This window comes from Nocardioides sp. T2.26MG-1 (assembly GCF_950101795.1).
Taxonomy (GTDB): Bacteria; Actinomycetota; Actinomycetes; order Propionibacteriales; family Nocardioidaceae; genus Nocardioides.
Map to the genome: position 1 here is coordinate 517,592 of NZ_CATNLZ010000001.1, position 55,968 is coordinate 573,559.

Genomic DNA, 55,968 nt, shown 5'->3' on the forward strand with positions numbered 1-55,968 from the left:
TGGCCTCGCGGTCGGTGCGGCCCCGGCTCAACGCCAGCGCGATCGGCGGGGAGTACCTCTCGGCCGCGTCGTTCCTCGGCGTCGCCGGGCTGGTGCTCACGTTCGGCGCCGACATGCTGTGGTACCCGGTCGGCTGGACCGCCGGCTACCTCGTGCTGCTGGTGCTGGTGGCCGCGCCGCTGCGCCGCTCGGGCGCCTACACGCTGCCGGACTTCGCCGAGGCGCGGCTGGGGTCCCGCGCGGTGCGCTCGGTGTGCTCGCTGCTCGTGGTCGCCGTGGGCTGGCTGTACCTGCTGCCGCAGTTCCAGGGCGCGGGGATCACGCTGCGCTCCACGATCGGCGCGCCGACCTGGGTCGGGCCGGCGATCGTCGGGATCATCGTCCTGGCCAACGTCACCTCGGGTGGGATGCGGAGCATCACGTTCGTCCAGGCGTTCCAGTACTGGCTGAAGCTGACCGCGCTGCTCGTCCCGGCCGCGGTGCTGCTGGCCGTGTGGGCCGACGACGCGACGCCGTACGCCTCCGGCTCCGACGGCTGGTCGGTGCCGCTGGCCTCCGGCGGGGGTGAGGGGCTGTACGTCACGTACTCCCTGATCGTGGCGACGTTCCTCGGCACCATGGGGCTCCCGCACGTCGTGGTCCGCTTCTACACCAACCCCGACGGCCGGGCGGCCCGGCGTACGACGCTCGTCGTGCTCGGCCTGCTCGGTGTGTTCTACCTGCTGCCCCCGTTGTACGGCGCGCTCGGGCGGGTCTACGCGCCGACGCTGGCCGGCACCGACCGGGCGGACGCGCTGGTGCTCGAGCTGCCGCGGATCATGCTCGACGGCCCGGCCGGCGAGCTGCTCACCGGCCTGGTCACCGCCGGCGCGTTCGCGGCGTTCCTCTCGACCTCCTCCGGCCTGTCGATCGCGGTCGCCGGCGTGCTCAGCCAGGACGTCACCGGCCGGCTGTGGGCCGGGCGGCGCCTCGGCGGCGTGGCGGCGTTCCGGCTGGGAGCCGTGGTCGCGGTGACCGTCCCGTGCGTGGTCGCACTGGCGGTGCCCAACCTGGGGGTGGCCCGGGCGGTGGGCCTGGCGTTCGCGATGGCGGCCTCGACGTTCTGCCCGCTGCTGCTGCTCGGCATCTGGTGGCGCCGGCTCACCCCCGCGGGCGCGATCGCCGGGCTACTGGCGGGCGGGGTCGGCTGCGGCGTCGCGATCGTGTGGACGCTGGTGGTGTCGCGACCGTCCGGGTGGACGGACACGCTCATGGGCCAGCCGGCCGCGTGGTCGTTCCCTCTCGCACTCGCCACGATGGTCGTGGTCTCGCTGCTCACCGCCCCGCGGATCCCCGCCCACACCGGCCGGTTCCTCGTGCGGCTGCACACGCCTGAGGTGCTCGACCTCGACCGCGGGTGAGCCGGCCCCCTCCCGCTTGTAACGCTCCGATATTGCCCCACCGGGACAGTGCTTCCACGCTCAGCGGGCGGACCATCATGGAGCGTTACAAGGGACGGCGGCGGGTCAGGCCGAGAGCTCCTCGGGGTAGCCCGCCAGCATCAACCCGGCCACGGCCCCGAGCGCCTCGGACCAGGCGGCGGTCATCTCGGGGGTCCAGGCCTCGCCGCCGAGCTCCTCCATCGCGGCGACCATGCACTCCGCGACCGCGTCGTACATCGGAGCGGTCGCGCCGTACGCCGCGTGCTTGGCGCCGAGGTCGCCCAGCGTGGTCGTGAGCCAGGCGGGGTCGTCGAGGTGGTCGAGGACGGCGACGACCGCGGTCCGCAGCATCGCGGCCTGCGAGCGGACGTCGGCGGAGAACATCGGTCGCACGCCGGGGTAGCGCGCGAACAGGATCTCGTAGAAGCGCGGGGTCAGCCGGTCGTCGCCGTCGGCGAGCACCAGGCTCTCGGTGAGCAATTCCTTGTCCATGCCCCCAGGCTCAGCGCGGGCCGTTTCGGCTGCTCGCCCGTCGCCGTACAACCGCCGTCAACTCTTCCTCACGGCCTCACAGCCGACGACCTACTCACCCTTGTAACGCTCCTTTATCGCCCCTGGCGGCGAGCCGTCCACGCTCAGGCCGCAGGCCATAAAGGCGCGTTACAAGCGACGCAGCGGCCTACGCCGACCGCCGAGCAGCCAGCAGCTCGACCGCGCGGGCGACGACGAGGTCGACGACCCTGTCGTGGGGGCCGATCACGTCGGCGACCAGCTCGGCGCCGGCCGCCAGCGACTCCTCGCGAGTGCGGGTCGCGAAGAACCCCGCCGCCAGCAGGTACGGCGTCACCGCGTCGCCGGGCCGGACCACCTCGGAGGGACGGCGGCCGAGCCCGCCCAGCGTGGCGAGCCGCACCGGTCCGCCCCAGGCATCCGAGAGCAGGGCGGTCGCGAGCATCAGGTCGCGGGCGGCCGCCGGGTCGCGGGACCCGGCCGCGACCATGACCAGGGGCGCACTCGGGCGCGCATCCGCGGAGACGAGCCGCGCCACCTGGGCGGCGGCGAGCAGCGGGTCGGGCCCGAGCGCCCGGCCCGCGACGACGACGAGGTCCTCGCGCACGTGGTAGCCGGTCGAGAGCAGCAGCGGCACCACCACCGACGGCTCGTCCGAGTCCAGGACGGAGGACAGCAGCGGCGAGGCCAGCTCGACGAATGCGGCGACGCCCGGCATCCCGAGCCGCAGGGCAGCCGCGGCGGTGAGCTCGCGCGCCACGTCGTTGCCCGGCTCGTGCCGCGTGCCGTGGGCGACCGTCACCAACCTCACGGAGCCACCGCCAGCCGGTAGCCGCGCTTGACGACCGTCTGCACGGCACGCGTCCCGAGCGCGGCCCGCAGCCGGGCGACCGCCATCTCGACGGCGTGCTCGGACCCGGCCGTCCCCGACGGCAGCATGGCGAGCAGCGCGGGACGGGAGACGACGTTGCCGGGGTTCGCCACGAGGGCGTTGAGTACAGCTGCCGGCGCCGGGGAGAGCTTCACCTCGGCGCCGTCGAGCAGCACGTCCTCGCCGTGCAGCAGCAGCTGGCGGCCGCCGACCAGCTCGATCGACAGCCCGGAGCGCCGCGAGGGCAGCTCGGTCTCGAGCTGCTTGACCATCGCCCCGAGCCGGGAGCGGTCGGGCCAGATCGTCGGCACCCCCCACATCTCGAACGCCGCGGCGGTCACCGGGCCGACGCACGCGGCGACCACGTCTGCCTGGAACGCCGAGACCAGCTCGTCGCGCCGGCCGGTGGAGCCGGCGGCCTCCATGAGGGCCGCGACCGCGGGGGCGGAGGTGAACGTGACCGCGTCGAGGGAACGGTCGGCGATCAGGTCGATCATCTTGAACATCGGCTCCGGGTCGTCGGCGGACGCGACGCGGTAGACCGTGACCGTCGTGACGTCGGCACCCTGGCGGCGCAGGGCGTGCGCGACCATCGACAGCGACTGGCCGTGCTCCTGCACGACGATCCGCAGCCCGGCGAGCGACCGGCCGCGCAGGTGCTCCAGCACGTCCTCGAAGCACTCCGACTCCGGCGCCCACAGCTCGCGCAGCCCGCGGCGACGCAGCGCTCCGACGCTCTTGGGCCCGCGGGCCAGGATCTCCGCCGACTCGAGCGCCGACAGCAGCCGCGGCAGGATCCCCCACCGCTCGGCGGCGTCGAACCAGGTCCGCATCCCGATGCCGGTGGTGGCCAGGAACATGTCAACCGGCGCCGCGAGCACCTCCTCGGTGGCCGCGCGCAGCAGGTCGTCGTCGACGTGGTTGGGGTCCAGCGACAGCGCGGGCGCCCACTCCACGGTGGCGCCGCGTCGCTCGAGCAGGCCGACCTGCTCGTCGACCTTCCGGGCGGCGGTCACGCCGATCCGGAAGCCGGCGAGGGGAAGGCTGTCGGTCACCCTGATGTCCTAGGTCTCCTGGCGGGGGCCACCGACCAGCACCATGCCGTCGGCGACCCGGACGTCGTACGTCGGGACCCGGATCGCCGCGTCGTCGAGGCACTGTCCGGTGCGCAGGTCGAAGGCCTGCTTGTGCATCGGCGACGCGACGTACGGGATCTCGCCACGGGTGCCGACGATCCCGCGCGCCAACACCGACGCACGTGAACAAGGGTCGTAGTTGGACATCGCATAGACGTTTCCGTCGTGTGTCCGGAAGATTGCGACCGCGACGCCGCCGACGAGGGCCGCGACGCCCCCCTCGACCTCGATCTGGTCGAGGCGGCACACGACGGTGTACGCCGTCAGCACAGCGGGGTCGGTCGAGGTGCTCATCGGGGCGCTCCCACCGGGATCGTCGTGCCGAGGGCCACCGGTCCCGACGATTCGCCGGGCACCGCCTGCTCCCGCTCGGCGCGGAACGTGATGTTGGGGTCCGGGGTGTCCGGGGCGTTCACGAAGGAGACGAAGCGGGCCAGCTTGTCGGGGTCGTCGAGGGTCTCCCTCCACTCGTCGAAGTAGCCGTCGACGTGCCACGCCATCGCCGCCTCGAGCTCCGAGCCGAGGCCGAGCGCGTCGTCGACGACGATCTCGCGCACCCGGTCGAGCCCGCCGTCGAGCGAGTCGATCCACGGCGCGGTCCGCTGGAGCCGGTCGGCGGTGCGGATGTAGTACATGAGGAACCTGTCGAGGTAGCGGATCAGCGTGTCCCGGTCGAGGTCGCCGGCGAGCAGCCGGGCGTGGGCCGGGGTGGCGCCGCCGTTGCCGCCGACGTACAGGTTCCAGCCCTTCTCGGTGGCGATCACGCCGAAGTCCTTGCCGCGCGCCTCGGCGCACTCGCGGGCGCAGCCGCTGACGCCGCCCTTGAGCTTGTGCGGCGACCGCAGGCCCCGGTAGCGCAGCTCGAGGTCGATCGCGAGCTGGACGGAGTCCTGCACGCCGTACCGGCACCACGTCGAGCCGACGCAGGACTTCACGGTGCGCAGCGACTTGCCGTAGGCGTGCCCGGACTCGAACCCGGCGTCGACGAGCCGTCGCCAGATCTCCGGCAGCTGCTCCATGCGGGCGCCGAACAGGTCGATGCGCTGCCCACCGGTGATCTTGGTGTAGAGCCCGAAGTCCTGCGCCACCTGGCCGATCACGATCAGCTTCTCGGGAGTGATCTCGCCGCCGGGGATCCGCGGGACGACCGAGTAGGTGCCGTTGCGCTGGATGTTGGCGAGGTAGGCGTCGTTGGTGTCCTGCAGGGTGCGGGTCGGGCCCTCGAGCACGTGGCCGTTCAGCTGCGAGGCGAGGATCGAGGCGACCGTCGGCTTGCAGACGTCGCAGCCGCGACCGCGGCCGTGCGCCTCGACGATGTCGTCGAACCGCGTGTAGCCGTGCACCGCCACGACGTCGAACAGCTCCTGCCGGGTCAGCGGGAAGTGCTCGCACAGGCTCTTGTCGACGACCCTGCCCTGCGCCGCGAAGAACTCCTCGACGACCTTCTTCACCACCGGCTTGCAGGACCCGCAGGTGCTGCCGGCCTTGGTGCACCTGGTGACGCACGAGGCGCTGTCGCAGGTGCCGCCCTCGCCGACGGCCTCGAGGATCTGCGCCTTCGTCACGTCGTTGCACGAGCAGACCTGCGCCTCGTCGGGAAGTCCCAGCTCCACGCCGCCGCGGCCGACCGGGAGGATCAGCTCCTCGGGGTTGTCGGGCAGCGCGATGCCCGAGGAGACCATCGGGCGGAGCACGCCGTACGCCGACGCGTCGCCGACCAGGATCCCGCCGAGCAGCTGGCGGCCGTCCGCGGAGAGCACCAGCTTCTTGTAGACGCCGGTGACGGCGTCGGCGTACACGAGCTCGAGCGCACCGTCGGTCGCGGCGAACGCGTCACCGAAGGACGCCACGTCGACGCCGAGCAGCTTGAGCTTGGTGGACATGTCCGCGCCGGTGAAGGAGCCCGGGCCACCGAGCAGGGCGTCGACGACCACCTCGGCCATCGCGTAGCCGGGCGCCACGAGGCCATACATCCGCCCGCCGGGGGCGGCGCACTCGCCGATCGCCCAGACGTGCTCGTCGGAGGTGCGGCAGCGCTCGTCGACCAGCACGCCGCCGCGCTCGGCGACGTCGAGGCCGGCGGTCCGCGCCAGCTGGTCGCGCGGGCGGATGCCGGCGGAGAACACGACGACCTCGGCCGGGATCGGCTCCTCGTCGGCGAGCGCCAGACCTTCCACCCGCTCCGCGCCCAGCACCTGCTCGGTGCGCGCACCGGTGTGGACGTGGAGCCCGAGCTTCTCGATGTGGCGCACCAGCGTCGCTCCACCCGCGTCGTCGACCTGCACGGCCATCAGCCGGGGCGCCATCTCGACCACGTGGGTCTCGAGCCCCAGCTGGGCCAGCGCGTTCGCGGCCTCGAGGCCGAGCAGCCCGCCGCCGATGACCGCGCCGACCGTGGCGCCGGCGGCCGCGTCGCGGATCGCCTCGAGGTCGTCGATGGTGCGGTAGACGAAGCAGCCGTCGAGGTCGTGGCCCGGCACCGGCGGCACGAACGGCGCCGCGCCGGTGGCCAGCACGAGCTCGTCGTACGTCAGCACGCTCTCCTGACCCTGGGCGTCGGAGAGCAGCACCGTGCGGGTCTCGGGGTCGAATCCGTCGACGGTGGCGCCGAGCACCAGCCGCACCCGCGGGTCGTCGTACTCGCCGCTCGGCAGGAAGGACAGCTCGTCCGCGCCGACCTCGAAGAACGAGGTGAGCGCGACCCGGTCGTACGCCGGGCGGCTCTCCTCCCCGACCACGACGATGTCGTGGGTCTCGGTGAGGCCGCGCTCGATCGCGGCCTGCACGAACCGGTGGCCGACCATGCCGTGGCCGGCGACCACGAGCGTCTTGCGGTGCTTGGGGCTCATCGGGGGGTTCCTTCCAGGGTGGTGCCCAGGGCTGGGCCCGGGGATTGACGCTGTGCCAGGAGCTGACGGACCGCGGGGGCGCAGCCCCCGCAGCCGGTGGTGGCGCGGGTGGTGTCGCGGGCGTCCGCGAGGGAGGCGCAGGCGCGGATCGCGCCGGCGCTGACGCCTGCGCACGCGCAGACCTCGGCGTCGTCGGGGAGCACGACCGGGCCGGCCGGGCGCTCGCCCATCAGCAGGTCGCCCGGCTCGCTGGGGCCGAGGACCGTGCCGCGGTCGTAGTGCTGGGTGATCAGGCCGATCCGGGACAGGTCGCCGACCAGGGTGGCGGCGACCACGACGCCGTCGCGGACGACGAGCTTGCGGTGGGTGCCGGTGACCGGGTTGGAGACCTCGACGACCTGGCCCTCGGCACGCTCGGGGTCGCCGAGCACCGCGACGTCGAGGCCGGTCGCGCGGAGGCGGGCGACGTTGCGGCTGCCGGTGTAGGCGACCTGCTCGCCACCGAGGTGGCGGGCCAGCAGGGCGGCCTGCTCCCAGGCCGGCGGCACGAACCCGGTGACCTGCATGCCGTGCTGGGCGCAGTCGCCGATCGCGTGGATGCGCTCGTCGCTGGTGCGCAGCTGCTCGTCGACGACGACGCCGCGGCGTACGTCGAGATCCGCGCGGCGGGCCAGCGCCGTCGACGGCCGGCCGCCGGCGGTGAGCACCACGAGGTCCGCCTCGAGGACGTAGCCGTTGTCGAGCACGAGCCCCTCGTCGGTGAGCCGCACCGCCCGGGCCCCGGTGTAGACGCGGGTGCCGAGCTTGCCGAGGTCGCGGGCCAGGATCGCCCCGGCCTTGGCGTCGACCTGGCTGCGCAGCAGGTGGTCGCCGCCCTCGACGACCTCGGTGGCGAGGCCGCGGACGCCCAGCGCGCGGGCGACCTGGAGGCCGAGCAGCCCGCCGCCGACGACGATCGCGTTGCGTGCGGCCGGAACGGCGGCGTCGAGCCGGCGGCAGTCGTCGAGGCTGCGGAAGGCGTGCACCCGGGTGTCGAGCCGGCCGTCGACCCGCACCAGCCCGCGGATCGGCGGCAGCGTCGGGATGCTTCCGGTGGCCAGCACCAGGCGGTCGTAGGCGACCCGGGTCCGGTCGGCGAGCTCGACCTCGCGCTCGTCGCGGTGGATCTCGACGGCGCGCGCGCCGAGCCGCAGGTCGACCTCGTCGGGCAGCGACATCGTGATGCCGGCCGGGTCGTGGGTGCCCTCGAGCACCGCGGACAGCAGGATCCGGTTGTACGGCGGGTGCGGCTCGTCACCGAGCAGCGTGACCTGGTGGGAGGCGGGGTGGGCGCCGGCCAGGCCCTCGACCAGCCGCACCGCCGCCATCCCGGCACCGACGACGACGATCCGCTCGCGCGTGCTCATGCGCTGACCGCCGCGGCGCAGACCTTGAACTCCGGCATCCGGCTCGCCGGGTCGAGCGCGTCGTTGGTGAGCCGGTTGGCGCCGACCCAGTGGAACGGCACGAACACCGTGTCCGGGCGGATCGTGGAGACGACCCGCGCCGGCGCCTTGAGCTCGCCGCGCCGGGTGGTGACGACGACCGGCTCGCCGTCGTACGCGCCGATCCGCATCGCGAGCATCGGGTGCATCTCCACGAACGGCCCGCCATCCGGCAGGCCGGCGACGCGGCGGGTCTGGGCACCGGACTGGTACTGCGCGAGCACCCGGCCGGTGGTCAGGTGGAGGGGGTACGCCGCGTCCGTCGGCTCGGCCGGTCCGCGGTGCTCGACCGCGACGAACCGGGCCCGGCCGTCGGGCGTCGCGAACGACGAGCCGAACAGCCGCGGCGTGCCCGGGTGGTCAGGCGTGGGGCACGGCCAGAACACCCCGTGCTCCTCGCGGATCCGGTCGTAGCTGATGCCGGCGTAGTCGGCGCGACCGCCGCTCGAGGCCCGGCCGAGCTCGGCGAAGACCTCCTCGGCGTCGGTCGAGAACACGACCGGCGAGCCGAGCCGCTCGGCCAGCCCCGCGATCACCTCGAGGTCGGTGCGCACCCCCTCGGGCGGGGCGACGGCCCGCTCGCGGAGGATCACCCGGCCCTCGAGGTTCGTCATCGTGCCGGTCTCCTCGGCCCACTGCGTGACCGGCAGGACGACATCCGCGAGCGCCGCGGTCTCGCTCATCACGATGTCGGCCACGACCAGCAGGTCGAGCGAGTCCAGCCGCGAGGCGACGTGGGTGGCGTTGGGGGCGGACACCACGATGTTGCTGCCGAACACCAGCAGCGCCTGCGGTCCGCCGTCGGTGCCGAGCGCGCCGAGCAGCTCGTACGCCGAGCGCCCCGGGCCGGGCAGCGACGCCGCCGGCACGCCCCACACGCCGGCGACGTGGTCGCGCGCGGCGGGGTCGTCGATCATCCGGTAGCCGGGCAGCTGGTCGGCCTTCTGGCCGTGCTCGCGGCCGCCCTGCCCATTGCCCTGGCCGGTGAGGCAGCCGTAGCCGGCGTGCGGCTTGCCGGGCATGCCGAGCGCGAGCGCCAGGTCGATCCAGGCGAGCACGGTGTCGGTGCCCTGCGCGTGCTGCTCCGCGCCGCGGGCGGTGAGAACGGTGACCTTCCCGGCCTCGGCCAGCAGCCGCGCGCACTGGCGCACCTGCGCGGTCTCGACGCCGGTGACCCGCTCCACGCGCTCGGGCCACCACGCGGCGATCGAGCGGCGGACGTCCTCCCACCCGGTCGTCCGCGCGGCGACGTACTCCTCGTCGACGGCGCCGGCCGCGTCGAGCAGGTGCAGCAGCCCGAGCGCCAGCGGCAGGTCGGTGCCCGGCACCGGCTGGAGGAACAGGTCGGCCCGCTCGGCGGTGGCGGTACGCCGGGGGTCGACGACGACCACGCGGCCGCCGTTCTCGCGGAGCCGGTCGAGGTGCCGTGCGGCCGGCGGCATGGTCTCGGCGAGGTTGGAGCCGACGAGCACGAGCACGTCGGTGTGCTCGACGTCGGCCAGCGGGAACGGCAGCCCGCGGTCGATCCCGAAGGCCCGGTTGCCGGCGGACGCGGCCGACGACATGCACCAGCGGCCGTTGTAGTCGATCTGGCTGGTGCCCAGCGCGACCCGGGCGAGCTTGCCGAGCTGGTAGGCCTTCTCGTTGGTGAGCCCGCCGCCCCCGAACACCGCGACCGCGTCCGGGCCGTGCTCGGCGCGCAGCTCGCGCAGCCGGCCGGCGACGAGGTCGAGCGCCTCGTCCCAGCCGGCCGCGCGGAGCTCGCCGCTCACCCGGTCGCGCACCAGGGGTGTCGTCAGCCGCTCCCGGTGACCGCGCAGCGCGGCCGCCGTCCAGCCCTTGCGGCACAGCGCGCCCTCGTTGACCGGGAACTCCGGCCAGGGCTGCACCTCGAGGGCACGGCCGGTCCGCTCCAGGACCATGCCGCACTGGAGCGAGCAGTAGGGACAGTGGGTCCGGGTCATCAGATGCCCGCGTTGGCCAGGCTCACGTGCGCCTTCGCCTCGTGCGGGCGGCGGACGAAGACCGCCCAGGTCACGGCGGCGCACACGACGTAGAACCCGGTGAACACCACGAACGCGCCCTTGGTCGCCTCCATCGGCTGGTCGACCCAGGGCGAGCTGAACGCGATCGGGATCAGGAAGCCGCCGATCGCGCCGACGGCACCGATGACGCCGATCGCGGCCGAGGCCTTCTTGGTGCCCGCGTGCAGAGCGGCCGCCCGCTCGGCGCTGCCCGCCGGTGTCGCCCGCTCGGCCTGGGTGCGGAAGATCGCCGGGATCATCTTGTACGTCGAGCCGTTGCCGATGCCGGTGGCGGCGAAGACACAGAGGAAGAACGCCAGGAACCAGGGGAACCAGGACCGGTTGTCCTCGGCGATGCCCGCGCTCTGGTCGGGGTTGGGCGTGAGCTGGGTGAGCGTCCACAGCACCGCGAGCGTGAACACGATCATCGCGGCGAACGCGGCCAGCGTCACCCGCGCACCGCCGAACCGGTCGGCGAGCCAGCCGCCGAGCGGGCGGGTGGCCGAGCCGACCAGCGCGCCGAGGAAGGCGTAGTAGGCGAAGTAGATGCCGGTGCCGAGCGGCGCCGGGTCGGCGACCCAGAAGTTCAGCTTGATCAGCAGCGGCATCGCGGCCGAGTAGCCGATGAACGAGCCGAAGGTGCCGATGTAGAGGAACGCCATCACCCAGGTCTGCCGCTCCTTGACCACCTGGAGCTGCTCGCGGGGCTTGGACTTGGCCGAGGAGAGGTTGTCCATGAAGAAGTACGCCGCGAGCGTCGCCACGACCGCGAGCCCGGCGTACACGTAGGCCGCGCGCTGCAGGCTGATGCCGCTGTCGGCGGCCTTGACCAGGCCGAAGATGCCGGCGCCGCCGACGATCACCGGGAGGAACAGCTGGATCAGCGAGACGCCGAGGTTGCCGCCGGCGGCGTTGAGGCCGAGGGCGGCGCCCTTCTTGGCAGCGGGGTAGAAGAAGTTGATGTTCGCCATCGAGCTGGCGAAGTTGCCGCCGCCGAGGCCGGCGGTGGCGGCGATCAGGCAGAACGCCCAGTACGGCGTGCCCGGGTGCTGCACGGCGTACGCGAAGCCGAGCGTCGGCACCAGCAGCAGCCCCGCGCTGACCATCGTCCAGTTGCGGCCGCCGAACTTCGGCACCGCGAACGTGTAGGGCAGCCGCAGCAGCGAGCCGACGAGGTTCGGCAGCGCGACCAGGAGGAACAGCTGCTGGGGGGTGTAGCCGAAGCCCATCGAGACCAGGAACGCCGAGCTGACGCTCCAGATCAGCCACACCGAGAACCCGAGGTGCTCGGCGAAGATCGACCACACCAGGTTGCGGCGGGCGACCTGCCGGCCGCCGCTCTCCCAGAACTCCGGCTCCTCGGGTCGCCAGTCGTCGATCCAGCCTCCGGTCCGGTGGACCGGCGCATTGGGGGCCGCCCCGGTTGACGGCGCCGTCGCGGGCGGGTTGCTCGCCCCAGTGTGAGTGAGGGTCATGGGTGCTCCTGAGGGGTTCGGGTGGTCCCACCTTCGGTAGCGCAGGTAACGCCCGCCTCAGCCCGCCGTACCGGAAACGTCAACTTCCGCTCACGGCCTCACGGGGCTCACGACCTCACCGCAGCACCCCGTGGTTTCGAGGCTCCCTTCGCTCGCACCTCAACCACCGGCCCGCACGGTGGCTGAGGTGCGAGGGCCGCCAGGCCCGAGCCTCGAAACCACCACTCCCCCGTCGCGCCGACCCTCACGGTGGTTGAGGTGCGAGGGCCGCCAGGCCCGAGCCTCGAAACCACCACACACCGGACGCGCTCCGTCCGCGGCGACCGCTCGTCGCGCGCAGGCGACCGCTCACCGATCATCGGCGCCCGCTCGTCGCGTGCTCGTGACCCACCTCTCAACGGAGCCCGCGAGGTGGACCTACGGTGACGCCGATCACACACCGGAAGGGGTGCCCCGTGTCCGACCTCCAGCAACAGCCCCCGGGACTGCCGCATGACCCGGCCGCCCGGCACGACCCGATCTACGACCGTCTGGTCCAAGAGCCCGAGTTCGTCCAGCTCCGCAAGCTCTACCGCGGCTTCGTGTTCCCCGCGACCGTCGCGTTCCTGACCTGGTACCTGCTCTACGTGGTGATGAGCAACTGGGCGACCGGGTTCATGGACACCCAGGTCGTCGGCAACATCAACGTGGCGCTCGTCTTCGGGCTCCTCCAGTTCGCCACGACGTTCGCCCTCGCGTGGTTCTACAGCTGGTTCTCGACCACCCGTCTCGACCCGCTGGCACGCACGCTCGACGAGGACTACATCGCCGAGCTGGGACGGAGGCCCTGACGTGGACGACAACCAGACCCTCACCTCGATCCTGTTCCTGGCCGTCGTCGCTCTGACGGTCGCCATCACGTTCTGGGCGAGCCGGCAGACCAGCGGCACCGCCGACTTCTACGCCGGCGGCCGCGGCTTCTCCGGGTTCCAGAACGGCCTCGCCATCGGTGGCGACTACATGTCGGCGGCGTCGTTCCTGGGCATCTCCGGCGCGATCGCGCTCTTCGGGTACGACGGCTTCCTGTACTCGATCGGCTTCCTCGTCGCCTGGCTGGTGGCCCTGCTGCTGGTCGCGGAGATGCTGCGCAACTCCGGCCGCTACACGATGGCCGACCAGCTCGCGTTCCGGATGCGTCAGCGCCCGGTGCGGATGGCGGCTGCGTCCTCGACCGTGGTCGTCTCGATCTTCTACCTGCTCGCCCAGATGGTCGGCGCCGGCGCCCTGGTGTCGCTGCTGCTCGGGCTCGACAGCCAGGCCGCTAAGAACCTGACGATCGCCGCCGTCGGCGCGCTGATGGTCTTCTACGTGACCGTCGGCGGCATGAAGGGCACCACGTGGGTGCAGATCGTGAAGGCCGTGCTGCTGATGGCCGGCTCCGCGCTCATCGTGGTCCTGGTGCTCGCGAAGTTCGACTTCAACATCTCCGAGCTGCTCGGCGCGGCCGCGGACAACTCGGGCGCCGGCCAGGCGTTCCTGGAGCCCGGGCTGAAGTACGGCGCGACCACGACCAGCAAGCTCGACTTCCTGTCGCTCGGCATCGCGCTGGTGCTCGGCACGGCCGGCTTGCCGCACATCCTGATCCGCTTCTACACGGTCCCGACGTCGCGGGACGCCCGCAAGTCGGTGCTGTGGGCGATCGGCCTGATCGGCGTCTTCTACCTGTTCACGCTGGTGCTCGGCTTCGGTGCCGCGGCGCTGCTGGACACCGGCACCCTCGACGCCAGCGGCAACCTCGCCTCGCCGAGGCTGGCAGAGGAGGTCGGCGGTGGGGCCGGATCGACCGGTGGCGCGGTGCTGCTGGCCCTGATCGCGGCCGTCGCGTTCGCGACGATCCTGGCCGTGGTCGCGGGGCTGGTGCTCACGTCGTCGGCCTCGGTGGCGCACGACATCTACAACAACGTCGTGAAGAAGGGCAAGGCGACCGAGCGCGACGAGCTCCGAGTGGCGCGACTCGCCGCCGGCGCCATCGGCGTGGTGGCGATCCTGCTGGCGATCCCGGCGCAGAACCTCAACATCGCGTTCCTGGTGGCGCTGGCCTTCGCGATCGCGGCGTCCGCCAACCTGCCCGCGATCGTCTACAACATGTTCTGGCGGCGCTTCAACACCCGCGGCGCCGTGTGGAGCATCTACGGCGGTCTCATCTCCGCCGTGGGCCTGGTGTTCTTCTCGCCGGTCACCTCCGGCAAGGGCGTGGACGCCACCGGCAAGAACCTGTCGCTGCTGCCGACCAGCATCGACATCTCGTGGTTCCCGCTGGAGAACCCCGGCATCGTCTCGATCCCGCTGGGCTTCTTCCTCGGCTGGCTCGGCACCGTCACCTCGAAGGAGCCGACCGCCGAGGACCGGTTCACCGAGCTCGAGGTCCGGGCCCTCAGTGGGGCCGGATCGGAGAAGGCGATCCAGCACTGACGCACCGCAGCGGCCCACGGGGGAGGGTGCCCGGCGACCACCGTCGCCGGGCACCCGGCCGCGTTCCCACCCGCACTAATGTGGCCCGTACCACACGGCCTTGATGATCCGCTGACGCACAGGAGCGAGAAGTGACCGACGAGACCCTGTCCAACCTGCTCAAGGAAGACCGCCGCTTCGAGCCCCCGGCGGGGATCGCCGCGGACGCCAACCTGAAGGCCGAGGCCTACGAACGCGCGGCGTCCGACCGCGAGGCGTTCTGGGCCGAACAGGCCGAGCGACTCGACTGGGACCAGCGCTGGGACCGCGTGCTGGACTGGGACGATGCCCCGTTCGCCAAGTGGTTCGTGGGCGGGCGGATCAACGCAGCCTACAACTGCGTCGACCGCCACGTGGCCGCCGGGCGCGGCGACAAGGTCGCGCTGCACTGGGTGGGCGAGCCCCTGGACGACACCCGCGACATCACCTACGCCGAGCTCCAGGACGAGGTGTGCCGGGCCGCCAACGCGCTGACCGACCTCGGGGTCCGCACCGGCGACCGGGTCGCGATCTACCTGCCGATGATCCCGGAGGCCGTGGTCGCGATGCTCGCCTGCGCCCGCATCGGCGCCCCGCACACCGTCGTCTTCGGCGGCTTCTCCGCGGACGCGCTGGCCTCCCGCCTCGACGACTGCGAGGCCAAGGTCGTGATCACCTCCGACGGCGGCTACCGCCGTGGGTCCGCCTCCGCGCTCAAGCCCGCGGTCGACGAGGCGCGCACCAAGACCAGCGTCGTGGAGAAGGTCCTCGTCGTCCGGCGCACCGGCCAGGACGTCGCGTGGGACGACGCCGTCGACGTCTGGTGGCACGACGCGGTCGGGTCCGCCTCGAGCGAGCACGCGTGCGAGTTCTTCGACTCCGAGCACCCGCTGTACGTCATGTACACGTCGGGCACCACCGGCAAGCCGAAGGGCATCCTGCACACGACCGGCGGCTACCTCGTGGGGACGTCGTACACCCACTGGGCGGTGTTCGACCTCAAGCCCGAGACGGACGTCTACTGGTGCTCGGCCGACATCGGCTGGGTCACCGGGCACTCCTACATGGTCTACGGACCGCTCGCGAACGGCGCGACGCAGGTGATGTACGAGGGCGTCCCGGACAGCCCCGAGCGCGGCCGCTGGTGGCAGATCATCCAGGACTACAAGGTCACGATCTTCTACACCGCCCCCACGGCGATCCGGTCCTTCATGAAGCAGGGCCGGGAGATCCCCGACAAGTACGACATGACGAGCCTGCGCATCCTCGGGTCGGTCGGCGAGCCGATCAACCCCGAGGCGTACGTCTGGTACCGCCACGTCATCGGCGGCGACCGCACCCCGGTCGTGGACACCTGGTGGCAGACCGAGACCGGGATGATCATGATCAGCCCGCTCCCGGGCGTCACCGCCGGCAAGCCCGGCTCGGCGATGACGGCCATCCCGGGCATCGCCGCCGAGGTGGTCAACGACGACGGCGACCCGGTGCCCAACGGATCCGGCGGCTACCTCGTGCTCACCCAGCCGTGGCCCGCGATGCTGCGTACGATCTGGGGCGACGACCAGCGCTACAAGGACACCTACTGGTCCCGCTTCGCTCGCCAGGGCTACTACTTCGCCGGCGACGGCGCGAAGAAGGACGAGGACGGCGACATCTGGGTGCTCGGCCGGGTCGACGACGTCATGAACGTCTCCGGCCACCGGCTCTCCACCACCGAGATCGAGTCCGCGCTCGTCTCCCACCCCAAGGTCGCCGAGGCCGCGGTGGTGGGTGCGAAGGACGAGGACACCGGCCAGGCGGTCTGCGCGTTCGTGATCCTCCGCGAGGAGGCGGGCGACGGCGGCGAGGACATCGTGCAGGAGCTGCGCCAGCACGTGCGCAAGGAGATCGGCCCGATCGCCACCCCGCGGCAGATCATGATCGTCCCCGAGCTGCCCAAGACCCGCTCCGGCAAGATCATGCGCCGCCTCCTTCGCGACGTGGCCGAGCACCGCGAGGTCGGCGACGTCACCACGCTGGCGGACTCCTCGGTCATGGACCTGATCTCCGCCAGGCAGGACTCCGGCAAGGAGGACTGACCGCCGCCGAGCCGACGATGCGTCGCGTCACGGGACGGTCGGTAGGGTGGACGGCGGTGAGCCGGGAAGTCTGGTCGGCACGGTGACAGACGACCCTGAGGAGCCCCATGCCTGACGCCCACCCCGCCGGCCCACCCGGGACCGGCCGCCCCCGCCTGTTCGCCCGCGGCTCGTTCCTCGAGACGTCCCGCACCGCGCACATCCTGCGCGCGGAGACCACCGGCGGGCTGCTGCTCATCACCGCCGCCGCGATCGCGATGACCTGGGCCAACACGCCGTGGTCCGAGGCGTACGCCGACCTGCGCGACCTGCGGGTCGGCCCGGAGGCGTGGCACCTCGACCTGACGCTCGGCTCCTGGGCGGGCGACGGCCTGCTGGCGATCTTCTTCTTCGTGGCCGGCCTGGAGCTCAAGCGGGAGTTCGTGGCCGGCGACCTGCGCGACCCGCGGCGGGCCGCCCTGCCGGTGGCCGCGGCGGTCGGCGGGATGGTGGTGCCCGCCCTGGCCTACGCGCTGTGGAACCTCGGTGCCGACGGCGCCCTCGAGGGCTGGGCCATCCCGACGGCGACCGACATCGCGTTCGCGGTCGCTGTGCTCGCGGTGATCAGCACCCACCTACCCTCGGGCCTGCGCACGTTCCTGCTGACGTTGGCGGTCGTCGACGACCTGTTGGCGATCACGATCATCGCGGCGTTCTACACCAGCGACCTCCGCCTGGCCTACCTCGCCGCGGCGCTGGTGCCGATCGCGATGTTCGGGTTCCTGGTCCAGCGACGCGTGCACCGCGGCTGGATGCTCGTCCCGCTCGCGCTCGTCGCGTGGGTGCTCGTCCACGAGTCCGGGGTGCACGCCACGGTCGCGGGCGTCCTGCTCGCGTTCACCGTCCCGGTCGTGCGGTCCGACGGCAACACCGGCCCCGGCCTGGCCGAGCACCTCGAGCACCTGGTCCGTCCGGTCTCGGCGGGCATCGCCGTACCCGTCTTCGCGTTCTTCGCCGCCGGCGTCACGATCGGCGGCCTCGACGGGCTGCGCGGTGCGCTGACCGATCCCGTCGCGCTCGGCATCGTCACCGGTCTCGTGGTCGGCAAGACCGTCGGGATCGCCGGGTCGACCTGGCTGCTGCACACGTTCACCAAGGCCGACCTCGACGACGAGCTGAGCTGGATCGACGTCATCGGGATGTCGATGCTCGCCGGCATCGGGTTCACGGTGTCGCTGCTGATCGGCGAGCTCGCCTTCGGCTCGGGGAGCGAGCACGACCACGTCAAGGTCGCGGTGCTCGTGGGCTCACTGCTCGCCGCCGTCCTGGCCGCCGTGGTGCTGCGGCTGCGCAACCGGGTCTACCGGCACCTGTGCGAGGTCGAGGAGGCGGACGCCGACCGCGACGGCGTGCCCGACGTGTTCGAGGAGCGCTAGGACCTGCTAACGCGGCTCGGTCGCTCCGCGCTCGCCCAGCCGCTCCGGCAGGATCTCGCGGAGCACGGTGGTGAGTGTGATCGCGCCGATCATCGGCGCGGTCTTGCCCGGACCGTCCACGACGGCCACCAGGGGGCTGCGCTCGACGACCATCAGCACCGCGACCTCCAGCACCGTGTCGTCGGGCCGGACCACCGGCAGGTCGTCGTGGTCGCGGGGCAGCAGCTCGGCGACGGTCTTGCCGACCAGGGCGTCGCACATCTGGTCGACGAACGAGTCATCGACGACGGAGGCGAGCTTCACGTCGTCCTGGAGGTAGCCCGGGATCACCAGGCGGAGGACCTGCGACCCGGGCAGGATCGCCACCGGGTGGTCGTGCTCGTCGACGACGACCAGCGCCGGCCGGTGGTGCTCGGTGAGCAGCCGGGCCGCCTCGACGGCGCTGCTGCCGAGACCGACGGTCGGGTACGGTTCTGCGAGCTCACTGGCCAACACCCTGGCGACGCTATCCCACGTGCCCCTCGTCGGCGAGCGCGGACGACGATAGGGTCGAGCCAGGTGTGCCGGGAAGCCTGGTCGGCGTCGTTCCGCCAACCCCTCAGGAGCCTGTGTGGCCATCGTCGCCGTCGTCATCTTCCTCTGCGCCTACGCTCTCCTGGCGTCCGAGAAGGTGCACCGCACGAAGGTCGCCCTCGGTGGCGCCGCCCTGATGCTGCTGCTGCGCATCACCGACGCCGACCACGCGTTCTTCTCCGACCACACCGGCATCGAGTGGAACGTCGTCTTCCTGCTGCTCGGCATGATGGTGATCGTCGCCGTGCTGCGCCGTACCGGCGTCTTCGAGTACGTCGCGATCTGGGCCGCCAAGCGCACCCGCGGGCGGCCGTACGCCCTCATGGTGATGCTGTGCGTGCTCACCGCGGTCGCCTCCGCGCTGCTCGACAACGTCACCACGGTCCTGCTGATCGCGCCGGTGACGTTCCTGGTCTGCCAACGCCTCGGGCTGCGCCCGGTGCCGTTCCTGATGGCCGAGGTCTTCGCCTCGAACATCGGCGGCACCGCGACGCTCGTCGGTGACCCGCCCAACATCATCATCGCCGCCCGTGGTGGCCTCACGTTCAACGACTTCCTGGTCCACCTCGCGCCGATCGTGGTGGTGCTGATGGTGGCGTTCTGCCTCCTGTGCCGGTGGCTGTTCCGGCGCGACTTCGTCTACGACGCCGAGCGGGCCGCGTCGGTGATGCGGCTCAACGAGCGCGAGGCGATCACCGACCGGGGCATGCTCATCAAGGGCCTCGGCGTGCTCGGTCTGGTGATGATCGCGTTCGTCCTCCACCCTGTCCTCCACTACGAGCCGTCGGTGGTGGCGCTGCTCGGGGCCGGGCTGCTGCTGCTGATCACCGACGTCGATCCGGTCGACGCGATGGGCGAGGTCGAGTGGCCCACCCTGGCCTTCTTCGCGGGGCTCTTCATCATGGTCGGCGGCCTCGTGGAGACCGGCGTGATCGCCGACGTCTCGCAGGCCACGGCGGATGCGACCGACGGACGGCTGGGCCTCGCCACCATGGTGCTGCTCGGCGGCTCGGCGGTCCTGTCGGCGATCGTCGACAACATCCCGTACGTCGCGACGATGAGCCCCGTCGTGTCCGACCTGGTCGCCGCCCAGGGATCGGGCGGGCACGTCCTGTGGTGGGCGCTCGCACTCGGCGCGGACCTCGGCGGCAACGCGACCGCGATCGGCGCGTCGGCCAACGTCGTGGCCCTCGGCATCGCCGCGCGGGAGGGGCACCCGATCGGGTTCTGGGAGTTCACCAAGTACGGCCTGGTCGTGACCGTCGTGACCATCGCGCTGTGCGTGCCCTACCTGTGGCTGCGCTACCTCTGAGCCGGGATCCACGCCGGGGCTGCCGGCGGGTGACGCGGTCGGTAAGGTCGGACCCAGCACTGACCGAATCGACCAGGGGATGCACATGACCCAGCAGGTGAACGACCAGGACCCGACCATCGGCCGGCTGGTTCACGACGCCAGCCGGGACATCTCGACGCTGATCCAGAAGGAGATCCAGCTCGCCAAGTCCGAGCTGAAGGTGAGCGTCCAGGCCGGCGGCATCGGCATCGGCCTGTTCGCGGCGGCCGGCTTCGTGGCCGTGCTGGCCGTGATCATGCTGTCGGTCGCGATCGCCTACTTCATCAACTGGAACGGCGACGGCCTCGCACTGCACTGGGCATTCCTGATCGTGTTCGGCTTCTACCTGCTGCTCGCCGGCCTGATGGTGTTCGTCGGCATCCGCAAGGTCAAGCAGGTGCGCGCGCCCGAGCGGGCCATCGGCCAGGGTCGCGAGATCCCCAAGGCACTCAAGGGCCAGAGCTGACGGGTCACCGTCAGCCCGCACACCCACCCGTCGAGACCTGGCTGGAGCCGGTCAGCCCGGCGGCTGCGGCCGCCGACACCTGCCCGGCCGTGAGCGCGTAGCCGGTGTCGTGGTCGGTGACCGAGGCCGCGAACACCACGCCGACGACGTCGCCGGCCGAGGACAGGATCGGGCCGCCGGAGTTGCCCGGGAGGATCCGGCCGCGCAGCGAGTACACCTCGCGGATCACCGCGCCGTCTCCGTAGATGTTCGGCGAGCGCAGCCGCTGCTCGGAGCGGATCCGGGCGGGCTCCACGTGGAACGGCCCATCCTGGGGGTAACCCAGGATCGCGACGCCGTCCTGGGCCTCTGCGGTGCGGTCGAACCGCAGAGCCGGCAGGTCGTCGCTGTCGAAGGAGAGCACGGCGACGTCGATGTCGGGGTTGTAGTAGACGACCTCGGCCGACACGGTCTCGTCGTCGACGACGACCTCGGGGTCGTCGATGCCCGCCACGACGTGCGCGTTGGTCATCAGCCGGTTGGCGGCGTACAGGAAGCCGGAGCCCTCGACGCCGCGGCCGCACTCGTTGGTGCCACGGATCTTCAGCACGCTCGCCTCGGCCCGCTGCACGTCGGGGTCCTCGAGCAGGCGCTTGGGCCCGGGGCCGACCTCGATGATGCGCTCGGGCGCGAACGGCTCGAGGTAGCGCGGGAAGAAGCTGGTGCCGACCACGTCGTTGAACGCCTGGAGGGCGCCGTCGGCCGTCGCAGGCATCACCTCGTCGACGTGCGCGAGCACCGTCGACTCGCGCACGAGCGGCGTGATGCCGCCGATCCGCGAGCCGGAGATCGCGACGCCGAGGGCCCACGAGACCAGCAGCACCGCGAACGCGCTCAGCAGCGCGCCCCCGACCGCGTCGAGCGCGCGTGCGGGCTGCCAGGTGATCCGCGCGCGGATCCGGGCACCGGCGAACTGCAGCACGGCCTGGCCGAGCGAGGCGGAGAGGATCACGATGAACAGCGCGCCCAGGGAGACCATCAGCGAGGGGTTGGCGTCGCCCAGCGCGATCGGCGCCAGCCAGACCCCGAACAGGCCGCCGAGCAGCAGGCCGCCGGTGGCGAAGGCCCCGGTGATGAACCCCTGCCAGTAGCCCGAGAGCGCGTAGGCGAGCACCAGCACCACGAGCAGCCAGTCGAGGAGGTTCACCGGCGACCCTCCTCGATGTCCAGCAGGTCGTCGTCGGTCGGCGCCCGTCGAGGGCGATCCTGCAGCATGTACGCCGGGAGGTCGCGCAGGCGCGACTCGTCCCACGGGCGGGTCCAGCCCAGGAAGTCGAACAGCCGGGCGATGATGCCGCCGGTGAAGCCCCACAGGATCACGTCGTGGTCGGGCCCGATGAGGAAGCCGGGGCTCTGGTAGCCGCCCCGGGGGTGGCGCACGGTGATGCGGTGCTCGGGGTCGAGCAGCTCGTCGATCGGGACGTGGTGGATCGCGTGCACCTCGGCCCGGCTCACCACGCTCACCGCGCCGGGCTCGCGCCACCAGCCGAGGATCGGGGTGACCGCGAAGTTGCTCGGCGGCAGCCACAGCTCGGGCAGCTGGCCGAAGACCTCGACCGACGACGGGTCGACGCCCACCTCCTCCTGGGCCTCACGGAGCGCCGCCTGCACCGGGGTCTCGCCCGGGTCGAGGGAGCCGCCCGGGAAGGAGACCTGACCGGGGTGGGACCGCATGTCGTGGGCGCGCTCGGTGAGCAACAGCTCACCGCCCTGGGCGCCCTCGCCGAACAGCATCAGCACGGCGCCGAGCCGGGCGTTGCCACCCGGCGGCGGGGTGAACTTCGTGAGCTCGTCGGCGGAGATCCGGGCGGCGCCGTCGCGCACCGGCACCAGCCACTCGGGGATCACAGGTCGGTCCCGAGGTGCTCGTTGACCAGGTCGACGAGCTGGTCCACGCTCTTGATCTCGACCGGCTGCCGGTGGACGACCGCTCCGTCCGCGTCGATCAGCACCACCCAGGGGAGGCCCGGGATCGTCGGGAACGCGTCGGAGCCCTCGATGCTCGAGCCCGGGTCGGCGAGGAGCGGGTAGGTGACACCGGTGTCGCGTGCGAGCTCGAGAGCGGCCTGCGGCTGCACGTCGTTGTAGTCCACGCCGAGGACCGGCACCCGGTCGCCGTAGCGCTCGTAGAACTTCTGGTAGACGGGCAGCTCGTTGCGGCACGGACCGCACCAGGACGCCCAGAGGTTGACGACCATCGGGCCGCGGAGCCCGCCGACGTCGACGGCGTCGCCTCCACCGAGGCAGGGCAGGGTCACCTCGGGCATGCCGTCGTCGACGGCGGCGTCGGTGGTCGACCGGCACGGCTCGATGCCGGCGTCCTGCCGGATGGCCCGGAGCGCTGGGGTGTCCACGTCGACCTTCGCCTCGCCGGGGGGCTTCGGGAGGTCGCCGGAGTCGCAGGCGCCGAGGACGAGCACGGCCGCGACGAGCGCGGCCGGGAGGAGTCGCCTCATGCTCTGCCCTCGGTCTTCACCAGCTTCGCCGCCGCGACCGGGTCGGTCGGGCCTTCGCCGTACGCCGGGCACCACTGCGCCACCGGGCAGGCACCGCACGCGGGGTTGCGCGAGTGGCAGACGCGGCGGCCGTGCCAGATGAGGTGGTGGCTGAGCATCGTCCAGTCGCGCTTGTCGAACAGCGCGCCGACGGCGTGCTCGACCTTGACGGGATCGGTCTCGTCGGTCCAGGCGAAGCGGCGGGCGAGCCGGCCGAAGTGGGTGTCGACGGTGATGCCGGGGATGCCGAAGGCGTTGCCGAGCACGACGTTCGCGGTCTTGCGGCCGACGCCGGGGAGCGCGACCAGGTCCTCGAGCCGGGGCGGGACGTCGCCGCCGTGGCGCTCGACCAGCGCGGCGCTGAGCTTGAGGAGCGACTCGGTCTTGGCCCGGAAGAACCCCAGCGGCCCGACGATGCCCTCGAGGGTGGCCCGGTCGGCCGCGGCCATCGCCTTGGCGTCGGGATAGGCGGCGAACAGCGTCGGCCGCACCGCGTTGACCCGCTTGTCGGTGGTCTGGGCCGAGAGCACGGTGACCACCAGCAGCTCGAAGGGATTGTCGAAGTCGAGCTCGCACCGGGCGTCGGGGTAGGTTGCGGCGAGCGCCCGGTCGATCTTGCGGGCGCGCCGTACCAGATTGGTCCGGGACTCGGGGGCTGCGGGCACGGCCCAAGGGTACGGTGGCCCGCCGACGGGTACGGAGTCCCGCGTGCCCGGCCGGTCCCGGAGTCGACATACGGCGGGCGGTTGTTCCTGTGACCTTCCCCACTGGATAGGATCAGCGTGGTACCCGTGTGCTGCGGGGCCATCTCATGAGGAGGAACCCGTGGACAACGACGTGCTCCGTCAGGCTCCGCTGTTCAGCGCGCTCGACGACGAGGCCGCGACGGCGTTGCGCGCCTCGATGACGGAGAGCAAGCTGCGCCGAGGCGACGTGCTGTTCCACGAGGGTGACTCCGGCGACAAGCTCTACATCGTGCTCGACGGCAAGGTGAAGCTCGGCCGCACCTCCTCCGACGGCCGCGAGAACCTCCTCGCGATCCTGGGCCCCGGCCAGATGTTCGGCGAGCTGTCGCTCTTCGACCCGGGCCCGCGCTCGGCGACGGTGACCGCGGTCACCGACGTGACGTTCGCGTCGCTCTCCCACGAGGACCTGCTGCGCTGGCTCGAGGGTCGTCCCGTGGTCGCCCGCGGGCTGCTCACCCAGCTCGCCGGCCGGCTGCGCAAGGCCAACGACGTGGTCGCCGACCTGGTGTTCTCCGACGTCCCCGGCCGAGTCGCCAAGGCACTGCTCGACCTCGCCGACCGCTTCGGCCGCACCGCCGACGACGGCGTCCACGTGCACCACGACCTCACCCAGGAGGAGCTGGCCCAGCTGGTCGGCGCCTCCCGCGAGACCGTCAACAAGGCGCTCGCCGACTTCGCCTCCCGCGGCTGGCTGCGCCTCGAGCCCCGCTCGGTCGTGATCATGGACGTCGAGCGTCTGGGCCGCCGCGCCCGGTAGCCGGGCCGGTCCGGTCCGGAGGATCCCCGGTACACCGGGGAACCTTGCGCTTGTCGGCGGTTGCAACGGCCGAGAAGCGCAAGAGGTGGCCGAGAAGTTCGGCCCAGGGGGGACCTCGCCACGCGCGCGGCCAGCTGGCGTCGGAGCACTCTGAGCGTCGTCGCAGCCGACGGCACGCTGCGCGCCCACCGGGTCACCGGTCCCGACCAACCGCGCGACCTCGCCACCCTCCCCGGTGGCCGTCGCCGGGTCCTCGCGCCGGACCCGGCCGGCGACGACAGCTTGCGGTCGATCGAGCTCGGCGGCGAGCGACTGGCCCAGCACGGTGTCGCGGTGGTCGAGGACAGCACCATGCACTCCCTCAGCATCGCCGTCGAGCTGCTCGACCGGCGCATCCCAGCGCCGATCGCCCCTCGCCCGACTGGCCGTGGTCGCAACAGCGCAAGGACCTCGTGCTCTGGGGCGGCATCCTCCTGCTGGTGCTGTTGGAAGTTGGTCGGCGATACGTCGCCGTCGTCAGCGTCGCTCGGCCAGGTAGGCCAGCTGAGCTCGCACCGACAGCTCGGCGGCGCCCCAGAGGACCGGGTCGACGTCCTGGTAGACGATCTCGACGACCCGGCGGGGCAGCTCGTCGACCGCGATGCCCTCGGGGTGGGGCGCGGACTGCAAGGACGACAGAGCGGAGGCGACCTGCTCGAGTCGCTCGCGCCGGTGGGCGATGTAGAAGTCGAGGGCGCCGAGCGCGTCGGCGATCACCGGCCCGTGGCCGGGCCAGATCGACGAGACCTCGTGCGCCGACGCCAGCGCGTGCAGCCGGTCGAGCGAGTCGAGGTAGGCGCCGAGCTGCCCGTCGGGGTGGGCGACCACGGTGGTGCCGCGGCCGAGCACGGTGTCGCCGGTGAGCACCGCGCCCTCCGCCGGCAGCAGGAACGACAGCGAGTCGGCCGTGTGCCCGGGCGTCGCGACCACCCGGACCTCCAACCCGTCGACGGAGACCACGTCCCCGTCGCCGAGGCCCTCCGAGCCCAGGCGGTACGCCGGATCCAGGGCCCGGACACCGCACCCCATCCGCTCGGCGAACTCGCGGGCCGCCTCGGCATGGTCCGCGTGGTGGTGGGTCAGCAGCACGACGCCGACCTCACCGGCCACCGCGGCCACCGCGTCCAGGTGGGCCGGGATCGACGGCCCCGGGTCGACCACGACCGACCGGCGCGCGCCCGGTTCGCGCAGCACCCAGGTGTTGGTGCCGTCGAGCGTCATGACGTCGGCGTTGGGCGCGAGCACGCACTGCGCCCGCGACCCGAAGGTCCCGCCCGCCCAGCTCATCCGGACCAGCCCACGTCAGGCGCCCCGGTGCGCGGCCAGGATCGGCCGCTGGTGCTCGGGGATCGACAGCGTCCACCCGTCGTCCATCGCCTCGATGCCGGGGGTGTGCATCTCGACCACGCGCCCGTGCGCGGCCTCGACGACCTCCCGCGGTGAGCCGAACTGCGCCACCTCCAGTGACGTGAGGTACGTCGGCGGCATCATCAGCATGTCGCCGCGCTCGGCCTGGGCGACGGCGTCGGCGGCCGGCAGCCAGGTCACCGAGGACGACTCGGTCGACACGTCGCGGGTGCGCTGACCCTCGGGCAGCAGCGCCACGAAGAACCAGGTGCGGTAGCGCTTCGGCTCGAACACCGGGGTGAGCCAGCCGCCCCAGACGCCGAGCAGGTCGGTGCGCAGCACCAGCCCGCGGGCGGCGAGGAACGACGTCATCGCGAGCTCGCGCGACTCCAGCGCGTGCCGGTCGGCCTCCCAGTCGTCGCTCGTGGTGTCGGCGACGACCTCGTCGGCCGAGGCACCCGCCAGCAGCACGCCGGACTCCTCGAAGGTCTCCCGGACCGCCGCGCACACCAGCGCCCGCGCCAGGTGCTCGTCGCAGCCGAGCCGCTCGGCCCACTCGGCCGGCTGCGGTCCGGCCCAGGCGACGGTCGCGTCGAAGTCGCGCGGGTCCACGCCGCCGCCGGGGTAGACGCACATCCCGCCGGCGAACTCCATCGTGGTGTGCCGGCGCAGGTAGTAGACCTCCGGCCCGTGCGCGGACGACCGCAGCAGGATCACCGTCGCCGCGTCCCGCGGCTCGGCGGGGTCGCGGCGGCCGTCGGCGTACTCGCGGGCGAGCTCGACGACCTGGTCCGGCAGCGGGATCGGCGGGATCGGGATCCTCACCCGATCACCCCGTCACCCGCACCACGATCTCCACCTCGACCGGGGAGTCCAGCGGCAGCACCGGCACGCCGACGGCCGACCGGGCGTGCACGCCCGCGTCGCCGAAGACCGTGCCGAGCAGCTCGGAGGCGCCGTTGGCGACCTGCGGCTGCCCGGTGAAGTCCGGCGTGGAGGCGATGAACGCGACGACCTTGACGACCTGCGCGACCCGCGACAGGTCGCCGACCACGGACTTCACCGCGGCGATCGCGTTGAGCGCGCACTGCTGCGCGCACAGCGTCGCCTCCTCGGCGCTCACCTCGCCACCGACCTTGCCGGTCACCATCAGCTCGCCGCCGCGCATCGGCAGCTGGCCGGAGGTGAAGACGAGGTCGCCGGACGCGACGGCCGGGACGTACGCCGCCACCGGCTTGGCCACCTCGGGCACCGCGAGCCCGAGCTCGGCGAGCCGCTCCTCGGGGCTCGTCATGCCAGCGGCCGCTTGAAGTAGCCGACGAGGTTCTCGGGGTTCATGCCGGGCGCGATCTGCACCAGCTCCCACCCGTCGGCGCCGAAGTTGTCCAGGATCTGCTTGGCCGCGTGCGTGAGGATCGGGGCGGTCAGGTACTCCCACTTGGTCATGCCGGGCACCCTACTCGGGACGCACGACGGATCCACCCGTGGACGGACGCCGGCGGCCGAGCGCCGCACTAGGGTCGCACTCGTGACCACCGTGTCCCCCGAGCCCGCCGCGGAGCGCCAGCCGTGGCGACTCGGCCCGCGCGGCCAGGTGTGGTTCGACGTCGCGCTCGGCGTCGCCCTGCTGGCCCCGGTGGCGGCGTTCCCCGTGCTCGGCCTCGGCTGGGTGTCCACCGTCCTCGCGGTGGCCCAGCTGCTGCCGCTGTTCTGGCGCCGGCGCCACCCGCAGCTGGTGTTCGCGGCGGTCGCGGTGGCGAGCGCGGCGCAGGCGCTGGTCATCGACAACCCCCTGTGGAGCCAGGTCGCGTTCGCGGTCGCGACGTACTCCGTCGCCCGCTACGCCCCGGCGGTCCGGGGCCTCCTCGCGCTCGCCGCGGGCCTCTGCGGGGCGGCCGTCGCGGCCGTCGACTGGCTGCGCGGGCTGAAGGCGGAGCTGACCGTCGGCACCGTCGGCTCCTACTTCCTCACGGTCGCGATGATCGTGGTCGCCGCGTGGGCGCTCGGCACCCTGGGCCGGGTCCGGCGGGCGTACGTCGACGCCGTGGTCGAGCGCGGCCGGCGGATCGAGCGCGAGGCGGCCCAGCAGGTCGCGCTCGCCGCCTCCGACGAGCGTGCCCGCATCGCCCGCGAGATGCACGACGTGGTCGCCCACGGGCTGTCGGTGATCGTGGTCCAGGCCGACGGGGCGCGGTACGCCGCCGGGCGGGACCCCGCCGCGGCCGCCGCGGCCCTCGAGGCGATCTCGGCGACCGGCCGCGCGTCGCTCACCGAGATGCGCCGGATGCTGGGACTGCTGCGCTCCGACCCCGACGCGAACGGGACGGCCCTGCGTCCCCAGCCGGGGCTGGCCGACCTCGACGCGCTCGTCGCGGAGGCCGGCGCCGCCGGGGCACACGTCGACGCGACCTTCCCGGCGGACGTCAGCGGCGTGCCCGACGGCGTCGCGCTCACGACGTACCGCGTCGTCCAGGAGGCGCTCACCAACGTCCGCAAGCACGCCGGTCCCGAGGTGGCCGTCCGCGTGGAGGTCCGGGTCGCCGACGGCACCGGGATCGAGGTGCTCGTCGAGGACGACGGGCGCGGCGCGGCCGCACCCTCCGACGGTCGGGGACTCGGCCTGGCCGGCATGCGCGAGCGGGTCACCGTGCACGGCGGCACAGTCGAGGCCGCCCCCCGCCCGGGAGGCGGCTTCCGGGTGGCTGCGAGGCTGCCCCTGTGAGCCCCGAGCCCAGCCACGAGCCCAGCCACGGGCCCAGCCCCGGGCCGATCCGGGTCTTCCTCGTCGACGACCAGCAGATGGTGCGCGGCGGGTTCCGGATGCTCGTGGAGAGCCAGCCCGACCTCACGGTGGTCGGGGAGGCCGGCGACGGCGCCGAGGCGGTGCAGCGGCTGGCGGTCACCCGTGCCGACGTGGTGCTGATGGACGTGCGGATGCCGCGGCTCGACGGCGTCGAGGCGACCCGGGCGATCACCGGCCGCGGCGAGGTGCCGCGGGTGATCGTGCTGACGACGTTCGACCTCGACGAGTACGCCTTCGCCGCGATCAGGGCCGGCGCCGCGGCGTTCCTCCTCAAGGACGCCCCGCCCGAGGACCTGCTGTCGGCGATCCGCACCGTGCACGCCGGCGACTCGGTCGTCGCCCCCAGCACCACCCGCCGCCTGCTCGACCACTTCGCCGCCACGCTGCCCGACCCGGACGCGGGGCCGTCGGCCGACGACCGCCTGACGGCGCTCACCGACCGGGAGCGCGAGGTGCTCGTCGAGGTCGGCCGCGGCCGCTCCAACTCCGAGATTGCCGCCGACCTGGTGGTCGCCGAGGCGACGGTCAAGACCCACGTGAGCCGGCTGCTCGCCAAGACCGGGTCCCGCGACCGGGTCCAGCTGGTGGTCCTGGCGTACGAGACCGGCCTGGTCCGTAGTCCCTGAGTCGTACGTCGGGTCGGTTCCCCGGGCTGACGACCCTGCACCCCCCTCGACGGGATCGTCGAGACATGACGATCACCGAGCCCAGCCCCATCACCACCGGCCTCGCGGCGAGCGCCCGCGGCCTCACCCGCGTCTACGGTCGCAGCGACGCCGCCGTCCACGCCCTGCGCGGCGTCGACCTCGACCTGCCGAGCGGCCGGTTCACCGCGATCATGGGCCCGTCGGGCTCGGGCAAGTCCACGCTCATGCACTGCCTCGCCGGCCTCGACGTCCCCACCTCCGGGACGGTGTCGGTCGCCGGCCGCGCGCTCGAGAGCATGGACGACACCGCGCTGACGATCTTCCGCCGCGACCACGTCGGCTTCGTGTTCCAGTCCTTCAACCTGCTGCCGATGCTGACCGCGGGGCAGAACATCCTGCTCCCTCTCGAGCTCGCCGGCCGCCGGGTCGACGCCGCCGCCCGCGAGCGGTACGCCCTGGTCGTGGAGGTGCTCGGCCTCGGCGACCGCCTGGGCCACCGCCCCGCGGAGCTCTCCGGCGGCCAGCAGCAGCGGGTCGCGATCGCACGCGCCCTGGTCGCCCAGCCCGACATCGTGTTCGCCGACGAGCCGACCGGCAACCTCGACAGCGAGGCCTCGGCCGAGGTCCTCGGGTTCCTGCGCCGCTCGGTGCGCGAGCTCGGCCAGACCGTCGTGATGGTGACCCACGAGCTCGACGCGGCCGCGTACGCCGACGACGTCCTCGTGATCGCCGACGGCCGGATCCGCGCCCACCTGGTCGACCCGTCCACCGACCAGCTGGTCGCGGTGCTGCGCGCGGAGCCGACCCGATGAGGACGGTGCTGGCCGCGTCCCTGCGGGTCCACACCCGGCGGTACGTCGCGGCCTCGGTCGCCGTCGTGATCGGCGTGGCGTTCATCGTGGTGACGAGCCTGCTGTCCTCGGCCGCCCGCAACGGGCTCGTGGCCGGGGTGGAGGTGCCCTACCGCGACGCCGATGTCGTCGTGACGGGCATCGACGGCGACCAGGCGGCCGGGATCCTCCAGCAGGCCGCGGACCGGGGCGACCATGCCTCGTTCCTGGGGTGGACCGTGCAGCACGTACGGGTCGGCGACCGGCTCCTCGGCGAGGCCGTCGACGTCGGGGCAGTCGCCGACGGCCCGGACCTGCGCTGGCAGGAGCTGCGCGCCGGCCGCTTCCCCGAGCGCCCGGGCGAGGTGGTCGCGGACGCCAACGCGGTCAAGGGCGACGGTGTCGCCGTGGGCGATGCGGTCCGGATCGGCACCGGCAACCACGCCGTCGAGGCCACGCTGGTGGGGCTGGTCGACACCCCGTCGGCGAGCGTCGGCGCCGACCTCTATCTCACCTGGTCCGACCTGCAGCGGTTCGCCGGCGACCTGTGGGTCGACTCGGTCGCGTACGCCGGCAGCGGCTCGTCGTCGCTGGCCGACCGGCTGCCCGAGGACGCGACCGTCCAGTCCCGTGACGCGTTCGTCGAGGACCGCCAGGCCGACCTCACCAACCAGGTCAACGTGCTCGCGATCCTGCTGCTGGTCTTCGCCGCGATCGCCCTGTTCGTCTCCGTGCTGGTGGTCGCCAACACGTTCTCGATCCTGTTCGCCCAGCGGGCCCGCGACTTCGCCCTGCTGCGCTGCGTCGGCGCGACCCGCCGGCAGGTGCTGCGCTCGGTGCGCATCGAGGCGCTGGCGATCGGCGTCGCCTCCGCGCTCGTCGGGCTGGTCGCCGGCACCGCAGTCGGCTACGCACTGGTGGCGGCCGCCCGGGCGCTGCTGCCCAGCGGGTCGATGGGCCTGCCGACGCCCTCGCTGCGCTGGTACGTCGCCGCGTTCGTCACCGGGGTGCTCGTCACGGTCGTCGCCGCGTGGCTGCCGACCCGCCGGGTGACCTCGCTCAACCCCTTGGCGGCGCTGCGGCCCGACGACGCGACCAGCGTCCGCACCCGCTCCGGCCGGATCCGGATCGCCGGCGGGCTGGCCGCGGTCGTGCTGGGCGCCGCCCTGCTCGCCCAGTCGATCTCCGGCAACAGCGTGCTCGCCATGGTGCTCGGTGGGATCACGTCCTTCAGCGGCGTGCTCCTGCTGGGACCGGTGCTGGTGCCCGCGCTGATCCGGGTGCTGGGCGGGGCCGCCGGACGGCTCGCCGGCGCGCCCGCGCGGCTCGCCGCGGAGAACGCCGTACGCAACCCGCGCCGGACGGCGGCCACCACGTCGGCGCTCCTGGTCGGCGTCACGTTGACGACCGCCGTGCTCACCGGGCTGGCCAGCTCACGCAGCGCCGTCGACAAGGACCTGGACCGCGACTACCCGATCGACCTGGCCCTGACCGCGACCGACGAGCCGCTGCCCGCCGACCTCCTCGACAAGGTCCGCGGGGTGACCGGGGTCGCCGCAGCGGTGGGGCTCGAGGGCGCGCCGCTGCACGTCCCCGGTGCGGGCACGCTGCCGGTGGTCGCGGCGGTCGATGCAGGCGAGGTCGTCCACGGCTCGGCGGGCGTGGCCGGGGTGCGTCCCGGTCAGATCTGGTTGCCCCAGGGCGAGGGACTCGACGAGGGCGGCCGTGTGACGCTCGCCGGCACCGGCGGAGAGGTCACGCTGCGGGTGCGGACCGGCTCCGGCTGGGGCGACGGCGCGATCGTGGCCACCGCGACCCTGAGCCGGCTGACCTCGGACGCCACGACTCGCGCAGTGTGGGTCCGCGCCGAGCCGGGCGCCGACGCGGAGGACCTCGCCGGCGACCTGGACGCCCTCGCCCAGCCGGCGGATGCCGACCTGGCGGACAACCTGGCCACCCGGTCCTGGGTGAACCTGCAGCTCGACATCCTCACCGGCACCGTCGTCGCCCTGCTCGGCATCGCGGTGGTCATCGCGTTGATCGGCATCGGCAACACGCTCGGCCTCTCGGTGCTCGAACGGGGCCGTGAGAACGCGCTGCTGCGCGCGCTCGGCCTGACCCGGCGCCAGCTGCGGGCCACGCTCGCGACCGAGGCCCTGCTGCTGTCGGTGGTCGCGACCGTCCTCGGCATCGCCATCGGGGCGACGTTCGCCTGGGTGAGCCTGCAGGCGCTGGTGAAGGCCGCCGTCGACGAAGCGCCCATGGTGCTGCCGTGGGGTCAGCTGACGGTCGTGGTGCTGGTCGCCGCGGCTGCGGGGCTGGCGTCCTCACTGGTGCCCGCGCGCCGGGCCGCCCGGACGACCCCGGCTGCGGGCCTCAGTCTGGACTGAGTGGTCTCAGGCCGTGGACTCGAGGTCGCGACGGACGCGCTTCGGGAGCGAGCGCCGGGCGGCGTACCGCGCCGCGACGGCGCTGGTGTAGGCCAGGCGCCGGCGGGCGGCGACACCGGTCGGGTTCGGGTGCGGCTGCGCCAGGTGCGGGTCGAAGCTCTCGGCGAGCGCGTCGCGCAGCAGCACCAGCGCCTCGGCGCGGAGCTGGGAGATCCGGGACTCGGTGACGCCGAGCTCCGCGGCGAGCTCGGCCATCGGCAGCTCCTCGAGGAAGTAGCCGCGGACCACGCGCTGCATGCGCGACGGCAGCTCGTCGACCGCGTCGGCGAGGTAGCGGACCCGCTCGAGGTGCTCGGCGTGCTCGGCCGGACCCGCGTCGCGACCCGGGAGCAGGTCGGCCAGGCCCTGCTGGGCTCCGGCGTCCAGGGGGAGCACCATCGCCCGGGAGACCTCGGAGTCGGCCCTCGTCACCTCGTCGTGGCTCAGCCCGAGCGCCGCGGCCACCGCGCCGTCGTCGGGGAACTCCCCCATCGTCGCCGCCAACCGGGCGCGGGCCTCCTCGATCTCACGGCTCCGGCGGCGCACCGAGCGCGACGCCCAGTCGACCGCGCGGAGCTCGTCGACCATCGCACCGCGGATCCGGGGCATGGCGTACCGCACGAACGGCACGCCCCGTGCCGGGTCGTAGGAGCGGGCCGCGGTCACCAGGGCGACCAGGCCGGCGGAGCGCAGGTCGTTGCGGTCCACGTGGGCCGGCACCCGCGCCATCGTCTCGCGCACCAGGTGCGCGACGAGGGGGAGGTTCTCGACGGCGAGACGGTCCGCATCGGGGAACGGCCCCGGCCGCAGGGAGTCCTCAGCCGGCTCGGCGAACGTGCGGGGCTCGTAGACCTCGGGGTCGGTCATGGGGCGCTGTCTCCTCGAGAGATGTGCGTCGTGCCTGGGTCCCGTGGTTCCACCTGGCCTGCGGGAGTCGCGGCGCTGTTGTCACCTCCCCATTCGGCGAGCAGCACGCGCGTCTTGAGGTCGGCTAGACCTGTTGTGCCGGTCACGCACCGACCACCTGCGCAGCCGGACTGCGTCAGGCCGAGATCACGCCTGGGGTCACGCCGGCCAGCGGCCGTCGGTCTGAGCCGCCGCGACGGCGGCCCGCCCGGCGGGCTCCATCCGGCCCGCGGCCTTGAGACGGGCCACCCGTTCCACGTTCGAGGACGACCACGGGCTCCGCGCGCCCCGGGGCGTCATCCTCAGGCAGCGGGTCTGCTCGTCCCGGCGGCGCGCCTGGCTGTCGATCCACCCGAAGCACAGCGACTCCTCGACGGCCTCCTCATAGGTGAGAGCCGTGACCGCGCGGCCCTTCTTGGTCAGCACCAGCCAGACACCCGGGGATCGGTCGTGGTGCTCCCGCAGCCACGCGCGCCACGCGGCGGCGTCCGGCACGAGCAGCTCGTCGAGCTCGGGCTTCGGTGCAGACCTGGGCATGCCGGCCATCATGCCCGCGCCTGCAGGGTCAGGCGGACCGTTCGAGCCGCTCGCGCGACGCGGCGGTGCGCGCCCGACGGGCGGCGTACTGCTGGGCGACCAGCCGCGTGTACGCCGTCCGCCGCCGGGCATGGGGGCGCTCGTGGTCGCCGCCCTCCCCGGTGTCGGCGGGCCCGACGGGCGCGGCGCTCATCGCCGTGGCCAGCGCATCGCGCAGGAGGACCAGGGCCTCGGTGCGCAACTGCTCCGCGCAGGCCTCGCTGGCGCCGACCTCCGCGGCCAGCTCCGCCATCGGGCGCTGCTCGAGGAAGTAGCCGCGCGCCACGTGCCGCAGCCGCTCCGGGAGCTCCTCGACGGCGACGACGAGGCACTGCACGCGCTCGTGACGTCCGCGGCGGTCGACCTCGACCACGCGATCCGCGTGTCGCCCGGCGGCTGCACCGTCGCCGACCGAGAGTCCCAGGGCGGCGGCCAGGTCCACGGCGTCGGGGAAGAGGGCGAGCACGGTGTCGAGGCGGAGCCGGGCGGCGGACGCGTCCCGCGGGCACGCGGCCCGGACCGCCCAGTCCACCGACCGCAGCTCGTCGACCAGGGCGCCGCGTACCCGGACCGAGGCGTGCTCCGCGAACCGAGCCGACCCCGCCGGGCCGGCGTCGCGCGCCGCGGCGAGGAGCGCGACCAGGCCGGCGGCCAGCAGGTCGTTGCGATCCGCAGACGACGGCACCCGCGCCATCGTCTCGCGCACGAGGTGCGCCACCAGGGGGACGTGCTGGACCGCCAGCCGGTCTCGCTCGGCGGCCGACCAGGAGCTCGGGGTGTCGATCGTCACTCCCCAAGTGATGCATAAACGGGCCGTTTCCCACAAAAAGACAGGGGAGAAATGCCCGTTTTCGAAGGTAAAAGTCTGCGGGCTCCTCGTACGGACTAGGACCGCCTAGTCCGTTCGGGCCAGGGGGACCATTGCCTTGCTGGCACGAACGGGTTGGCCTCTCTAGCCAGTTGGAAAACGTTATCGACCCGCCTGCCACCCGGAGGGGTCAAATCCTGTCGATTTGTCGTCACAATCCGTCCGGTCGTGAGTCACTACTCCCGTGAATGCCAGCACGACGACCTCGTTGTCGATCTCCGAACGCGACCAGCTCGCGGTCCAGCACGTGCCCCTCGTGGCGCACCTGGTCCGCGAGACGATGGCGCGGGTGCCGTCCTACATGGACCGCAACGACCTCCACTCCGCCGGTCTGCTGGCACTCGTGCAGGCCGCTCGCGCCTTCGACCCCGACCGAGGCGTGCCGTTCGCGGGCTACGCGAGCACTCGCATCCGGGGCGCCCTGGTCGACGAGCTGCGATCGGTCGACTGGGCATCACGGTCGGTGCGCCGGCGCGCTCGCGAGATCGAGGCGGCGCGAACCAGGCTGGCCGCCGCCCTCGGCGCGTTCCCCGACGACGCCGCGGTCGCCGAGGCCCTCGGGCTGCGCCCCGAGGACGTCTGCCGCGCCGACTCCGAGGTCGCCCGGGCGGTCGTCGTCCCGCTGGACGCCGGACCCAACGCCGGCTTCATCGAGCAGCTCGCCGGTCGTGGGATCGGTCCCGAGGACGCCGTCCTGCGCGAGGAGCGCACGCAGTACCTCGCCGCCGCGGTCGAGGCCCTGCCCGAGCGTCTCCAGCACGTGGTCCGCGGCTACTTCCTCGAGGAGCGGCCGATGGCCGAGCTCGCCGCGGAGCTCGGCGTCACCGAGTCCCGGATCTCCCAGCTCCGCGCCGAGGCGCTGGTGCTGCTGCGCGACGCGCTCGCCGAGGCCTTCGACCCGCACCTGGCGCAGCCGCACCCCAACCCCGACGGTGTCGCCGCCCGCCGGCGCCTGGCCTACACCAGCGCCGTCGCCGCCAGCTACGCGGCCCGACGTACCCTCGCGAACCCGCGCGCTCGCGAGAGCCTCAGCTCGACCGCCTAGAAGGCGCAGAACTCGTTGCCCTCGGGGTCGGCCAGCACCGTCCACGAGATCTCGTCGTCCGGCGCGCGCAGCACCCGTGCTCCGCGATCGACGAGCAGCTCCACGTCCACCGCGTCGACGTCCCAGTGGATGCGGTTCTTGACGGTCTTGGGCTCGGGGACCGGCACGAAGACCAGGTAGTCGAACGGCGCCCCCGGGATCTCCTCGACCCCCGCCCAGCCGTGCTCCTCGTCGGCGGACCACCGTCCGCCGACCAGCTCGGCCCACCACTGCGCGAGCCGCGCCGGGTCGGCGGCATCGACGACCACCTCGTAGAGCCGGCGCGCGGGCACCTGCTCGCGCTCGAAGACGCACAGCTCGCCGCCCTCGGGGTCGCGCAGCACCTTCCAGCGGAAGCTCTCCAGGTCCACCGGGGTCGCCCCGAGGTCGAGCACGTCCTCGACCGCCGCCGCGTGCACGTCGAGGTGCACCCGCTGCTTGACCGTCACCGGCTCGGGCACCCGGTTGAGCCACACCGTGTCCCGCTCGGTCGGCCCGGTCAGCAGCACCATCCCGTCGTCGCGCTGCTGGAGCTCGAGGTCGAGGGCCGCGGCCCAGAAGTGTCCCAGTCGGACCGGGTCGACGGCGTCGATGCAGAGGTCCTTGAAGGACGCGGGGCGTTCGCTCACCAGGACATCATGGCGGCACCCTGGGCGGGATCGGGACCGGGCCGCGGGCCCAGTAACGTCGGCTCGTGACCGCACCACCGACCAGGACTCGCGATCGGCTGCTGTCTCCGGCGTACGCCGCCACCACGATCGGCATGTTCGCGCTGTGCGCGCTGGTGGCCTTCGAGGCGCTCGCGGTGACGACCGTGATGCCGTCCGTCGCGCGCGAGCTGGACGGCGTCTCGCTCTACGCCCTGTCCTTCGGCGCACCGCTGGCCAGTGGTGTGGTCGGCATGGTCGCCGCCGGCGCCTGGAGCGACCGGCGTGGCCCGGCAGTGCCGTTGCTGGCCTCGCTCACCCTGTTCACGCTCGGGTTGGTGGTCTGCGGCACGGCCCCGACGATGGAGATCCTGGTCGCCGGCAGGGTCGTCCAAGGGCTCGGCGGCGGTGCGCTGACCGTCGGCCTCTACGTCCTGGTCGGGGCGATCTTCCCCGCCCAGCTGCAGCCCGCGGTGTTCGCGAGCTTCGCGGCCGCGTGGGTGCTGCCGTCGCTGTTCGGTCCCGCGTTGGCCGCCGCCGTGGCTCACGCGGTCGGCTGGCGCTGGGTGTTCCTCGGCGCCACCGCCCTGGCGGCCGCGGCAGCGAGCCTGGTCGCGCCCTCGCTGCGCGGGCTCGCGGCACCGGCGCCCGGGGAGGTGACCCCGGCGCGCTCCCGGCTGGCGTGGGCCGCGGTCGGCGGTGTCGCAGTGCTGGTCGTCGAGCTCGTCGGGTCCGCTCGGGGCGCGGTCGCCCTGGTCGCCGTCGTGGCCCTCGGTGCCGTGCTGGCCGCACTGCGGCGGCTGCTGCCGCCGGGCGCCCTCGTCGCCCGGCGCGGGCTGCCCGCCGTGATCGCCACCCGTGGGCTGATGAGCGCCTCGTTCTTCTGTGCGGAGGCCTACATCGTGTTCGTGCTCCAGGACCACTGGGGCCTCTCCGCGGGCCGCGCCGGCCTGGCCCTGACCGGGGTCGGCGTGGTCTGGGCCGCTGCCAGCCAGGTGCAGTCGCGTCTGGGCGAGCGGCTCTCGCACGTCGCCGCGATGAGCGCGGGAACCGGGCTGCTGGCCGGTGGCACGGTCGGGCTGGTCGTCGTCGTCGGAGCCGCTGCGCACCCTGCCCTCGCGGTGGCGGCGTACGTCGTCGCCGGCGCCGGGATGGGCCTGGGCTACCCCCGCACGAGCGTGGCGATGCTGGCCGCGTCCACCGAACGCGACCGAGGATTCAACTCCTCGGCACTGTCGGTCGCAGACTCGCTCGGCGGCGCGCTCGCGCTCTCGGCGTCGGGGATCGCCTTCGCCGCCTCCGAGCGGGCGGGCGCCGACCCGTTCCTGTCGGTCTTCGTGCTGGCCGTCGCGCTCGGGGTGCTGGCGGCGCTCGCCGCCGCCCGGACCGGCCAGGACCGATCAGGCCACAGCAGGTCAGGCCAAGCAGGTCAGGCCGGTCAGATCAGCACCGGCTCGGTCTGCTGACGCACCTCGTCCTCGGTGACGCCCGGCGCGAGCTCGACCAGGCGCAGTCCCTCCGGGGTGACGTCGATGACCGCCAGGTCCGTGATGATCCGCTGCACGACACCGCGGCCGGTGTAGGGCAACGAGCACTCCTCGACGATCTTGTAGCTGCCGTCCTTGGCGACGTGCTCCATCAGCACGATCACCCGCTTGGCACCGTGGACCAGGTCCATCGCGCCGCCCATGCCCTTGACCATCTTGCCGGGGATCATCCAGTTCGCGATGTCACCGGCCCGGGACACCTGCATGGCCCCGAGGATCGCGGCGTCGACCTTGCCGCCGCGGATCATCCCGAACGAGGTGGCGGAGTCGAAGAACGACGCGCCGCGGCGCAGCGTCACCGTCTCCTTGCCCGCGTTGATCAGGTCGGGGTCCTCCTCGCCGTCGAACGGGTAGGCACCCACACCGAGGATGCCGTTCTCCGACTGCAGCACCAGCTCGACGTCGTCGCCGACGTAGTTGGGCACCAGGGTCGGCAGCCCGATCCCGAGGTTGACGTAGGAGCCGTCCGTCAGCTCCGAGGCGGCCCGGGCCGCCATCTCCTCACGGCTCCAGCTCATGCTCGGGTCCTCACGGTCTTGCGCTCGATCCGCTTGTCTGCGGCCTGTTCCGGGGTCAGCTCCACGACGCGCTGCACGAACACGCCCGGGGTGTGCACGTGGTTGGGGTCGATCTCACCCGGCTCGACCAGGTGCTCGACCTCCGCGATCGTGAGCCGGCCGCACATCGCGGCCAGCGGGTTGAAGTTGCGCGCGGAGTCGCGGAACACCAGGTTGCCGTGGCGGTCGCCCTTCCAGGCGCGGACCAGCCCGAAGTCCGCGACGACCGCGTGCTCGAGCACGAACTCCTTCGGGCCCTCGGCGGTCTCGAAGACCTGGGTCTGCTTGGGCGGGGAGGACTTCACGACGTTGCCCTCGGCGTCGTACCGCCAGGGCAGCCCGCCCTCGGCGACCTGCGTGCCGACGCCGGTCGCGGTGAAGAACGCCGGGATGCCGGAGCCGCCCGCCCGCATCCGCTCCGCGAGCGTGCCCTGCGGGGTCAGCTCCACCTCCAGCTCACCCGACAGGTACTGCCGCGCGAACTCCTTGTTCTCCCCCACGTACGACGCCACCACCCGCCGGAGCCGGCCGGCACCGAGCAGCAGCCCGAGCCCCCAGCCGTCCACGCCGGCGTTGTTCGACACGACCTCGAGATCGTCGGTGCCGGCGTCCAGCACCGCCTGGATCAGCACCGACGGGATCCCGCACAACCCGAACCCGCCGACGGCCAGGGTCGACCCGCTCGCGATGTCCGCGACGGCCTCCGCGGCCGTGCCCACCACCTTGTCCACGCCATCTCCTCCTCGCCGGCCACGACGCTGTGACCCGGCTCTCGTCGATCCTAGTGTCGCCGGGCCGTCATCTACGCTCGCCCCATGGTCTCGTCGAAGGACGCCCCGGACTGGTCCCGTGTGCGCCTGCACGTCGTGACCGGCAAGGGCGGCACGGGCAAGTCCACGGTCGCGGCGGCCCTCGCGCTCGGGCTGGCCTCCCAGGGGCGGCAGGTGCTGCTCTGCGAGGTCGAGGGACGCCAGGGCATCGCCCGGATGTTCGACGTCGACCCACTGCCCTACGAGGAGCGCCGGATCGCCACCGGCCTCCACCACGACGGCCGGGCGCCGGGGGTGGTGCATGCGCTGCACATCGACCCCGAGTCGGCGCTGCTGGAGTACCTCGCCATGTACTACAAGCTCGGCCGCGCCGGCCGGGCGCTGGACCGCTTCGGGGTGATCGAGTTCGCCACCACGATCGCGCCCGGCGTCCGTGACGTGCTGCTCACCGGCAAGGTCTTCGAGGCGGTCCAGCGCAACAGCCGCAACCGCCACGCGGTCCGGTACGACGCGGTCGTGCTCGACGCTCCCCCGACCGGCCGGATCACCCAGTTCCTCAACGTCAACGAGGAGCTCGCCGGCCTGGCGAAGGTCGGGCCGATCAAGGGCCAGGCCGACACCGTCATGACGCTGTTCCGGTCGCCGCGCACGCTGGTCCACCTGGTCACCGTGCTCGAGGAGATGCCCGTGCAGGAGACGGCCGACGGGATCGCGGAGCTGCGGGCGGCCCGGCTGCCGGTCGGCGCGGTGATCGTCAACCAGGTGCGGCCCCGCGACCTCGGGCGCGAGGACCTCGACGCGGCGCTCGCCGGCCGCCTGGACACGGACCGGATCGCGGCCGACCTCGAGGCCGCCGGCGTCGGCGGCGGCCGGGCGCTCGCGACCGGGCTGGCCGCCGAGGCGCGCGACCACGCGGAGCGACGAGCCCTGGAGGACGCCCAGCGGGAGGTGGTCGACGAGCTCGCGCTGCCGACCGTCGAGCTCCCCCGGCTCGCGAGCGGCGTCGACCTGGGCGGGCTCTACGAGCTGGCCGCCGACCTCAAGGCGCAGGGGATGGCATGAGCACCCCACGCAACTGCGGGGGCCCCGCATGACCAAGGCACGCACCCGCACCCGTGTCGGTCCGCTCGCGACCAACCCGGAGCCGGCCCCTCCGCTGGACGTCGACGCACTGCTCGACGACCGGTCCACCGGCATCATCGTGTGCTGCGGCTCGGGCGGCGTCGGCAAGACCACGGCGTCGGCGGCGCTGGCGCTCCGGGCCGCCGAGCGCGGCCGCCGCGTCGTCGTCCTCACCATCGACCCGGCCCGCCGGCTGGCCCAGTCGATGGGCATCGAGGCGCTTGACAACACCCCGCGCCCGGTCAAGGGCCTCAAGCTCCCCGGGGGCAACGGGAGGTCGAAGGGAGCGCCCCTGCTGGACGCGATGATGCTCGACATGAAGCGCACCTTCGACGAGGTGGTCGAGAGCCAGGCCAACGCCGAGAAGGCGCGCCAGATCCTGGAGAACCCCTTCTACATCGCGCTCTCGAGCTCGTTCGCCGGCACCCAGGAGTACATGGCGATGGAGAAGCTCGGGCAGATCCACGCGGACGCCAAGCGCGACGGCACCTACGACCTGATCGTCGTCGACACCCCGCCGTCCCGCTCGGCGCTGGACTTCCTCGACGCCCCCGAGCGGCTCTCGAGCTTCCTCGACGGCCGGTTCATCCGGCTCCTGCTCACCCCCGCCCGCGGTCCGGCTCGGATGATGACCGCCGGGCTCGGGCTGATCACCAGCGCGCTGAACCGGATCCTGGGCACGCAGGTGCTGCGGGACATGCAGACCTTCGTCGCGGCGTTCGACACGCTCTTCGGCGGCTTCCGCGCGCGCGCTCAGAAGACGTTCCAGCTGCTCCAGGCGGACGGTACGGCGTTCCTCGTCGTGGCGGCCCCGGAGCCGGACGCGCTGCGCGAGGCGGCGTACTTCGTCGAGCGGCTGGAGGAGGACGACATGCCGCTGGCCGGCCTGATCGTCAACCGGGCCAGCCCCGCACCCGTCGGCACCGTGTCGGCGGACGAGGCGATGGCGGCGTCCGAGCGGTTGCGCAAGGAGGACCCGTCGTCGCTGACCGCGGGCCTGCTGCGACTGCACGCCGACCAGACCCGCATCGTCGAGCGCGAGGCGCTGCTGCGCGACCGGTTCGCGGCCGCGCACCCGCAGGTGCCGACCGTGGTCGTCCCGGCGCTCGCGGGCGACGTCCACGACCTCGACGGACTGCGTCGGGTCGGAGAGCTGATGGCGGGGACGGACTAGCGTCCCCGGTCAGGGCAGGCCGGTCAGGTCAGGTCAGACGGCGACCGGCTTGGCGACCGGCGACGGAGCACCCTGCTCGCGGGCGGTCTCGAGCACCGTCCGCCACGAGGCGTTCGGGCGACGGCGCAGCAACGCACGGCGCTCGCGCTCGGTCATCCCGCCCCAGACCCCCCACTCGATCTGGTTGTCGAGCGCCTCAGCAAGGCACTCGGTGCGCACGGGGCAACCCGCGCACAGCTGCTTGGCCTTGTTCTGCTCCGCGCCTCGCACGAACAGCTGGTCCGGTTGCGCTTCGCGACACGCAGCCGCCGGCGCCCAATCCTCAACCCACATGATGATGTCCCCACATCAGTCCGAGATAGGCGGCGTCCCCATGACGTCTACCCGGGATGTTCTCCCCTCGGTAAAGAAGTTAAGGAAGAAATCAGATAAGGGGCAGACACATCCGACCCAATCCGCGTAGTCCAAACTAACTAGTCATATCGGACTACGACTGGGTTCGGGTTCAGCGACTCACGTACCCTGGGCCCATGTCCGTGCCGCGCGACGAACGCCTGCCTGCCTCCCGCGTCGCCTCCCACCTGGCCGTGATGCTCGCCGTCGCCGCCGTGATGGGGGTCGTCGTCGCCGGGCTCGCCATCCCGTTCGCGGGCGTCCTCGGCATCGGTGCGCGCAACATGTCCCAGGCGATGGACAACCTGCCCGCGGAGCTGCAGACCGACCCGCTGCCGCAGAAGACCAAGCTGGTCGACTCCAAGGGCAACGTGATCGCGACCCTGTACGACGAGAACCGCGTCAACGTCTCGCTCGACCAGATCTCCCGCACGATGGTCAAGGCGATCGTCGCGATCGAGGACTACCGGTTCTACGAGCACGGCGCGCTCGACCTCAAGGGCACGCTGCGGGCGCTGATCACCAACCAGGCCAGCAACGGCGTGGTGCAGGGCGGGTCCTCGATCACCCAGCAGATGGTCAAGATGACCCTGCTCACCCAGGCCAAGACCAAGGAGGAGCGGCGCGAGGCCACCGACGACACCTACGCCCGCAAGCTGCGCGAGCTGCGCTACGCGATCGCGTTCGAGCAGAAGTACTCCAAGGACTGGATCCTCGAGCGCTACCTGAACATCGCGTACTTCGGTGACGGCACCTACGGCATCCAGTCCGCGGCCCGGCACTACTTCAACGTCAACGCCAAGAACCTCGACCTGCGCCAGTCCGCGATGCTCGCCGGCCTGGTGAAGAACCCCACCGGCTACGACCCCACGAACTCCCCCGACCGCGCTCTCGAGCGCCGCAACGTGGTCCTCGACCGGATGGCCGAGCTCAACGTGATCAGCCGCGAGAAGGCCGCGAAGACCAAGGAGCAGAAGCTGGGCCTCCGGGTGGTCCCGGCCAAGAACGGCTGCCTGTACTCACGGGCGCCGTTCTTCTGCGACTACGCGATCAACTGGCTGCTCCAGGACCCCCAGCTCGGTGAGACCGTCGCCGAGCGCAAGGATCTGCTGAAGACGGGCGGTTTGACCGTCCACACGACGATCGACCTGCGCTACCAGCAGGCGGCCGACGCCTCCGTCGCGAGCCACGTCCACCCCACGGACCAGGCCATCGGTGCGCTCGCGATGGTCGAACCGGGCACGGGCGCGGTGAAGGCGCTCTCCCAGTCGCGACCGATGGGCCGCAAGGAGAAGAAGGGCGAGACCTTCCTGAACTACGTCGTACCCCAGAAGTACGGCGACTCCAACGGCTTCCAGGCCGGCTCGACGTTCAAGCTGTTCGTGCTGGCCTCGGCCATCAACGACGGCACGTCGCTCAACACGACCATCAACTCGCCCAACGAGCTACAGATCCCGATGAACAGCTACCAGGACTGCGGCGACCAGCCCTACGCGAGCAGCGAGACCTGGCCGGTGCACAACTCGACCGGGTTCGGCACCTTCAACCTCTACACTGGCACTCAGCTGTCGGTGAACACGTTCTTCGCCCAGCTCGAGCAGCGCACCGGGTTGTGCCAGCCCTACAAGCTCGCCAAGAGCATGGGCATCGAGCTGACCGACCCCGTCGACGAGCGGGTGCCGTCGTTCACCCTCGGTGTGCCGAGCGTGAGCCCGCTCGAGATGGCCGAGGCGTACGCGACGGTGGCGGCGCGTGGGCTGCACTGCGACTCGCGGCCGGTGACCGCCATCGACGACGCCACCGGAGCGCAGATCCGTGACTACTCCTCGACCTGCGAGCAGGTCATGCCGCAGACGACGGCCGACGCCGTCAACGACATCCTTCGCGGCGTTCAGGAGACCGGCTTCGGCGCTCAAGCGGGCATCGGACTCCCTCAGCCGTCGGCAGGCAAGACCGGCACCATCAACGAGAACATGGCGGTGTGGTTCTGCGGCTACACCCCCAACCTCGCCACCGCATCGATGATCGCCGGCGCGAACCGCAAGGGTCACTGGATCACCTTGAACGGCCAGATGCTGGCCAACCGGTACGTCCCGAGTGCGCACGGCTCGACCACCGCGGGCCCGATGTGGGGCGACGCCATGAAGCCGATCGCGGCCTGGCTGCCCGACGAGGACTTCGTCGCCCCGGACTCCGAGATCGTCAACGGCGTGATGGTGTCGGTGCCGGACACGGCCGGCATGTCTCCCGACCAGGCACGCAGCATTCTCGAGGACGCCGGGTTCTTCCCGGCCGACGGCGGCCAGGTGAACTCCAACGCACCCGCCGGCACGGTCGCCTACACCAGCCCCGCCGGAGGCTCGACGACGACCAGCGGGTCCTCGATCACGATCTACGTCTCGAACGGCGTCCCCCCCGCACCGCCACCGCGCCACGGCGGCGGCGGTGGCGGCGGTGGCGGTAACGGCCACGGCCACGGCAACGGCAACGGGCACGGCGGCGGCCGCGGTCGCTGACCCCGCCCGGGCTCAGCCGAGCTGCCGGCGTACCTCCGCGGCGACGGCGCCGCCGTCGGCACGACCCTTCACCTGGGGCTGGATCATGCCCATGACCTTGCCCATCGCCTTCATGCCCTCGCCGGCGACGCCGGCCTGGGCGATGGCCGAGGTCACCAGGTCGGCGATCTCCTGCTCGGTCAGCTGGGCGGGCAGGTAGTCGGCGATCACCGCGGCCTCCGCGGTCTCCTTGGCCGCCATCTCCGCGCGGCCGCCGTCACCGAAGGCGGCCGCGGCCTCGCGCCGCTTCTTCGCCTCGGTGGAGAGCACCCCGATGATGTCGTCGTCGGTGAGCTCGCGGTGCTCCTTGCCGGCCACCTCCGCGTTGGTGATCGCGGTGAGCACCATCCGGAGCGTGGAGGACCGGACCTCGTCACGGGCCTTCATCGATGCGGTGAGGTCGGCACGGAGACGGTCCTTGAGCGCACTCATGTTCGCCATTGTGGCAGCCTTGCGCCGTGACCTCCCTGTCCCCCGCCCGCCGCCTGGCCCTGCGAGCGGTCGCCACCGGGGCCGTCGGAGGCGCCGCGCTCACGGCGTACGCCCTGGCCGAGGCGCGGGCCTACACGCTGCGGCGGGTCACCGTGCCGGTGCTGCCACCTGGCAGCCCGGACCTGCGGGTGCTGCACCTCAGTGACATCCACCTGACCCCGGGGCAGACCCGCAAGCAGGAGTGGCTGCGCCGCCTCGCGGGGCTCGCTCCCGACCTCGTCGTCGACACCGGCGACAACATCGCCCACCACGCGGCGGTCCCCGTCGTGCTCGACGCCCTCGGGCCGTTGCTGGACGCGCCGGGCGTGTTCGTGTTCGGCTCCAACGACTACTTCTCGCCGACGCTGCGCAACCCGATGCGCTACCTGCTGCCCGACGACGGCACCCGCCACACCGACAGCGCCCAGCTGCCGTGGCGCGACCTCCAGCGGGAGCTCACCTCCCGCGGGTGGGTCGACCTGACCAACAGCCGTGCGACGCTCGAGGTGCGCGGGCTGCGGATCGCGTTCGCGGGGGTCGACGACCCGCACCTGGGCTACGACCGCCTTCAGGACGTCGCCGGGCCCGCGGACCAGGACGCCGACCTGCGCCTGGGCGTCGCGCACGCGCCGTACCTGCGGGTGCTGGACCGCTTCACCGCCGACGGGTACGACGCGATCCTCGCCGGGCACACCCACGGGGGGCAGGTCTGCCTCCCGGGGGTGGGCGCGCTGACCACCAACTGCGACCTGGAGCCCGACCGGGCGCGCGGCCTGCACCGTCACCCGGCCGCGTCGGCACCGGGCGACCCGGGGTCCGCGTGGCTGCACGTCTCGGCCGGGCTGGGCACCAGCCCGTACGCCAGGATCCGGGTCGCCTGCCGCCCCGAGGCGACGCTGCTCACGCTCGTCGCCCGCTCCTGAGCGAGAGCTCTGGTCCACGGGGCGAGGCCGATTTCGAGCGCCCCGCGCGGCTCGGGTATGGTTGCCCCTGCTTGGGGGCCGGACGGTGTCCGGATCCAGCGATCGGGCTGTGGCGCAGCTTGGTAGCGCGCCTCGTTCGGGACGAGGAGGCCGCAGGTTCAAATCCTGTCAGCCCGACCATGTGCAGGCCCGGATCCGCAGTGCGGATCCGGGCCTGCTGCATCATCCGGACGGGCTCGCCGTGGCACACTGCCGGTCATGCCGGAGAAGACCGACGGGGAGCCCGGGAAGGACGCCGGCAGGGACGAGCCCTCGCTGGAGCTGCCCTCCCTGGGGTGGCGCCGCAAGCGGCGGCGTACCCCTGCCGACCCGGTCGCCCCTGAGCCGATCGAGGTGGCCGAGCCGGCCGAGGCGCCGACCGCGCCGCTCCCCGCGCAGCCCGAGCCCGTCGCGTCGCCCGAGCCCGTCGCGTCGCCCGAGCCCGTCGCGTCGCCCGAGCCGGTCGCGGAGGCCGAGCCCGTCGTCGAGGCCGAGCCGGGGCCGCGGGTGCGCCCGGTGCGCGGGCCCGGCGGGATGGCGGTGGTCGTGCTGACCGGCCTGGTGGTCGGGCTCGGTATCGTCGGGCTCACCTGGGCGTCGCTGCGCCTGTGCGAGACCGTCCAGGGCACGTCGTCGTGCGGCGACACCGGCTACGTCCTGCTGATCGGGATCCTCGCGGTGATGATCATCGTCGGCTCGCTGCTGCTGCGGCTGACCCGGGTGCCCGAGCCGGGGAGCACGAGCTTCCTCGCCGTCGGGCTGACCGCGGTGCTCGCCCTGGTGTTCCTCGTGGACTCACTCATGGACCGGCCCATGGTGGTGGTCATCCCGCTGATCTCGGCGGGCACCTTCGCCCTCGCCCACTGGGTCACCCGCACCTTCGCGAGCCCCGACCAACGTTGACCCGCCCGAAACTTTCGGGCGGGTCAACGTGGTTTGTCGACATTCGACGTTGACCCGTCGTGAAGTTTCGGGCGGGTCAACCTCGACTCAGCGAGCGGCGAGCAGCTCGGCGATCTGCACGGTGTTGAGCGCGGCGCCCTTGCGCAGGTTGTCGTTCGAGATGAACAGTGCCAGGCCGCGGTCGCCGTCGACGCCCGGGTCGGTGCGGAGCCGGCCGACGTACGACGGGTCCTTGCCGGCGGCCTGGAGCGGGTTCGGGATGTCCGACAGCTCCACACCGGGTGCGTCGGCCAGCAGCTCGGCGGCGCGCTGCGGCGTCATCGGGCGCTCGAACTCCGCGTTGATCGCCAGCGAGTGGCCGGTGAAGACCGGCACCCGCACGCAGATCCCGGACACCGGCAGGTCGGGGATGCCGAGGATCTTGCGCGACTCGTTGCGCAGCTTCTGCTCCTCGTCGGTCTCGTTCAGCCCGTCGTCCACGATCGAGCCGGCCATCGGCAGCACGTTGTAGGCGATGGTGCGGGCGTACTTCACCGGGTCGGGGAACGCCACCGCCTCCCCGTCGTAGGCGAGCTCGCGCGCCTTGTCACCGGCGGCCGCGACCTGGGTCGCCAGCTCGTCGACGCCGGCCACGCCGGAGCCGGAGACCGCCTGGTAGGTCGACGCGATCAGCCGCACCAGCCCGGCCTCGTCGTGCAGCGGCTTGAGCACCGGCATCGCGGCCATCGTGGTGCAGTTGGGGTTGGCGATGATGCCCAAGCGGGCCTCGTCGAGCGCGCCGGGGTTGACCTCCGCGACGACGAGCGGCACGTCGGGATCCATCCGGAACGCCGAGGAGTTGTCGATCACGGTCACGCCGGCGGCCGCGAACTTCGGCGCCAGCGCACGCGAGGTCGAGGCGCCGGCGGAGAAGATCGCCACGTCGAGCCCGGCCGGGTCGGCGGTCGAGGCGTCCTCGACGAGGATCTCGCGCCCGGCGAACGGCAGCACCGTGCCGGCCGAGCGGGCGGAGGCGAAGAACCGGATCTCCGCGATCGGGAAGGCGCGCTCCTCGAGGATCTGGCGTACGGCGACGCCGACCTGCCCAGTGGCCCCGACAATGCCGATGTTCACCATGACGACTCCTCGAGGGCATGGGGTCCCCGCGGAGTTGTTCGCGGGGGAGCGAAGCGGAGGAGCGAAGAACTCCGTGGGGTGTGCTGTCCGGTCGCACCGACGACGCCGAGGCGCAGCGGGCGGCTCATCGGCCGGTCCCGCCGTACACGACCGCCTCGACCTCTTCGGCGTCCAGGTCGAACGCCGTGTGCGTGGCGCGAACGGCCTCGTCGACCTGGGTCTCGTCGACGATCACCGAGATCCGGATCTCGGAGGTGGAGATCATCTGGATGTTCACCCCGGCGGAGGCGAGCGCGGCGAAGAACCGCGCGGTGATGCCCGGGTGGGAGCGCATGCCGGCACCGATCAGCGAGACCTTGCCGATCTGGTCGTTGTAGAGGAGCTGGTCGTAGCCGACCTCATCCTGGATCCGGGCCAACGCGCTCATCGCCACCTGCCCGTCGGCACGGGGCAGCGTGAACGAGATGTCGGTGAGGCCGGTGGCGGCGGCCGAGACGTTCTGCACGACCATGTCGATGTTGACCTCGGTCGCGGCGAGCGCCTCGAAGATGCGGGCGGCCTCGCCCACCTTGTCGGGCACCCCGACCACGGTGATCTTGGCCTCGCTCCGGTCGTGGGCGACGCCGGCGATGATCGCCTGCTCCATCTGTTCCTCTCCTGCCTTGCTGTCCGGGATGACCCAGGTGCCTTCCTTCTGGCTGAAGGAGGAGCGCACGTGGATCGGCATGTCGTAGCGGCGGGCGTACTCGACGCACCGCAGGTGCAGGATCTTGGCGCCCGACGCCGCCATCTCCAGCATCTCCTCGGTGGAGACGCGGGCGAGCTTGCGGGCCGCGGGCACGATCCGGGGGTCGGCGGTGAAGACCCCGTCGACGTCGCTGTAGATCTCGCAGACCTCGGCGCCCAGCGCCGCTGCGAGGGCGACCGCGGTGGTGTCGGAGGCGCCGCGGCCGAGGGTGGTGACGTCCTTGGTGTCCTGCGAGACGCCCTGGAAGCCCGCGACGATCGCGATCGCGCCGTTCTTGATGGCGTTCTCGATGCGACCGGGGGTGATGTCGATGATCTTGGCCTTGCCGTGCACCGAGTCGGTGATCACACCGGCCTGCGAGCCGGTGAACGACTGCGCCTTGTGGCCGAGCGCGGCGATCGCCATGGCGACCAGCGCCATCGAGATCCGCTCACCGGCGGTCAGCAGCATGTCGAGCTCGCGCGGCGGCGGCAGCGGCGTCACCTCCTCGGCGAGGTCACGCAGCTTGTCGGTGTCGTCGCCCATCGCGGAGACCACCACGACCACGTCGTGGCCGGCCTTGCGCGTGTTGACGATCCGCTGGGCCACCCGCTTGATGCCGGCGGCGTCCGCGACCGACGATCCGCCGTACTTCTGGACGACAATGCCCACGGTTGTCCCTCTGCTCGACTGTGCTGCCAGCCGTCGAGTCTACCGAGGAGCGGGCTCCTCACTCTCGAGCATCTCATCGGCGAGTGCGATCTGCTCCTCCTCGACCACGAACTCCGCGTCCAGCCGGTCGTGGGCGACGATCGAGAGCAGCGCGTTGAGGGCGGCGCCCGCGAGGTTGCCCCACGAGGCGACGTAGGAGTACTGCCACCACCACAGCGCCTCCCCGACGTTGCCGAGGCGGTAGTGGCGCAGGCCGTTCTCGAGGTCGGTGGCGATGCTGGTCAGGTCGTCGGAGAGCTGGCTCTCGACCACGTCGGGGACGTAGGGGTCGAAGACGAAGCTGTAGGTGTCGACGCTGTCGAGCATCGAGGCGAGCCGCAGCCGCATCTCGTCGAGGTCGGGCTCGGGGCCCACGTCGGGCTGGAACTCGCCCTCGGGGTTGAAGTCGCGCTGCGCCCCCAGCCGGGCGCCGGCGAGCAGCACCTGGCTGATCTCCAGCAGCAGCAGCGAGATCGCCCGGCCGCCGTCGGCCTCGCGGGCGATGGCCTGCAGGGCGATCAGGAAGCTCTCGACCTGGTCGGCGATCTGCTGGGCGAACTCTTCGGTATCGGTCTCAGTCATCTGCTGATCGCCTTCCTGCGAATGCGCGGCCCAGGGTCACCTCGTCGGCGTACTCCAAGTCACCGCCTACGGGCAGTCCACTCGCCAAGCGCGTCACGCGCAACTCCATGGGCTTGAGCATCCGGGTGAGGTACGTCGCGGTGGCCTCGCCCTCAAGGTTGGGGTCGGTCGCCAGGATCACCTCGGTGATGGTGCCGTCGGCCAGCCGGATCATGAGCTCGCGGATGCGCAGCTGCTCGGGCCCGATGCCGTCGATGGGCGAGATCGCCCCGCCCAGCACGTGGTAGCGGCCCCGGAACTCGCGGGTCCGCTCGATCGCGACCACGTCCTTGTACTCCTCCACGACGCACAGCACCGACGGGTCGCGCCGCGGGTCGCGGCAGATCCGGCACTGCTCGTCCTGCGAGACGTTGAAGCAGACGCTGCAGAACTTCACCTTGGCCTTGACCTCGATGAGCACGTCGGCGAGCCGGCGTACGTCGGCGGGGTCGGCCTGCAGCAGGTGGAACGCGATCCGCTGCGCGCCCTTGGGACCGACGCCGGGCAGCCGGCCCAGCTCGTCGATCAGGTCCTGTACGACGCCCTCGTACAACTAGCGCTCACCTCGATCGAAGGGGGTCACTAGAACCCCAGCTGCCCGGGCAGGCCCGGCAGCCCCTCGGCGCCACCCGCGAGCGGGCCGAGGGCCTCGCCCGCGAGCGCGTCGGCCTGGGCCTTGGCGTCGCGGTAGGCGGCGACGATCATGTCGCCGAGGTCGGACAGGTCGTCGGGGTCGCTGCCGTCGAAGCCGCCGGCCTTGATCTCGACGCCGACGAGCTCGCCGACGCCGTTGACCTTCACGGTCACCGCCCCGCCGGCCACGGTGCCGTCGACGACGGTCTCGGTGAGCCGCTCCTGGGCGCTCTGCAGCTGCTCCTGCATCTGCTGCGCCTGCTGGAGCAGCGCGTTCATGTCGAACCCGCCGCCGCCGAGCGACTCGAAGGGGTTCTGGCTCATGGGGTCACCTCTGGTCGTCGGTGGGTGGTCACTGGTGGCGGATCTCCTCGATCATCTGGGCACCGAGCTCGCGTTGGAGCAGCTCGGCGGTGGTCATGCCCTGCTGGTCGGCGTCGACGTCGTCCGGGTGGGCGTCGGCGTCGGCCGCGGCCCAGTCGGGGCCGTCGGCTCGGGGCTCGTCGCCGGAGCGGGTCTGCTGGATCGCCCCGCGGGCGGCCGCGATGGACTCCGGGTCACTGGCGCGCCGCGTCTCCGGGGCCGCCTCCGGCGCGGGGTCGGGGGCGTGGGTCGCCGGGGTGGTCACGACCGGCGCGTCGGCCCGCGCACCCGGGTCGATGATCGTCTCGATCCGCCAGTCGGCGCCGACGACGTCGATCGCCGCCTGCCGCAGCACGTCGTCGCACCCGCCGTTGACGAACGAGTCGCGGGCCCCGGCGTTGGTGAAGCCGAGCGTCAGCGTCTGGCCGTCGACCGCCACCACCTGGCAGTTCTGGGTCAGATGCATCCAGGCCACTCGGCGACGCAGCTTGGTCGCGTCGACGATGTCGGGCCAGAGGCGGCGTACGTCGACGAGCGTGAGCCCACCGGCCGGGGCGGTAGCCGGGGACTCGGGGGCGGCGGCGCGCGCCGCGGGCGCGGGCTCGGCCACGGGCGGGGTCTCCGCCATGGGCGCGGCCTCCGCCACCGGTACGGGCTCGGCCACCGGTGGCGCGGGTGCGGCCGGCTCCGGCTCGCGATCGACGGGAGCGGGCTCCGGGCGCTGGGCGGCGGGGTCGGGCGGGGTCGGGCGGGCCGGCGGCGGTGCGGGGCGGTCCTGGGCCGGTGGTGCGGCCGGTGCGGCCGCGGTCGGCGTCGGGGTGCCGGTGATCGTGAGGCGCTTCTCGAGGCGGTCGAGCCGAGCCATCACGCCGTCGGTCGCATGGTCGGCGCCGGGCAGCAGGATGCGGGCGCACAGCAGCTCGAGCAGCAGGCGCGGCGCGGTGGCGCCGCGCATCTCGGTGAGCCCGGTGGCTGCGATGTCGGCGGCCCGGCTGAGCTCGGCCGCGCCGAAGCGCGCTGCCTGGGCGACCAGCCGCTCGCCCTGGTCCTCCGACACGTCGATCAGCCCGGTGGCGGGTGCGTCGGGCACGGCCGCGACGATCACGAGGTCGCGCAGCCGGCGCAGCAGGTCCTCGGTGAAGCGGCGCGGGTCCTGGCCGGTCTCGACGACCTTGTCGACCACTGCGAAGACCGACGCGCCGTCGCCGGCGGCGAACGCGTCGACGACCTCGTCGAGCAGCGTGTCCGGGGTGTAGCCGAGCAGCCCGGCCGCGAGCTCGTGGGTGACCCCGGCGGGTCCGGCCCCGCCCAGCAGCTGGTCGAGCACCGAGAGCGTGTCGCGGGCCGAGCCACCGCCGGCGCGCACGACCAGCGGCAGCGCCGCCGGGTCGATGGTGACGCCCTCCTTGTCGCACAGCTCCGAGAGGTACGACGAGAGCAGCCGCGGCGGGATCAGCCTGAACGGGTAGTGGTGGGTGCGCGACCGGATCGTCGGCAGCACCTTGTCGGGCTCGGTGGTCGCGAAGATGAACCGCAGGTGCGGCGGAGGCTCCTCCACCAGCTTGAGCAGGGCGTTGAAGCCCTGCGTCGTCACCATGTGGGCCTCGTCGATGATGTAGACCTTGTACTTGCTCCGCACCGGCGCGAAGAACGCCTTCTCGCGCAGGTCACGGGCGTCGTCGACGCCACCGTGGGAGGCCGCGTCGATCTCGATCACGTCGATCGAGCCCGGGCCGCCCCGGGCCAGGTCCCGGCAGCTGTCGCACTCGCCGCACGGGTCGGCCACCGGAGCCTGCACGCAGTTGAGCGCCCGGGCCAGGATCCGCGCCGATGTGGTCTTGCCACAGCCGCGCGGCCCGGAGAACAGATAGGCGTGGTTGACCCGGTTGTTGGCCAGCGCGACCCGGAGCGGCTCCGTCACGTGGGCCTGCCCGATGACCTCCGCGAAGGTCTCGGGCCGGTAGCGGCGGTACAGCGCCAGGGGTGACTCCACGCATGAACCCTAACCACCGCCCCCGACAGCCGGTAGCGGTGTGGGTCGGGGCAGTCGGTCCGATGAGCGACTGGGCTTCGAGACGGGTCGCGCCCGACCTCGCTCCGCTCGGTCCGGCGCCGAGCCCTCCTCAACCTCCCGTCCTGGTCCACGCCTTCGCAAGCTCAGGCGTGGGGACGTGAAGAGGCCCCCCGCGCACCCGGCAGAGCTCACTTGCCCTTGCTGCCTTCCGGCCCTGGGGGATTGGGTGAGGTGCCGCCACACGGGGGGTTGCCCCGAGTCTAGGTGAGGGCGGCGGACGGGACCAAGACGACCCCGCCCCCGCCCCGCCACCCACGCGGGCGGATTCGTCCGCGCAGCGCCGGACCGGTACTCTCCTCGGCGGAGGATTCGCCTAGTGGCCTATGGCGCTCGCTTGGAAAGCGGGTTGGGTTAACAGCCCTCAGGGGTTCGAATCCCCTATCCTCCGCCACTCGAACGGCGTCGCCCCTCTGGTGCGGCGCCGTTCGACATTCCCGGCCTGGACCCAGACACCTCCGTCCGTATGTGACAGGGTCGACGTGCCTCTTGCACCGGCGGCACTCGGGCCGCACCGCAGAACGGAGCACACGATGGTTCACCCCCTGCTGCAAGCCACCACGTCCTCGACCGACCTGGGCTTCCCCTGGTGGCTCCAGGTCACGCACCTGGTGAACTTCCTCTTCCTCGGGCTGCTGGTCAGGTCCGGCTGGGAGATCCTGGCCTCGCACCCGCGGCTGTACTGGCGCAACGACTGCGGCCCGGACACGCACTGGCTGAAGTTCACCAAGGACCGGGTCCCCGAGGAGATCGGCGCGTTCACCGCCCGTGACGACCAGCGCGACCTCCACCCGCTGATCAGCCTGCCGGGCCGGGCGAAGATCGGCATCGGCCGCGCCTGGCACGGTCTGGTCACCACGCTGTGGGTGCTCAACGGCCTGATCTACGTCGTGCTGCTCTTCGGCACCGGCCAGTGGCGCCGCCTGATCCCCACCTCGTGGAGCGTGTTCGGCGACGCGTGGGACTCGCTGAAGATCTACGCCGGCTTCGGGGTGCCGTCGATCGAGCACTTCACGCCGTACGACGCCCTGCAGCAGCTGATGTACACCTTCGTGGTCTTCGTGCTCGCGCCGCTGATGATCGTCACCGGGCCGGTGATGTCGCCGGCCGTGGTCGGGCGCTATCCGTGGTACCCCAAGCTCTTCGGTGGCCGCCAGGCGGCCCGGTCGCTCCACTTCATCGGCATGGCGATCTTCGTGGTGTTCGCGGTCATGCACGTGGCGCTGGTGCTCGCGGTGCACCCCGAGCACAACCTCGTGCACATGATGATGGGCAAGGAGTACGACGAGGCGCTGGTCGGCCAGGCCGTCACCCGCGTGATCATCGGGGTGGTCGTGGTGGTGGCGCTGTGGATCGCGGCGTCGTACGTCTCCCTCATCGACGTCCGCAAGAGCCAGCGGGTGCTCTACGGGCTGCAGGCACCGATCAAGCGGTTCGTGCTCAACCCGATGACCTCGCGGCAGCGCGCCCGGCAGGTGTTCACCGAGGCCGACATCTCGCCGTTCCACTGGGTCAACACCCGGCCGCCGGACCTCAGCCAGTCGCCGGAGTGGGTCGCGCTGCACGACGACGGCTTCCGCGACTTCCGGCTCGAGGTCGGCGGGCTGGTCCGCGAGCCGCGGTCGTTCTCCCTCGACGAGCTGCGCGCGATCGCCGCGCAGGACCAGATCACCATGCACACCTGCATGCAGGGCTGGACCGGCATCGCCAAGTGGTCCGGCGTGCCGCTGCGGGAGGTGCTCGCCCAGGTCGAGCCGCTCGACGACGCCAACTACGTGATGGTCGAGTCGTTCGGGACGGCCCAGCACATGCACGACGGCCGGCCGGTCGAGCCCTACTACACCGTGCTCACCAAGGCAATGGCGATGGAGGACGAGACCATCCTGGCCTGGGGCATGAACGGCGAGCCGCTCCCGGACATGTACGGCGCCCCGCTGCGGCTGCGCACCGAGTCGATGCACGGCTACAAGATGGTCAAGTGGGTCCGCTCGGTGTCGTGGATCCGCGACTACCGCGAGGTCGGCGACGGCATGGGCGGCACCCGCGAGGACTCCGGCTACCAGGACATGGACGCCCGGATCTGAGCTGCCTTCGCCACCCGAGCGAAGCTCGGGTGGCGAAGAAACAGCAGCCAGGTCGAGCCGCCGCGCGGCCGAGGGACGAAGCCGCGACCGGCGAGTCGAGACCCAGCACCCATGCGGAGAGGTCAGCGCCCCGAGCGAAGCTCGGGTGGCGAAGAAACAGCAGCCAGGTCGAGCCGCCGCGCGGCCGAGGGACGAAGCCGCGACCGGCGAGTCGAGACCCAGCACCCGTGCGGAGAAGTCAGCGCCCCGAGCTTTGGGTGACGAAGAGACGGCAGCCGGGTCGGGCAGCACACGAGAGGACTCACCCCTCGCTCGCTGCGGAGTCGCACGACCCGTCCGTCACCCCCACCGGCGCACACAAGGCGAGCTCCCGCGACAGGCGCACCCCCTCGCCGAACAGGCCCATCCACGCGGCCGGCACCACCGGCGCCGAGGCGTCGGCGTACCCCAGCCGGGCGGCGGCGTCGCCGTCGAGCGGGTTGGCCCGCCCGATCGAGTCGATCAGGACCGGGCTCGGGTCGCCGCCGCCGGCACGGACGGCGCGCCCCAGCGCCCCCCGGCCGGGATCGACGGCGACGTCGGCGCGGCGAGCGCGTACCTGCTCCGCGGCGAACCCGGCCCCGGGGCCCTGCGCGAGTCGGACGGTCGCCGGCCCGTCGGGCGCGGTGACCAGCACCGCGCACGGGTCGGTCGCCATCGGCTGCGGGGGCGCGGCCGGCCAGTGGGCGGCTGCCATCGGGAGCCGGGTGCGAGTGAGGTCGGGCGGGCGGTCCACCGAGAACACGCGCGGCGCCTCCCGCCCGGCGACGGTCGTCCACGCGTAGACCGCGAACGCGAACGGGTCGAGGTCGGCCGGCCCGTCGGTCGTCAT

Annotated in this window: 52 protein-coding genes, 2 tRNA genes and 1 other RNA gene (2 of these 55 only partly in view); 22 read left to right on the plus strand and 33 right to left on the minus strand. The window is 72.6% G+C overall.

Translation table 11 applies throughout. The features are described from left to right. Positions 1-1,400: the 3' portion of a sodium/solute symporter gene (locus tag QQZ14_RS02555; RefSeq protein ID WP_284532597.1), read on the plus strand. 112 nt of this gene lie to the left of the window's left edge; 1,400 of the gene's 1,512 nt are visible here — the last part of the coding sequence; its start codon lies beyond the left edge, outside the window; the stop codon is at positions 1,398-1,400. 105 nt (positions 1,401-1,505) lie between these two features. Here QQZ14_RS02555 and QQZ14_RS02560 read toward each other — a convergent pair whose 3' ends face one another. The 8 genes from QQZ14_RS02560 to QQZ14_RS02595 all read right to left on the minus strand — a co-directional run bounded on the left by QQZ14_RS02560 (position 1,506) and on the right by QQZ14_RS02595 (position 11,770). Continuing rightward, complete coding sequence (locus QQZ14_RS02560) at positions 1,506-1,913, minus strand: globin domain-containing protein (RefSeq protein WP_284532599.1); 408 nt, start codon at positions 1,911-1,913, stop codon at positions 1,506-1,508. 187 nt (positions 1,914-2,100) lie between these two features. Further along, positions 2,101-2,742, minus strand: a complete 642-nt coding sequence (locus QQZ14_RS02565) for a sirohydrochlorin chelatase (RefSeq protein ID WP_284532600.1) — start codon at positions 2,740-2,742, stop codon at positions 2,101-2,103. Next, positions 2,739-3,857: a uroporphyrinogen-III synthase gene (locus QQZ14_RS02570; RefSeq protein ID WP_284532601.1), complete on the minus strand. Its 1,119-nt coding sequence runs from the start codon at positions 3,855-3,857 to the stop codon at positions 2,739-2,741. Before QQZ14_RS02570 ends, QQZ14_RS02565 begins: the two co-directional genes overlap by 4 nt. 9 nt (positions 3,858-3,866) lie before the next feature. Continuing rightward, entirely contained in the window at positions 3,867-4,232 is a 366-nt protein-coding gene (nirD, locus tag QQZ14_RS02575; protein ID WP_284532602.1) for a nitrite reductase small subunit NirD, read from the minus strand. Next, positions 4,229-6,787, minus strand: a complete 2,559-nt coding sequence (gene nirB, locus QQZ14_RS02580) for a nitrite reductase large subunit NirB (RefSeq protein ID WP_284532603.1) — start codon at positions 6,785-6,787, stop codon at positions 4,229-4,231. The genes nirD and nirB overlap by 4 nt, the downstream gene beginning before the upstream one ends. Beyond that, complete coding sequence (locus QQZ14_RS02585) at positions 6,784-8,193, minus strand: FAD-dependent oxidoreductase (protein ID WP_284532604.1); 1,410 nt, start codon at positions 8,191-8,193, stop codon at positions 6,784-6,786. The genes nirB and QQZ14_RS02585 overlap by 4 nt, the downstream gene beginning before the upstream one ends. Continuing rightward, on the minus strand, positions 8,190-10,235 hold the full coding sequence (locus tag QQZ14_RS02590; protein ID WP_284532605.1) for a molybdopterin oxidoreductase family protein: 2,046 nt from the start codon (positions 10,233-10,235) through the stop codon (positions 8,190-8,192). The genes QQZ14_RS02585 and QQZ14_RS02590 overlap by 4 nt, the downstream gene beginning before the upstream one ends. Continuing rightward, a complete protein-coding gene (locus QQZ14_RS02595) occupies positions 10,235-11,770 on the minus strand; it encodes an MFS transporter (RefSeq protein WP_284532606.1) in 1,536 nt (511 codons plus the stop codon). The genes QQZ14_RS02590 and QQZ14_RS02595 overlap by 1 nt, the downstream gene beginning before the upstream one ends. Before the next feature lie 455 nt (positions 11,771-12,225). On the opposite strand from QQZ14_RS02595, the gene QQZ14_RS02600 reads away from it, so the two are divergent. From QQZ14_RS02600 to nhaA, 4 genes are all read left to right on the plus strand, one after another. After that, complete coding sequence (locus tag QQZ14_RS02600; RefSeq protein ID WP_284532607.1) at positions 12,226-12,600, plus strand: DUF485 domain-containing protein; 375 nt, start codon at positions 12,226-12,228, stop codon at positions 12,598-12,600. A gap of 1 nt (position 12,601) precedes the next feature. Then, positions 12,602-14,221 carry a solute symporter family protein gene (locus QQZ14_RS02605; protein ID WP_284532608.1) on the plus strand — a complete coding sequence of 540 codons (1,620 nt, stop codon included), beginning with the start codon at positions 12,602-12,604 and terminating at the stop codon, positions 14,219-14,221. A gap of 131 nt (positions 14,222-14,352) precedes the next feature. Then, the gene (gene acs, locus QQZ14_RS02610) at positions 14,353-16,317 is read left to right on the plus strand and encodes an acetate--CoA ligase (protein WP_284532609.1); all 1,965 of its coding nucleotides are present in this window, start codon (positions 14,353-14,355) and stop codon (positions 16,315-16,317) included. A gap of 107 nt (positions 16,318-16,424) precedes the next feature. Continuing rightward, positions 16,425-17,732: a Na+/H+ antiporter NhaA gene (gene nhaA, locus QQZ14_RS02615; RefSeq protein ID WP_284532610.1), complete on the plus strand. Its 1,308-nt coding sequence runs from the start codon at positions 16,425-16,427 to the stop codon at positions 17,730-17,732. 6 nt (positions 17,733-17,738) lie between these two features. On the opposite strand, the gene QQZ14_RS02620 is transcribed toward nhaA, so the two are convergent. Next, positions 17,739-18,227 (minus strand): CBS domain-containing protein, encoded by a 489-nt coding sequence (locus QQZ14_RS02620; protein WP_284532611.1) that lies wholly within the window; start codon positions 18,225-18,227, stop codon positions 17,739-17,741. A 115-nt stretch (positions 18,228-18,342) separates the two neighbouring features. Here QQZ14_RS02620 and QQZ14_RS02625 point away from each other — a divergent pair, with 115 nt between their 5' ends. Together QQZ14_RS02625 and QQZ14_RS02630 are read left to right on the plus strand one after the other, a co-directional pair. Continuing rightward, positions 18,343-19,617 carry an ArsB/NhaD family transporter gene (locus QQZ14_RS02625; protein ID WP_284532612.1) on the plus strand — a complete coding sequence of 425 codons (1,275 nt, stop codon included), beginning with the start codon at positions 18,343-18,345 and terminating at the stop codon, positions 19,615-19,617. A gap of 85 nt (positions 19,618-19,702) precedes the next feature. Continuing rightward, on the plus strand, positions 19,703-20,104 hold the full coding sequence (locus tag QQZ14_RS02630; protein WP_284532613.1) for a phage holin family protein: 402 nt from the start codon (positions 19,703-19,705) through the stop codon (positions 20,102-20,104). A 10-nt stretch (positions 20,105-20,114) separates the two neighbouring features. On the opposite strand, the gene QQZ14_RS02635 is transcribed toward QQZ14_RS02630, so the two are convergent. Genes QQZ14_RS02635 through nth form a run of 4 tightly spaced genes read right to left on the minus strand, consistent with a single transcriptional unit; the run spans position 20,115 to position 23,303 of the window. Beyond that, positions 20,115-21,290: a MarP family serine protease gene (locus QQZ14_RS02635; RefSeq protein WP_284532614.1), complete on the minus strand. Its 1,176-nt coding sequence runs from the start codon at positions 21,288-21,290 to the stop codon at positions 20,115-20,117. Beyond that, positions 21,287-21,991 (minus strand): NUDIX hydrolase, encoded by a 705-nt coding sequence (locus QQZ14_RS02640; protein ID WP_284532615.1) that lies wholly within the window; start codon positions 21,989-21,991, stop codon positions 21,287-21,289. Before QQZ14_RS02640 ends, QQZ14_RS02635 begins: the two co-directional genes overlap by 4 nt. Then, on the minus strand, positions 21,988-22,599 hold the full coding sequence (locus QQZ14_RS02645; protein ID WP_284532616.1) for a TlpA family protein disulfide reductase: 612 nt from the start codon (positions 22,597-22,599) through the stop codon (positions 21,988-21,990). The genes QQZ14_RS02640 and QQZ14_RS02645 overlap by 4 nt, the downstream gene beginning before the upstream one ends. Continuing rightward, positions 22,596-23,303 carry an endonuclease III gene (gene nth / locus QQZ14_RS02650; protein ID WP_284532617.1) on the minus strand — a complete coding sequence of 236 codons (708 nt, stop codon included), beginning with the start codon at positions 23,301-23,303 and terminating at the stop codon, positions 22,596-22,598. The genes QQZ14_RS02645 and nth overlap by 4 nt, the downstream gene beginning before the upstream one ends. A 160-nt stretch (positions 23,304-23,463) precedes the next feature. On the opposite strand from nth, the gene QQZ14_RS02655 reads away from it, so the two are divergent. Then, complete coding sequence (locus tag QQZ14_RS02655; protein ID WP_284532618.1) at positions 23,464-24,141, plus strand: Crp/Fnr family transcriptional regulator; 678 nt, start codon at positions 23,464-23,466, stop codon at positions 24,139-24,141. Between the two features lie 516 nt (positions 24,142-24,657). On the opposite strand, the gene QQZ14_RS02660 is transcribed toward QQZ14_RS02655, so the two are convergent. The 4 genes from QQZ14_RS02660 to QQZ14_RS02675 are packed head-to-tail and all read right to left on the minus strand — an operon-like array spanning position 24,658 to position 26,973. Further along, entirely contained in the window at positions 24,658-25,467 is an 810-nt protein-coding gene (locus QQZ14_RS02660) for an MBL fold metallo-hydrolase (RefSeq protein WP_284532619.1), read from the minus strand. Between the two features lie 15 nt (positions 25,468-25,482). Continuing rightward, complete coding sequence (locus QQZ14_RS02665) at positions 25,483-26,352, minus strand: NUDIX hydrolase (protein WP_284532620.1); 870 nt, start codon at positions 26,350-26,352, stop codon at positions 25,483-25,485. 4 nt (positions 26,353-26,356) lie between these two features. Beyond that, a complete protein-coding gene (locus tag QQZ14_RS02670) occupies positions 26,357-26,821 on the minus strand; it encodes a RidA family protein (RefSeq protein WP_284532621.1) in 465 nt (154 codons plus the stop codon). Beyond that, positions 26,818-26,973 (minus strand): DUF4177 domain-containing protein, encoded by a 156-nt coding sequence (locus tag QQZ14_RS02675; RefSeq protein WP_243060190.1) that lies wholly within the window; start codon positions 26,971-26,973, stop codon positions 26,818-26,820. The genes QQZ14_RS02670 and QQZ14_RS02675 overlap by 4 nt, the downstream gene beginning before the upstream one ends. Before the next feature lie 82 nt (positions 26,974-27,055). Here QQZ14_RS02675 and QQZ14_RS02680 point away from each other — a divergent pair, with 82 nt between their 5' ends. The 4 genes from QQZ14_RS02680 to QQZ14_RS02695 all read left to right on the plus strand — a co-directional run bounded on the left by QQZ14_RS02680 (position 27,056) and on the right by QQZ14_RS02695 (position 32,197). Then, a complete protein-coding gene (locus tag QQZ14_RS02680) occupies positions 27,056-28,249 on the plus strand; it encodes a sensor histidine kinase (protein WP_284532622.1) in 1,194 nt (397 codons plus the stop codon). After that, the gene (locus QQZ14_RS02685; protein ID WP_284532623.1) at positions 28,246-28,956 is read left to right on the plus strand and encodes a response regulator transcription factor; all 711 of its coding nucleotides are present in this window, start codon (positions 28,246-28,248) and stop codon (positions 28,954-28,956) included. Before QQZ14_RS02680 ends, QQZ14_RS02685 begins: the two co-directional genes overlap by 4 nt. A 65-nt stretch (positions 28,957-29,021) precedes the next feature. Further along, entirely contained in the window at positions 29,022-29,789 is a 768-nt protein-coding gene (locus QQZ14_RS02690; RefSeq protein WP_284532624.1) for an ABC transporter ATP-binding protein, read from the plus strand. Beyond that, positions 29,786-32,197, plus strand: coding sequence for an ABC transporter permease (locus QQZ14_RS02695; RefSeq protein ID WP_284532625.1), 2,412 nt, complete (start codon positions 29,786-29,788; stop codon positions 32,195-32,197). Before QQZ14_RS02690 ends, QQZ14_RS02695 begins: the two co-directional genes overlap by 4 nt. A gap of 6 nt (positions 32,198-32,203) precedes the next feature. On the opposite strand, the gene QQZ14_RS02700 is transcribed toward QQZ14_RS02695, so the two are convergent. The 3 genes from QQZ14_RS02700 to QQZ14_RS02710 all read right to left on the minus strand — a co-directional run bounded on the left by QQZ14_RS02700 (position 32,204) and on the right by QQZ14_RS02710 (position 34,508). Then, positions 32,204-33,103: a sigma-70 family RNA polymerase sigma factor gene (locus tag QQZ14_RS02700; RefSeq protein WP_284532626.1), complete on the minus strand. Its 900-nt coding sequence runs from the start codon at positions 33,101-33,103 to the stop codon at positions 32,204-32,206. A gap of 198 nt (positions 33,104-33,301) precedes the next feature. Continuing rightward, positions 33,302-33,679, minus strand: a complete 378-nt coding sequence (locus QQZ14_RS02705) for a YdeI/OmpD-associated family protein (protein WP_284532627.1) — start codon at positions 33,677-33,679, stop codon at positions 33,302-33,304. A gap of 28 nt (positions 33,680-33,707) precedes the next feature. After that, positions 33,708-34,508 carry a sigma-70 family RNA polymerase sigma factor gene (locus tag QQZ14_RS02710; RefSeq protein ID WP_284532628.1) on the minus strand — a complete coding sequence of 267 codons (801 nt, stop codon included), beginning with the start codon at positions 34,506-34,508 and terminating at the stop codon, positions 33,708-33,710. 262 nt (positions 34,509-34,770) lie between these two features. Here QQZ14_RS02710 and QQZ14_RS02715 point away from each other — a divergent pair, with 262 nt between their 5' ends. Continuing rightward, on the plus strand, positions 34,771-35,631 hold the full coding sequence (locus tag QQZ14_RS02715) for a sigma-70 family RNA polymerase sigma factor (RefSeq protein ID WP_284532629.1): 861 nt from the start codon (positions 34,771-34,773) through the stop codon (positions 35,629-35,631). On the opposite strand, the gene QQZ14_RS02720 is transcribed toward QQZ14_RS02715, so the two are convergent. Then, positions 35,628-36,299 carry a VOC family protein gene (locus tag QQZ14_RS02720; protein ID WP_284532631.1) on the minus strand — a complete coding sequence of 224 codons (672 nt, stop codon included), beginning with the start codon at positions 36,297-36,299 and terminating at the stop codon, positions 35,628-35,630. The two genes, QQZ14_RS02715 and QQZ14_RS02720, sit on opposite strands and share 4 nt — an antisense overlap. A gap of 65 nt (positions 36,300-36,364) precedes the next feature. On the opposite strand from QQZ14_RS02720, the gene QQZ14_RS02725 reads away from it, so the two are divergent. Continuing rightward, positions 36,365-37,783 carry an MFS transporter gene (locus tag QQZ14_RS02725; RefSeq protein WP_284532632.1) on the plus strand — a complete coding sequence of 473 codons (1,419 nt, stop codon included), beginning with the start codon at positions 36,365-36,367 and terminating at the stop codon, positions 37,781-37,783. Here QQZ14_RS02725 and QQZ14_RS02730 read toward each other — a convergent pair. Both QQZ14_RS02730 and QQZ14_RS02735 read right to left on the minus strand, forming a co-directional pair. Then, on the minus strand, positions 37,756-38,382 hold the full coding sequence (locus tag QQZ14_RS02730; protein WP_284532633.1) for a CoA transferase subunit B: 627 nt from the start codon (positions 38,380-38,382) through the stop codon (positions 37,756-37,758). The genes QQZ14_RS02725 and QQZ14_RS02730 overlap by 28 nt on opposite strands. Next, positions 38,379-39,152: a CoA transferase subunit A gene (locus tag QQZ14_RS02735; protein ID WP_284532634.1), complete on the minus strand. Its 774-nt coding sequence runs from the start codon at positions 39,150-39,152 to the stop codon at positions 38,379-38,381. Before QQZ14_RS02735 ends, QQZ14_RS02730 begins: the two co-directional genes overlap by 4 nt. An 84-nt stretch (positions 39,153-39,236) precedes the next feature. Between QQZ14_RS02735 and QQZ14_RS02740 the strand changes: the two genes are divergently transcribed. Next, positions 39,237-40,253 carry an ArsA-related P-loop ATPase gene (locus tag QQZ14_RS02740; RefSeq protein ID WP_284532635.1) on the plus strand — a complete coding sequence of 339 codons (1,017 nt, stop codon included), beginning with the start codon at positions 39,237-39,239 and terminating at the stop codon, positions 40,251-40,253. A gap of 28 nt (positions 40,254-40,281) precedes the next feature. Then, positions 40,282-41,487: an ArsA family ATPase gene (locus QQZ14_RS02745; RefSeq protein WP_284532636.1), complete on the plus strand. Its 1,206-nt coding sequence runs from the start codon at positions 40,282-40,284 to the stop codon at positions 41,485-41,487. A gap of 33 nt (positions 41,488-41,520) precedes the next feature. Here the strand turns inward: QQZ14_RS02745 and QQZ14_RS02750 are convergent, their stop codons facing one another. Continuing rightward, positions 41,521-41,820 carry a WhiB family transcriptional regulator gene (locus QQZ14_RS02750; protein WP_284532637.1) on the minus strand — a complete coding sequence of 100 codons (300 nt, stop codon included), beginning with the start codon at positions 41,818-41,820 and terminating at the stop codon, positions 41,521-41,523. A 197-nt stretch (positions 41,821-42,017) separates the two neighbouring features. On the opposite strand from QQZ14_RS02750, the gene QQZ14_RS02755 reads away from it, so the two are divergent. Further along, the gene (locus QQZ14_RS02755; RefSeq protein WP_284532638.1) at positions 42,018-44,396 is read left to right on the plus strand and encodes a transglycosylase domain-containing protein; all 2,379 of its coding nucleotides are present in this window, start codon (positions 42,018-42,020) and stop codon (positions 44,394-44,396) included. A 12-nt stretch (positions 44,397-44,408) separates the two neighbouring features. Here QQZ14_RS02755 and QQZ14_RS02760 read toward each other — a convergent pair whose 3' ends face one another. Then, positions 44,409-44,867: a GatB/YqeY domain-containing protein gene (locus tag QQZ14_RS02760; RefSeq protein ID WP_284532639.1), complete on the minus strand. Its 459-nt coding sequence runs from the start codon at positions 44,865-44,867 to the stop codon at positions 44,409-44,411. 26 nt (positions 44,868-44,893) lie between these two features. On the opposite strand from QQZ14_RS02760, the gene QQZ14_RS02765 reads away from it, so the two are divergent. The 3 genes from QQZ14_RS02765 (at position 44,894) to QQZ14_RS02775 (ending at position 46,771) form a co-directional block, all read left to right on the plus strand. Beyond that, a complete protein-coding gene (locus tag QQZ14_RS02765) occupies positions 44,894-45,829 on the plus strand; it encodes a metallophosphoesterase (protein ID WP_446740466.1) in 936 nt (311 codons plus the stop codon). A gap of 103 nt (positions 45,830-45,932) precedes the next feature. After that, positions 45,933-46,009: transfer RNA gene (locus QQZ14_RS02770), tRNA-Pro, on the plus strand. A gap of 78 nt (positions 46,010-46,087) precedes the next feature. Then, positions 46,088-46,771 carry a hypothetical protein gene (locus QQZ14_RS02775; RefSeq protein WP_284532640.1) on the plus strand — a complete coding sequence of 228 codons (684 nt, stop codon included), beginning with the start codon at positions 46,088-46,090 and terminating at the stop codon, positions 46,769-46,771. Between the two features lie 87 nt (positions 46,772-46,858). Here the strand turns inward: QQZ14_RS02775 and QQZ14_RS02780 are convergent, their stop codons facing one another. From QQZ14_RS02780 to ffs, 7 genes are all read right to left on the minus strand, one after another. Then, on the minus strand, positions 46,859-47,887 hold the full coding sequence (locus tag QQZ14_RS02780; protein WP_284532641.1) for an aspartate-semialdehyde dehydrogenase: 1,029 nt from the start codon (positions 47,885-47,887) through the stop codon (positions 46,859-46,861). A gap of 124 nt (positions 47,888-48,011) precedes the next feature. After that, complete coding sequence (locus tag QQZ14_RS02785) at positions 48,012-49,286, minus strand: aspartate kinase (RefSeq protein WP_284532642.1); 1,275 nt, start codon at positions 49,284-49,286, stop codon at positions 48,012-48,014. A gap of 39 nt (positions 49,287-49,325) precedes the next feature. Continuing rightward, complete coding sequence (locus QQZ14_RS02790; protein ID WP_284532643.1) at positions 49,326-49,907, minus strand: DUF5063 domain-containing protein; 582 nt, start codon at positions 49,905-49,907, stop codon at positions 49,326-49,328. Next, positions 49,900-50,499, minus strand: coding sequence for a recombination mediator RecR (recR, locus tag QQZ14_RS02795; RefSeq protein ID WP_284532644.1), 600 nt, complete (start codon positions 50,497-50,499; stop codon positions 49,900-49,902). Before recR ends, QQZ14_RS02790 begins: the two co-directional genes overlap by 8 nt. Before the next feature lie 29 nt (positions 50,500-50,528). Further along, positions 50,529-50,903: a YbaB/EbfC family nucleoid-associated protein gene (locus QQZ14_RS02800; RefSeq protein ID WP_284532645.1), complete on the minus strand. Its 375-nt coding sequence runs from the start codon at positions 50,901-50,903 to the stop codon at positions 50,529-50,531. Positions 50,904-50,931: 28 nt separating this feature from the next. After that, positions 50,932-52,935 (minus strand): DNA polymerase III subunit gamma and tau, encoded by a 2,004-nt coding sequence (locus tag QQZ14_RS02805; protein ID WP_284532646.1) that lies wholly within the window; start codon positions 52,933-52,935, stop codon positions 50,932-50,934. 182 nt (positions 52,936-53,117) lie between these two features. After that, positions 53,118-53,207: signal recognition particle sRNA small type (gene ffs / locus QQZ14_RS02810), an RNA gene on the minus strand. 111 nt (positions 53,208-53,318) lie between these two features. On the opposite strand from ffs, the gene QQZ14_RS02815 reads away from it, so the two are divergent. Next, positions 53,319-53,407: transfer RNA gene (locus QQZ14_RS02815), tRNA-Ser, on the plus strand. Positions 53,408-53,546: 139 nt separating this feature from the next. Beyond that, positions 53,547-55,097 (plus strand): molybdopterin-dependent oxidoreductase, encoded by a 1,551-nt coding sequence (locus QQZ14_RS02820; protein WP_284532647.1) that lies wholly within the window; start codon positions 53,547-53,549, stop codon positions 55,095-55,097. Between the two features lie 301 nt (positions 55,098-55,398). Here the strand turns inward: QQZ14_RS02820 and QQZ14_RS02825 are convergent, their stop codons facing one another. Continuing rightward, positions 55,399-55,968, minus strand: the end of a protein-coding gene (locus QQZ14_RS02825; protein WP_284532648.1) for a type VII secretion protein EccB. Its footprint extends 882 nt past the window's final position; only the last 570 of its 1,452 coding nucleotides appear in the window; the start codon falls outside the window, past its right edge — the gene reads right to left on this strand; the stop codon is at positions 55,399-55,401.

What these genes read in the sequence shown, in the direction of transcription:
- QQZ14_RS02670 (WP_284532621.1), bottom strand. Translation starts at nt 26,821, where the DNA reads ATGACGAGCCCCGAGGAGCGGCTCGCCGAGCTCGGGCTCGCGGTGCCC.
- QQZ14_RS02690 (WP_284532624.1), top strand. Translation starts at nt 29,022, where the DNA reads ATGACGATCACCGAGCCCAGCCCCATCACCACCGGCCTCGCGGCGAGC.
- QQZ14_RS02775 (WP_284532640.1), top strand. Translation starts at nt 46,088, where the DNA reads ATGCCGGAGAAGACCGACGGGGAGCCCGGGAAGGACGCCGGCAGGGAC.
- QQZ14_RS02730 (WP_284532633.1), bottom strand. Translation starts at nt 38,382, where the DNA reads ATGAGCTGGAGCCGTGAGGAGATGGCGGCCCGGGCCGCCTCGGAGCTG.
- QQZ14_RS02820 (WP_284532647.1), top strand. Translation starts at nt 53,547, where the DNA reads ATGGTTCACCCCCTGCTGCAAGCCACCACGTCCTCGACCGACCTGGGC.
- QQZ14_RS02595 (WP_284532606.1), bottom strand. Translation starts at nt 11,770, where the DNA reads ATGACCCTCACTCACACTGGGGCGAGCAACCCGCCCGCGACGGCGCCG.
- QQZ14_RS02780 (WP_284532641.1), bottom strand. Translation starts at nt 47,887, where the DNA reads ATGGTGAACATCGGCATTGTCGGGGCCACTGGGCAGGTCGGCGTCGCC.
- QQZ14_RS02740 (WP_284532635.1), top strand. Translation starts at nt 39,237, where the DNA reads ATGGTCTCGTCGAAGGACGCCCCGGACTGGTCCCGTGTGCGCCTGCAC.
- QQZ14_RS02750 (WP_284532637.1), bottom strand. Translation starts at nt 41,820, where the DNA reads ATGTGGGTTGAGGATTGGGCGCCGGCGGCTGCGTGTCGCGAAGCGCAA.
- QQZ14_RS02790 (WP_284532643.1), bottom strand. Translation starts at nt 49,907, where the DNA reads ATGACTGAGACCGATACCGAAGAGTTCGCCCAGCAGATCGCCGACCAG.
- QQZ14_RS02630 (WP_284532613.1), top strand. Translation starts at nt 19,703, where the DNA reads ATGACCCAGCAGGTGAACGACCAGGACCCGACCATCGGCCGGCTGGTT.
- QQZ14_RS02590 (WP_284532605.1), bottom strand. Translation starts at nt 10,235, where the DNA reads ATGACCCGGACCCACTGTCCCTACTGCTCGCTCCAGTGCGGCATGGTC.
- QQZ14_RS02645 (WP_284532616.1), bottom strand. Translation starts at nt 22,599, where the DNA reads ATGAGGCGACTCCTCCCGGCCGCGCTCGTCGCGGCCGTGCTCGTCCTC.
- QQZ14_RS02705 (WP_284532627.1), bottom strand. Translation starts at nt 33,679, where the DNA reads ATGCCCAGGTCTGCACCGAAGCCCGAGCTCGACGAGCTGCTCGTGCCG.
- QQZ14_RS02800 (WP_284532645.1), bottom strand. Translation starts at nt 50,903, where the DNA reads ATGAGCCAGAACCCCTTCGAGTCGCTCGGCGGCGGCGGGTTCGACATG.
- QQZ14_RS02695 (WP_284532625.1), top strand. Translation starts at nt 29,786, where the DNA reads ATGAGGACGGTGCTGGCCGCGTCCCTGCGGGTCCACACCCGGCGGTAC.
- QQZ14_RS02585 (WP_284532604.1), bottom strand. Translation starts at nt 8,193, where the DNA reads ATGAGCACGCGCGAGCGGATCGTCGTCGTCGGTGCCGGGATGGCGGCG.
- QQZ14_RS02755 (WP_284532638.1), top strand. Translation starts at nt 42,018, where the DNA reads ATGTCCGTGCCGCGCGACGAACGCCTGCCTGCCTCCCGCGTCGCCTCC.
- nirD (WP_284532602.1), bottom strand. Translation starts at nt 4,232, where the DNA reads ATGAGCACCTCGACCGACCCCGCTGTGCTGACGGCGTACACCGTCGTG.
- QQZ14_RS02675 (WP_243060190.1), bottom strand. Translation starts at nt 26,973, where the DNA reads ATGACCAAGTGGGAGTACCTGACCGCCCCGATCCTCACGCACGCGGCC.
- QQZ14_RS02760 (WP_284532639.1), bottom strand. Translation starts at nt 44,867, where the DNA reads ATGAGTGCGCTCAAGGACCGTCTCCGTGCCGACCTCACCGCATCGATG.
- nirB (WP_284532603.1), bottom strand. Translation starts at nt 6,787, where the DNA reads ATGAGCCCCAAGCACCGCAAGACGCTCGTGGTCGCCGGCCACGGCATG.
- QQZ14_RS02700 (WP_284532626.1), bottom strand. Translation starts at nt 33,103, where the DNA reads ATGACCGACCCCGAGGTCTACGAGCCCCGCACGTTCGCCGAGCCGGCT.
- nhaA (WP_284532610.1), top strand. Translation starts at nt 16,425, where the DNA reads ATGCCTGACGCCCACCCCGCCGGCCCACCCGGGACCGGCCGCCCCCGC.
- QQZ14_RS02660 (WP_284532619.1), bottom strand. Translation starts at nt 25,467, where the DNA reads ATGAGCTGGGCGGGCGGGACCTTCGGGTCGCGGGCGCAGTGCGTGCTC.
- QQZ14_RS02560 (WP_284532599.1), bottom strand. Translation starts at nt 1,913, where the DNA reads ATGGACAAGGAATTGCTCACCGAGAGCCTGGTGCTCGCCGACGGCGAC.
- QQZ14_RS02745 (WP_284532636.1), top strand. Translation starts at nt 40,282, where the DNA reads ATGACCAAGGCACGCACCCGCACCCGTGTCGGTCCGCTCGCGACCAAC.